The sequence below is a fragment of the Mammaliicoccus sp. Dog046 genome (assembly GCF_034039665.1).
In the GTDB taxonomy this organism is placed as follows: domain Bacteria; phylum Bacillota; class Bacilli; order Staphylococcales; family Staphylococcaceae; genus Mammaliicoccus.
In genome coordinates this window covers 2,422,202-2,479,872 of the sequence record NZ_CP120131.1, presented here as the reverse complement: position 1 = coordinate 2,479,872, position 57,671 = coordinate 2,422,202, and the positions used below count along the sequence as shown (strand labels likewise).

General features: G+C 36.0%; 52 protein-coding genes, 1 tRNA gene, 3 rRNA genes and 1 other RNA gene (2 of these 57 running past the window's edge). 53 read left to right on the top strand and 4 right to left on the bottom strand.

Going from position 1 to position 57,671, the window contains the following annotated elements:
• On the bottom strand, positions 1–384 hold the start of the coding sequence (gene gltC / locus P3U32_RS12320; protein WP_323703452.1) for a glutamate biosynthesis transcriptional regulator GltC. It extends 504 nt beyond the left edge of the window; 384 of the gene's 888 nt are visible here — the first part of the coding sequence; its start codon is at positions 382–384; the stop codon falls past the left edge of the window.
• A 141-nt stretch (positions 385–525) separates the two neighbouring features.
• Between gltC and gltB the strand changes: the two genes are divergently transcribed.
• The 6 genes from gltB (at position 526) to P3U32_RS12290 (ending at position 9,765) form a co-directional block, all read left to right on the top strand.
• On the top strand, positions 526–5,019 hold the full coding sequence (gene gltB / locus P3U32_RS12315) for a glutamate synthase large subunit (protein ID WP_323703451.1): 4,494 nt from the start codon (positions 526–528) through the stop codon (positions 5,017–5,019).
• Between the two features lie 15 nt (positions 5,020–5,034).
• Positions 5,035–6,492: a glutamate synthase subunit beta gene (locus P3U32_RS12310; RefSeq protein WP_323703450.1), complete on the top strand. Its 1,458-nt coding sequence runs from the start codon at positions 5,035–5,037 to the stop codon at positions 6,490–6,492.
• 60 nt (positions 6,493–6,552) lie between these two features.
• Positions 6,553–6,645: transfer RNA gene (locus tag P3U32_RS12305), tRNA-Ser, on the top strand.
• 178 nt (positions 6,646–6,823) lie between these two features.
• Complete coding sequence (locus P3U32_RS12300; protein WP_323703449.1) at positions 6,824–7,747, top strand: S66 peptidase family protein; 924 nt, start codon at positions 6,824–6,826, stop codon at positions 7,745–7,747.
• Positions 7,748–7,759: 12 nt separating this feature from the next.
• Positions 7,760–8,860 (top strand): dipeptide epimerase, encoded by a 1,101-nt coding sequence (locus P3U32_RS12295; RefSeq protein ID WP_323703448.1) that lies wholly within the window; start codon positions 7,760–7,762, stop codon positions 8,858–8,860.
• Positions 8,857–9,765 (top strand): C40 family peptidase, encoded by a 909-nt coding sequence (locus tag P3U32_RS12290; protein WP_323703447.1) that lies wholly within the window; start codon positions 8,857–8,859, stop codon positions 9,763–9,765. Before P3U32_RS12295 ends, P3U32_RS12290 begins: the two co-directional genes overlap by 4 nt.
• On the opposite strand, the gene P3U32_RS12285 is transcribed toward P3U32_RS12290, so the two are convergent.
• A complete protein-coding gene (locus tag P3U32_RS12285; protein WP_323703446.1) occupies positions 9,754–10,500 on the bottom strand; it encodes a serine hydrolase in 747 nt (248 codons plus the stop codon). The genes P3U32_RS12290 and P3U32_RS12285 overlap by 12 nt on opposite strands.
• Before the next feature lie 119 nt (positions 10,501–10,619).
• Between P3U32_RS12285 and treP the strand changes: the two genes are divergently transcribed.
• The 12 genes from treP to rrf all read left to right on the top strand — a co-directional run bounded on the left by treP (position 10,620) and on the right by rrf (position 24,269).
• Positions 10,620–12,056: a PTS system trehalose-specific EIIBC component gene (gene treP / locus P3U32_RS12280; RefSeq protein ID WP_323703445.1), complete on the top strand. Its 1,437-nt coding sequence runs from the start codon at positions 10,620–10,622 to the stop codon at positions 12,054–12,056.
• A 25-nt stretch (positions 12,057–12,081) separates the two neighbouring features.
• Entirely contained in the window at positions 12,082–13,725 is a 1,644-nt protein-coding gene (gene treC / locus P3U32_RS12275; protein ID WP_323703444.1) for an alpha,alpha-phosphotrehalase, read from the top strand.
• Between the two features lie 29 nt (positions 13,726–13,754).
• Positions 13,755–14,486: a trehalose operon repressor gene (gene treR / locus P3U32_RS12270; protein ID WP_323703443.1), complete on the top strand. Its 732-nt coding sequence runs from the start codon at positions 13,755–13,757 to the stop codon at positions 14,484–14,486.
• Positions 14,487–14,538: 52 nt separating this feature from the next.
• Positions 14,539–14,807: signal recognition particle sRNA large type (gene ffs / locus P3U32_RS12265), an RNA gene on the top strand.
• A gap of 92 nt (positions 14,808–14,899) precedes the next feature.
• Positions 14,900–15,433 carry a GNAT family N-acetyltransferase gene (locus P3U32_RS12260; protein ID WP_323703442.1) on the top strand — a complete coding sequence of 178 codons (534 nt, stop codon included), beginning with the start codon at positions 14,900–14,902 and terminating at the stop codon, positions 15,431–15,433.
• A gap of 72 nt (positions 15,434–15,505) precedes the next feature.
• On the top strand, positions 15,506–17,194 hold the full coding sequence (dnaX, locus tag P3U32_RS12255) for a DNA polymerase III subunit gamma/tau (protein WP_323703441.1): 1,689 nt from the start codon (positions 15,506–15,508) through the stop codon (positions 17,192–17,194).
• A 91-nt stretch (positions 17,195–17,285) separates the two neighbouring features.
• On the top strand, positions 17,286–17,606 hold the full coding sequence (locus tag P3U32_RS12250; protein ID WP_078357097.1) for a YbaB/EbfC family nucleoid-associated protein: 321 nt from the start codon (positions 17,286–17,288) through the stop codon (positions 17,604–17,606).
• Positions 17,607–17,608: 2 nt separating this feature from the next.
• Positions 17,609–18,205 carry a recombination mediator RecR gene (gene recR / locus P3U32_RS12245; protein ID WP_323704894.1) on the top strand — a complete coding sequence of 199 codons (597 nt, stop codon included), beginning with the start codon at positions 17,609–17,611 and terminating at the stop codon, positions 18,203–18,205.
• 74 nt (positions 18,206–18,279) lie between these two features.
• Complete coding sequence (locus P3U32_RS12240) at positions 18,280–19,128, top strand: patatin-like phospholipase family protein (protein WP_323703439.1); 849 nt, start codon at positions 18,280–18,282, stop codon at positions 19,126–19,128.
• A gap of 206 nt (positions 19,129–19,334) precedes the next feature.
• Positions 19,335–20,890 (top strand): 16S ribosomal RNA (locus P3U32_RS12235).
• Between the two features lie 251 nt (positions 20,891–21,141).
• Positions 21,142–24,068, top strand: a 23S ribosomal RNA gene (locus P3U32_RS12230).
• 86 nt (positions 24,069–24,154) lie between these two features.
• Positions 24,155–24,269 (top strand): 5S ribosomal RNA (gene rrf, locus P3U32_RS12225).
• The 16S, 23S and 5S rRNA genes sit together here, the layout of an rRNA operon.
• A gap of 68 nt (positions 24,270–24,337) precedes the next feature.
• Here rrf and P3U32_RS12220 read toward each other — a convergent pair.
• Complete coding sequence (locus P3U32_RS12220) at positions 24,338–24,703, bottom strand: GNAT family N-acetyltransferase (protein WP_323703438.1); 366 nt, start codon at positions 24,701–24,703, stop codon at positions 24,338–24,340.
• Positions 24,704–24,804: 101 nt separating this feature from the next.
• Between P3U32_RS12220 and P3U32_RS12215 the strand changes: the two genes are divergently transcribed.
• Genes P3U32_RS12215 through rsmI form a run of 9 tightly spaced genes read left to right on the top strand, consistent with a single transcriptional unit; the run spans position 24,805 to position 31,137 of the window.
• Positions 24,805–26,148 carry an aminotransferase class I/II-fold pyridoxal phosphate-dependent enzyme gene (locus tag P3U32_RS12215; protein WP_323703437.1) on the top strand — a complete coding sequence of 448 codons (1,344 nt, stop codon included), beginning with the start codon at positions 24,805–24,807 and terminating at the stop codon, positions 26,146–26,148.
• On the top strand, positions 26,149–26,769 hold the full coding sequence (gene tmk, locus P3U32_RS12210; RefSeq protein WP_323703436.1) for a dTMP kinase: 621 nt from the start codon (positions 26,149–26,151) through the stop codon (positions 26,767–26,769).
• Positions 26,770–26,801: 32 nt separating this feature from the next.
• Positions 26,802–27,131: a cyclic di-AMP receptor DarA gene (locus P3U32_RS12205; protein ID WP_323703435.1), complete on the top strand. Its 330-nt coding sequence runs from the start codon at positions 26,802–26,804 to the stop codon at positions 27,129–27,131.
• A gap of 51 nt (positions 27,132–27,182) precedes the next feature.
• Positions 27,183–28,109 (top strand): DNA polymerase III subunit delta', encoded by a 927-nt coding sequence (locus P3U32_RS12200; RefSeq protein ID WP_323703434.1) that lies wholly within the window; start codon positions 27,183–27,185, stop codon positions 28,107–28,109.
• Positions 28,110–28,113: 4 nt separating this feature from the next.
• Positions 28,114–28,920, top strand: a complete 807-nt coding sequence (locus tag P3U32_RS12195) for a PSP1 domain-containing protein (protein WP_323703433.1) — start codon at positions 28,114–28,116, stop codon at positions 28,918–28,920.
• 14 nt (positions 28,921–28,934) lie between these two features.
• Positions 28,935–29,270, top strand: coding sequence for a DNA replication initiation control protein YabA (yabA, locus tag P3U32_RS12190; RefSeq protein ID WP_323703432.1), 336 nt, complete (start codon positions 28,935–28,937; stop codon positions 29,268–29,270).
• A 53-nt stretch (positions 29,271–29,323) separates the two neighbouring features.
• Positions 29,324–30,052 (top strand): tRNA1(Val) (adenine(37)-N6)-methyltransferase, encoded by a 729-nt coding sequence (locus tag P3U32_RS12185; RefSeq protein WP_323703431.1) that lies wholly within the window; start codon positions 29,324–29,326, stop codon positions 30,050–30,052.
• Positions 30,045–30,293, top strand: a complete 249-nt coding sequence (locus tag P3U32_RS12180) for a GIY-YIG nuclease family protein (protein ID WP_323703430.1) — start codon at positions 30,045–30,047, stop codon at positions 30,291–30,293. The genes P3U32_RS12185 and P3U32_RS12180 overlap by 8 nt, the downstream gene beginning before the upstream one ends.
• Position 30,294: 1 nt before the next feature.
• Positions 30,295–31,137 (top strand): 16S rRNA (cytidine(1402)-2'-O)-methyltransferase, encoded by an 843-nt coding sequence (gene rsmI / locus P3U32_RS12175; protein WP_323703429.1) that lies wholly within the window; start codon positions 30,295–30,297, stop codon positions 31,135–31,137.
• A gap of 55 nt (positions 31,138–31,192) precedes the next feature.
• Here rsmI and P3U32_RS12170 read toward each other — a convergent pair whose 3' ends face one another.
• Positions 31,193–31,468, bottom strand: coding sequence for a transition state genes transcriptional regulator AbrB (locus tag P3U32_RS12170; RefSeq protein WP_323703428.1), 276 nt, complete (start codon positions 31,466–31,468; stop codon positions 31,193–31,195).
• A gap of 233 nt (positions 31,469–31,701) precedes the next feature.
• Between P3U32_RS12170 and metG the strand changes: the two genes are divergently transcribed.
• From metG to folB, 26 genes are all read left to right on the top strand, one after another.
• Positions 31,702–33,696, top strand: coding sequence for a methionine--tRNA ligase (gene metG / locus P3U32_RS12165; RefSeq protein ID WP_323703427.1), 1,995 nt, complete (start codon positions 31,702–31,704; stop codon positions 33,694–33,696).
• A 21-nt stretch (positions 33,697–33,717) separates the two neighbouring features.
• Positions 33,718–34,482 (top strand): TatD family hydrolase, encoded by a 765-nt coding sequence (locus P3U32_RS12160; protein WP_323703426.1) that lies wholly within the window; start codon positions 33,718–33,720, stop codon positions 34,480–34,482.
• A gap of 54 nt (positions 34,483–34,536) precedes the next feature.
• The gene (gene rnmV, locus P3U32_RS12155) at positions 34,537–35,079 is read left to right on the top strand and encodes a ribonuclease M5 (RefSeq protein ID WP_323703425.1); all 543 of its coding nucleotides are present in this window, start codon (positions 34,537–34,539) and stop codon (positions 35,077–35,079) included.
• 1 nt (position 35,080) lies between these two features.
• The gene (gene rsmA / locus P3U32_RS12150; RefSeq protein ID WP_323704893.1) at positions 35,081–35,974 is read left to right on the top strand and encodes a 16S rRNA (adenine(1518)-N(6)/adenine(1519)-N(6))-dimethyltransferase RsmA; all 894 of its coding nucleotides are present in this window, start codon (positions 35,081–35,083) and stop codon (positions 35,972–35,974) included.
• Between the two features lie 98 nt (positions 35,975–36,072).
• Positions 36,073–36,336: a biofilm formation stimulator Veg gene (gene veg, locus P3U32_RS12145; protein WP_323703424.1), complete on the top strand. Its 264-nt coding sequence runs from the start codon at positions 36,073–36,075 to the stop codon at positions 36,334–36,336.
• A gap of 147 nt (positions 36,337–36,483) precedes the next feature.
• Positions 36,484–37,332, top strand: a complete 849-nt coding sequence (ispE, locus tag P3U32_RS12140; RefSeq protein ID WP_323703423.1) for a 4-(cytidine 5'-diphospho)-2-C-methyl-D-erythritol kinase — start codon at positions 36,484–36,486, stop codon at positions 37,330–37,332.
• 69 nt (positions 37,333–37,401) lie between these two features.
• Positions 37,402–38,226 (top strand): pur operon repressor, encoded by an 825-nt coding sequence (purR, locus tag P3U32_RS12135; protein ID WP_323703422.1) that lies wholly within the window; start codon positions 37,402–37,404, stop codon positions 38,224–38,226.
• A 16-nt stretch (positions 38,227–38,242) separates the two neighbouring features.
• Entirely contained in the window at positions 38,243–38,620 is a 378-nt protein-coding gene (locus P3U32_RS12130; protein ID WP_323703421.1) for a RidA family protein, read from the top strand.
• 61 nt (positions 38,621–38,681) lie between these two features.
• Positions 38,682–39,002, top strand: a complete 321-nt coding sequence (gene spoVG, locus P3U32_RS12125) for a septation regulator SpoVG (RefSeq protein WP_323703420.1) — start codon at positions 38,682–38,684, stop codon at positions 39,000–39,002.
• 176 nt (positions 39,003–39,178) lie between these two features.
• Positions 39,179–40,537: a bifunctional UDP-N-acetylglucosamine diphosphorylase/glucosamine-1-phosphate N-acetyltransferase GlmU gene (gene glmU, locus P3U32_RS12120; protein ID WP_323703419.1), complete on the top strand. Its 1,359-nt coding sequence runs from the start codon at positions 39,179–39,181 to the stop codon at positions 40,535–40,537.
• A gap of 46 nt (positions 40,538–40,583) precedes the next feature.
• A complete protein-coding gene (locus P3U32_RS12115; protein ID WP_323704892.1) occupies positions 40,584–41,546 on the top strand; it encodes a ribose-phosphate diphosphokinase in 963 nt (320 codons plus the stop codon).
• 130 nt (positions 41,547–41,676) lie between these two features.
• Positions 41,677–42,321, top strand: coding sequence for a 50S ribosomal protein L25/general stress protein Ctc (locus P3U32_RS12110; RefSeq protein WP_323703418.1), 645 nt, complete (start codon positions 41,677–41,679; stop codon positions 42,319–42,321).
• Between the two features lie 131 nt (positions 42,322–42,452).
• Positions 42,453–43,025 (top strand): aminoacyl-tRNA hydrolase, encoded by a 573-nt coding sequence (gene pth, locus P3U32_RS12105; protein ID WP_323703416.1) that lies wholly within the window; start codon positions 42,453–42,455, stop codon positions 43,023–43,025.
• Positions 43,022–46,531 (top strand): transcription-repair coupling factor, encoded by a 3,510-nt coding sequence (gene mfd, locus P3U32_RS12100; protein WP_323703415.1) that lies wholly within the window; start codon positions 43,022–43,024, stop codon positions 46,529–46,531. The genes pth and mfd overlap by 4 nt, the downstream gene beginning before the upstream one ends.
• Positions 46,515–48,026, top strand: a complete 1,512-nt coding sequence (locus P3U32_RS12095) for a polysaccharide biosynthesis protein (protein ID WP_323703414.1) — start codon at positions 46,515–46,517, stop codon at positions 48,024–48,026. Before mfd ends, P3U32_RS12095 begins: the two co-directional genes overlap by 17 nt.
• Positions 48,027–48,033: 7 nt before the next feature.
• The gene (locus tag P3U32_RS12090) at positions 48,034–49,200 is read left to right on the top strand and encodes a MazG nucleotide pyrophosphohydrolase domain-containing protein (protein ID WP_323703413.1); all 1,167 of its coding nucleotides are present in this window, start codon (positions 48,034–48,036) and stop codon (positions 49,198–49,200) included.
• Positions 49,197–49,463, top strand: coding sequence for an RNA-binding S4 domain-containing protein (locus P3U32_RS12085; RefSeq protein ID WP_323703412.1), 267 nt, complete (start codon positions 49,197–49,199; stop codon positions 49,461–49,463). Before P3U32_RS12090 ends, P3U32_RS12085 begins: the two co-directional genes overlap by 4 nt.
• 16 nt (positions 49,464–49,479) lie before the next feature.
• Positions 49,480–49,863, top strand: coding sequence for an FtsB family cell division protein (locus P3U32_RS12080; RefSeq protein WP_323703411.1), 384 nt, complete (start codon positions 49,480–49,482; stop codon positions 49,861–49,863).
• An 83-nt stretch (positions 49,864–49,946) separates the two neighbouring features.
• Positions 49,947–50,330, top strand: coding sequence for a S1 domain-containing RNA-binding protein (locus P3U32_RS12075; protein ID WP_323703410.1), 384 nt, complete (start codon positions 49,947–49,949; stop codon positions 50,328–50,330).
• Positions 50,331–50,419: 89 nt separating this feature from the next.
• Positions 50,420–51,685: a tRNA lysidine(34) synthetase TilS gene (tilS, locus tag P3U32_RS12070; RefSeq protein ID WP_323703409.1), complete on the top strand. Its 1,266-nt coding sequence runs from the start codon at positions 50,420–50,422 to the stop codon at positions 51,683–51,685.
• The gene (hpt, locus tag P3U32_RS12065) at positions 51,685–52,221 is read left to right on the top strand and encodes a hypoxanthine phosphoribosyltransferase (protein ID WP_323703408.1); all 537 of its coding nucleotides are present in this window, start codon (positions 51,685–51,687) and stop codon (positions 52,219–52,221) included. The genes tilS and hpt overlap by 1 nt, the downstream gene beginning before the upstream one ends.
• Before the next feature lie 92 nt (positions 52,222–52,313).
• Complete coding sequence (gene ftsH, locus P3U32_RS12060) at positions 52,314–54,407, top strand: ATP-dependent zinc metalloprotease FtsH (protein WP_323703407.1); 2,094 nt, start codon at positions 52,314–52,316, stop codon at positions 54,405–54,407.
• 65 nt (positions 54,408–54,472) lie between these two features.
• Complete coding sequence (gene hslO / locus P3U32_RS12055; RefSeq protein ID WP_323703406.1) at positions 54,473–55,351, top strand: Hsp33 family molecular chaperone HslO; 879 nt, start codon at positions 54,473–54,475, stop codon at positions 55,349–55,351.
• Positions 55,352–55,455: 104 nt separating this feature from the next.
• Positions 55,456–56,385 carry a cysteine synthase A gene (gene cysK, locus P3U32_RS12050; RefSeq protein ID WP_323703405.1) on the top strand — a complete coding sequence of 310 codons (930 nt, stop codon included), beginning with the start codon at positions 55,456–55,458 and terminating at the stop codon, positions 56,383–56,385.
• Between the two features lie 193 nt (positions 56,386–56,578).
• Positions 56,579–57,370, top strand: coding sequence for a dihydropteroate synthase (gene folP / locus P3U32_RS12045; protein WP_323703404.1), 792 nt, complete (start codon positions 56,579–56,581; stop codon positions 57,368–57,370).
• A protein-coding gene (folB, locus tag P3U32_RS12040) for a dihydroneopterin aldolase (protein ID WP_323704891.1) crosses the window boundary here: on the top strand, positions 57,360–57,671 show its 5' portion. It continues 51 nt past the right edge of the window; 312 of the gene's 363 nt are visible here — the first part of the coding sequence; its start codon is at positions 57,360–57,362; its stop codon lies off the right edge, out of view. Before folP ends, folB begins: the two co-directional genes overlap by 11 nt.

Here is a 57,671-nt window from a genome sequence, read left to right as displayed (position 1 = left end):
AGGTGTCATCATGATCGGACGAATGTCTATGTTAAAGTCTCTCTCATAAGATTTAATAATTGCTGGGAGTGCCTGCGAAACATAACTTTCGGTATAAGCTAACTTTATAGTAGGTGAACCACTTTGTTCATTATGAATAAACAGTTCTTTCGTTTCGTCGATTAAATTTAATATTTGATTCGTTTGTGAGAGGAGCTTTTCTCCACTATCTGTCAATTTAACGTTTCGACCTTCTCTTAAAAATAAAGTCGTATTCAATTCTTTTTCTAAATTAGCGATTTGTCTGCTGACTGCAGATTGTGCAATTTCTAATTCTAAAGCTGCCTCTGAAATGTGCTCTCTTAAAGCAACTTCTCTAAAATAAATTAATTGTTTAATCTCCATATCATCACCTCACTTTTTATCTTATCTAATTTTTAGATATATTTCATCTATTTTATATATTGTTAAGATAAGTTGTTTTAAAGTATGATGAAGACTATCAATTATTGAAGATTCTGAAATTTATTGTTGAGGTGATGTCGTATGTCATTTAAGAAAGATAGAAGACAACTTGGCCTGTATGATTCTATAGACGAACATGATGCTTGTGGAATTGGTTTTTATGCCAATATGGACAACAAAAGGTCACATGATATTGTATTAAAATCAATTGAAATGCTGTGTAGGCTAGATCATAGAGGTGGCGTTGGTGCTGACGGTATTACTGGTGATGGTGCTGGTATTATGACAGAAGTACCTCACCTCTATTTTAAAGAAAAATTAAAACTCGATTTACCTGAAGAAGAACATTATGCTGTAGGTATGTTTTTTACTGATGAAAAAATAGCTGGCAGTAAACATGAAGCGCAGTTTAATGCATTCTTTGAAGAAGAGGGATTACGTGTTATTTCATATAGAGAAGTTCCAGTGGATACTTCCGTATTAGCGACACACGTGGCAGAAACGATGCCACACATACAACAGGTATTTGTAGAAAGTACATCAAGTGAACACTTTGATCGTTCATTGTTTATAGCACGTAAACAAATTGAAAGATACGGAGATGAACAAAATTTAGATTTGTATTTCGCAAGTCTATCTCGAAGAACAATCGTGTACAAAGGTTGGTTACGTTCAGACCAAATTAAAGGGCTGTATATAGATTTATTAGATGAAGATTACGTTTCAAAATTTGGTTCAGTCCATTCTAGATTTAGTACGAATACCTTCCCAAGTTGGAAGAGAGCCCATCCAAACAGATTGTTAATGCATAACGGTGAAATCAATACGATTAAAGGTAATGTGAACTGGATGCGTGCACGTCAAGACAGACTCATAGAGACGATTTTTGGCGATGTTAAAGACAAAATTGGGACAGTATTAGATGAATCAGGTAGTGACTCTGCGATTGTAGATAATGCGTTAGAGTTCTTAAGTTTAAGCATTCCACCTGAACAAGCTGCAATGTTATTAATTCCAGAACCTTGGTTATATAACGATACTCAAGATCCTAAGATTAGAGCTTTTTATGAATATTATAGTTATTTAATGGAACCATGGGATGGTCCCACGATGATCAGTTTCTGTGATGGTGATAAATTAGGTGCTTTAACAGACCGTAATGGTTTAAGACCTGGACGTTATACAATTACAGATACGAATGAAATTATCTTTTCTTCAGAAGTCGGTGTCATCGATGTTGAAGAAGAGCATGTCGTATATAAAGGGCAACTAAACCCAGGTAAATTATTATTAGTAGATTTTAAAGAGAATAAAGTCATTGAGAACGATGAGTTGAAACACCGCATTGCGAGTGAACATCCTTACGATGAGTGGATTAGTGACAAAGTATTAAATGTAAACGAAGTTGTTGCTACAGCATCAAAAGTTGAAAGCGAAAAAGTCTTCCAACTACAACGTCGTTTTGGTTATACAAAAGAAGAAATTAACAAATACATGTCAGAAATCGTAACAGAGAAAAAAGATCCGATTGGCGCTATGGGTGTTGATACACCAGTAGCAGTATTGAGTACTCGACCTGAATCATTGTTTAATTACTTTAAACAACATTTCGCACAAGTAACGAATCCACCAATCGATTCTTATAGAGAGAAAATTGTAACAAGTGAAATGGTGTATTTAGGTAAAGAAGGTAACGTATTAGAACCAAGTAAAGAGAATACAAATAGAATCCAATTAAACCACCCAGTATTATCTAAAGCTCAACTTGAACATATTCAAGCAAGTCATTTTAAAGTTGCTACAGTTGCAACGACGTATTCAGAATCACTTGAAGATGCACTTGATACATTAGGTCAAACGGTATCTAAAGCAGTTAAAGATGGTGCTGAAATTATTGTGTTAGAAGATGAATCTGTTGATGATGAACAAGGCTTATTTGCGATACCAATGTTATTAGCAGTCAGCCATATCCATCAATATTTAATTAGAACTGGTCAAAGATTAGATACAAGTATTGTTGCGTATTCTGGAGAATGTCGAGAAGTTCATCATTTAGCGACTTTAATCGGTTACGGAGCGAATACTGTTGTTCCTTATTTGGCGCACTATACAATCGAATCATTAACGGTCGAAGGTCGTCTTGAAGGCACTGTTGAAGAAAATGTTGATACGTACAGTCAAACATTATCAGCAGGTGTAATCAAAGTTATGGCTAAGATGGGTATTTCAACAGTACAAAGTTATCAAGGTGCACAAATATTTGAAGCGGTGGGTCTAGGTAAAGATGTCATCGAGAAATACTTTACAGGTACACCTTCAAAACTTTCTGGTATTTCTATTGCTACAATCGACAGAGAGAATAAAGCAAGACAATCAGAGCGTATTGAATATCTGAATTCTGGTAGTACATTCCAATGGAGACAACAAGGTGAACATCACGCTTTTAATCCGAAAACGATTCATCTATTGCAACATGCTTGTAGAGATAACAACTTTGATATGTTCAAAGAATATTCGGAATCAGCGGATAATGAGCGTATGAGCCATTTGAGAAACTTATTAGATTTTAAAAAGGCACGCGCCGTCGATTTGGATAAAGTTGAATCAGCAGACAACATTGTAACGAGATTTAAGACAGGTGCAATGAGTTTTGGTTCAATTTCTCAAGAAGCACACCAAACTTTAGCAGAAGCGATGAACCGTATAGGTGGTCGTAGTAACAGTGGTGAAGGTGGAGAGAATCCAGAACGATTTATTGTGAAACCAGATGGAACAAATTATATGAGTGCGATTAAGCAAGTTGCATCAGGACGATTTGGTGTAACGAGTGATTATCTACAACATGCTAAAGAGTTGCAAATTAAAGTTGCACAAGGTGCTAAACCTGGAGAAGGTGGACAATTACCAGGTACGAAAGTATATCCGTGGGTAGCTGAAGTGCGTGGTTCAACACCAGGTGTTGGTCTGATTTCACCACCGCCACATCATGATATTTATTCAATTGAAGATTTAGCACAACTGATTCATGATTTGAAAAATGCTAATAGAAAAACAGATATCAGTGTTAAATTAGTATCTAAATCTGGCGTTGGTACAATTGCTGCTGGTGTAGCAAAGGCTTATGCCGATAAAATTGTTATCAGTGGTTATGATGGTGGTACAGGTGCATCTCCTAAGACGAGTATTCAACATGCTGGTTTACCATGGGAAATTGGTTTATCAGAAACACATCAAACACTTATGTTAAACGGATTACGATCAAGAGTGACATTAGAAACAGATGGTAAATTGATGACTGGTCGAGATGTTGCATTAGCATGTATGTTAGGTGCAGAAGAATTTGCGTTTGCTACAGCGCCATTAGTTGTTCTTGGTTGTATTATGATGAGAGTTTGTCATAAAGATACATGTCCAGTAGGTATAGCAACACAAAATGGTGACTTGCGTAAATTATTTACAGGTAAAGCAGATCATATCGTTAACTTTATGTACTTTATTGCCGAGGAAATAAGAGAAATCTTAGCTTCATTAGGATTGACGAAGATGGACGATTTAGTAGGTAGAACAGATTTATTAGAAGTGTCTGAACGCTATTATTCTCATCCGAAAGCAAGAGAATTAGACTTGGCTGCATTGTTATTTGCGAATGACGGTGAAAGACATCGTTCAACAAATCAAAATCATCACCTTGATGAAGGTTTTGATTTAACAAAGCTGTATGAAGATGCAAAAGCTTCTATCGATCACGGCGAGAAATTTGTTGGTAGTTATAATATTCGTAACACAGAGCGAGATGTTGGTGTTATTACAGGAAGTTATATCACAGAAGTACATGGTGAACCAGGCTTACCTGAAGATACAATACATGTGAAGACGTTCAAACATGCTGGTCAAAGTTATGGTGCATTTACGCCTAAAGGTATGACGTTACATCATACAGGTGATGCTAACGATTACTTCGGTAAGGGCTTATCTGGTGGTAAATTAATTTTAAACGCGCCAAACGAAGATCGTGAAGAAGACATTATCGTTGGTAACGTTTGTTTCTATGGTGCGACAAGTGGTACCTCTTATATCAATGGACGTGCCGGTGAACGTTTCTGTGTAAGAAACAGTGGTGTGAATGTTGTTGTTGAAGGTGTCGGCGATCACGGTTTAGAGTACATGACAGGTGGACGTGTTGTCATCTTAGGTGATGTTGGGCGTAACTTTGGTCAAGGTATGAGTGGTGGTGTCTGTTATGCAATGCCAACAGATGTTGAAGCATTTAAGAAAGAACACGCTTTAGATACACTTGAATTCGAAGTGTTAAAAGATAAAGACGAAATCTCAAATTTAAAACATATGTTAGAAGAACATGTTAAATATACAAATAGTAGTAAAGCACGCGAGGTATTAGCATCATTTGATACGATTATCGAAAGTGTCGTTAAAGTTATTCCTAAAGATTATAAATTAATGATGCAGAAGATATCTATACACAAGTTAGAAAGTGAAGAAGATGCACTACTAAATGCATTCTTTGATGATCGAAAATCTATTGATGATGAAGAAGAACTGGCTTCTGTATATTAAGAAGGAGGGCATATTATGGGTGAATTTAAAGGTTTTATGAAATATCCTAAGCAACAACTTGATGAGTTACCATTAAAAGATAGAATCAAAGGATATGAACCATTCCAACAACGTTTTACAACTGAAGATGCTTCAACGCAAGGTGCGCGTTGTATGGATTGTGGGACGCCATTTTGTCAGACAGGCTCTTCATTCGGTAGAGATACGATAGGCTGTCCGATAGGTAACTATATTCCTGAATGGAATGATTTAGTATATCGAAAAGACTACAAAGAAGCATATGCAAGATTATCTGAAACAAATAACTTTCCGGAATTTACGGGTCGTGTGTGTCCTGCGCCATGTGAATCATCATGTGTGTTAGCGATTAATAATGATTCCGTAGCAATTAAAGGAATAGAACGTACGATTATAGATGAAGCTTATGATATGGGGCTAGTGAAACCTAAATTACCTCAACAAAGACGCGACGAAAAGGTAGCAATTATAGGTAGTGGTCCAGCGGGACTTACTGCAGCGGAAGAGTTGAACTTATTAGGATATAATGTAACGGTATATGAGCGTAACCATCGTCCAGGTGGCTTGCTCATGTACGGTATACCAAGTATGAAACTAGATAAAGCAGTCATTGAACGACGTATAAAAATCATGGAAGAAGCAGGTATTGTCTTCAAGACAGATGTAAATGTGGGGAAAGACATCACGAAAGAAGAATTAAACGATCAATACGATGCGATTATCGTTTGTACCGGTTCACAAAAAGGTAGAGACTTACCTTTAGAAGGACGTATGAGCTTCGGTATACATTATGCAATGGAATACTTAACAGAACAAACACAGTTACAAATGGGAGAAATTGATACACCAACAATATCAGCAAAAGGCAAGAATGTGATTGTAATCGGTGCGGGTGACACAGGTGCTGACTGTGTTGCGACAGCTTTAAGAGATGACTGTAAATCAGTTGTTCAATTTAATAAATATGTAAGATTAACAGATAAGATGGAACAAAATACATCTTGGCCATTACCAATGCCTATTTTCAAATTAGATTATGCGCATAAAGAATATAGAGAGCAATTTGGATTTGAACCAAGAGCTTATGGTATTCAAACGATGCGTTATGATGTAGATTCAAGTGGTCAAATTCGTGGACTTTATACACAAGTATTAGAAGAAACGGAAGATGGCATGGTTATTGTTGAAGGCACAGAACGTCATTGGCCAGCTGATTTAGTGTTATTATCAATTGGATTTGAAGGTACAGAACATTTAGTACCACATACCTTTAATTTAAATACAGAACGCAATAAAATTGTAGCGAACGATAAAGATTTTAGAACAAATCAAGACAAAATTTTTGTTGCTGGTGATGCAAGAAAAGGACAAAGTTTAGTCGTTTGGGCAATAAAAGAAGGGCGTTCAGTTGCAAAAGCTGTAGATAAATCATTGAAGGAAAAAATTACAATTTAAATTTTAGACTTTTTATTGACATGAGTGATGGCATGGTATAAGATAAGTATTGTCTTATTTGGAGGAATACCCAAGTCCGGCTGAAGGGATCGGTCTTGAAAACCGACAGGGGCTTAACGGCTCGCGGGGGTTCGAATCCCTCTTCCTCCGCCATTATTTTTAAAATACCAAGACTAATATATATAGCAAGAGGTTGAGACTTTTATGTCTCAACCTCTTGTTTTTTTGTTGTGTAAAAAAATAGAGAATTCATTCACTTGTTCTGTATGGTCCCTTTTGAGATATATCTTTGCTATAATATAAGAATATTCTGAAAAAAGGTCGTGAATAAATGAAAGCAAAGGGGCTAAATAGGGGAGATGTTGTTGGCGTGGTTGCATTGGCCAGTCCACCTCATCAAGAGAAATTGAAACAAGGTCTTGAACGTTTAGAGGAACGTTATGATTTACGATTTAAATTAGCTGATAATATCACAGATCGATATGGTCATTTAGCTGGTGAAGATGAAGCGCGTTTGCAAGGATTTCATGAAATGTTGCTAGATGATGAAGTGAAAGCAATTATCTGTTCGAATGGTGGCTACGGTACGCCAAGAATTGTAGAGCAAATTGATTATGACTTGATTAAACAACACCCGAAAATTATTTGGGGCTATAGCGATATTACATGTTTACATAATGCGGTAAGACAACAAACGGGTTTAGTTACATTTCAAGGTCCTATGATTGCATCGGATATTGGTGCTCGATTTAATGAAATAAGTTTAAATAGTTTCGAACAATTATTTGACGGTAAAGACGTGATATATCCTTCAAATGAATTAATGTTCAAACCACTCGTTGATGGTGTTGTAGAAGGTGGAATCGTAGGCGGTTGTTTGTCATTGTTAGTTTCGAGTTTAGGGACTTCGTATGAGATAGATACGAAAGGGAAAATACTATTTTTTGAAGATATTGGTGAAGAACCATACAAGATAGATGGATTTCTACAACAAATGAAATCAGCAGGAAAACTCGATGATGCGATAGGATTTATGATTGGTCCATTTACTGATAGTGAACCATCAAAGCCAGAAAAGTCATTGGAAATGAAAGAAGTCATCGATTTCTTTATTACAAGTTTGGATAAACCAGCTGTTTACGATTTGAATATCGGACATTGCACACCGCACTTTGGTATACCATTTGGGACGAATGCCATTTTAAATGTTCAAGAAGGATTACTGAAAATAGAATCTGGTGTAGATAAAGGATAAGGGGGCGATGTGATGTTTATTACAGATATTAAATATTATAGATATGGAACACCTTTAAAGAAACCGTTTAAGACAGCTTTGAGAACTGTAGAAGTAATAGAAAGTATATATGTATTTGTTGAAACAAATGTAGAAGATATGATTGGTGTTGGAGAGGCGGTACCGACATATGTGATTACTGGTGATACGAAGGGTGGCATAGAGGCTGCAATTGACGAAGTATTTAAGCCGCTACTAATCAATAGACAGGTGCATGAGTCATTATTAGATGATGTACAAAGTGCAATGGTTGGCAATACGAGCGCTAAAGCAGCATTAGATATTGCTCTGCATGATTTGTTAGCGCAAGAAGCGACCCTACCACTATATCAATATTTAAATTATAACCCAGGAAATAAACAGTTGGAGACATGTTATACAGTGAGTTTAAATGATGCCGAAGAAATGGTTGAAGATGGTTTGAGATATGTAGACGAAGGATTTAAGCATTTGAAAATAAAAGTCGGCAAAGACAACGTAGAAACTGATTTAAATCGATTAAAAGCGTTAAGAATTTCATTACCTCAAGATGTCATTCTTAGTGTCGATGCAAATCAAGCTTGGGATGTGGATAGTGCACGGTATGCCTTGAAACAATTCGACGAAGCAGATTTAAATATTGAAAGTATTGAACAGCCTGTTGATCGACATGCTTATGAAGCATTGGGTGAATTAACACAAAACTTTGAAATTCCGGTCATGGTAGATGAAAGTCTGTTTAGCTTAAATGATGCGCGGCGTTTACTAGATGTTGGTGCTAAAGAACTATGGAACATTAAATTGATGAAGACAGGTGGTATTCATCAGGCTATGCAAATCCATAGAATGGCAAGTGAAGCGAGTATTCCTTGCATGGTTGGATGCATGATGGAAACACATGTGTCTGTGACTGCTGCTTTACACTTTAGTTTAGCTGCGGAACAAGTGAAAAGAGTGGATTTTGATGCGCCATTAATGGTTGTAGAACGACAAATTGAAGGTGGTATTCAATATAGTAGCGCGAAAGTAACGCCTTCAGAAGGATATGGTTTGGGTATAGATCGACAATCTTTATTAAAGAAGGTGAGTCAATGATTAAATATTGTAGGGTAAATGTTGGGACGATTTGGAGAGACATTGATAAAGCGAGAGATATTGATAGAGATGGTATCAAATATCCTGCTGATATCCAAAGATGGTTGTTAACACTAAATTTGGAACAAAAACTGTCATTCACTGAAGATAGCCGTATAGATACGCAAATATTATATGGTGAAATGGTAGAAGTTCTTGATGAACAGGAAGGATGGAGTCATGTCGTTTGTTTAGAACAGCCATCTAAACAACACCCGAAAGGTTATCCTGGATTTATTCCAAGTAGTCAATTAGGTGTTATGGATGTACAGGACATGACTGAGAAGGTTCGTGTTAAAGCGCCGAAGACGACGTTATTTGATTTAGAATTTAAAACGAAACAAGTGCTTTCGTTTAATACAACTTTACCAGTGACAAAGCGTGGTGAATCATTTGTGGAAGTGAATACACCTGAAGGACCGGGAATGATCGATATTCGAGACGTGAAATTTAGTGATGAATATGGAACTTTTAAAAAGGGATCAATGCAAGGTGTGATTGAACAAGCAAGGCAGTTTATTGATCTTCCGTATTTATGGGGTGGCGTTTCAAGTTATGGATACGATTGTTCAGGTTTTTGTTTTCAAATGTATAAAAGCCAAAACTTCCAAATTCCCAGAGATGCAGATGAACAATATGACGCGATGGTTGATATCCCGATTGAAGCGGCTGAATTCGAACCAGGTGACTTACTCTTCTTTAGCAAGCCAGAAGAGAATGGTTTCCTCTCTCATGTTGGAATATACATGGGCGATGGAATGATGATTCATGCACCGCATACACCTAAAAGCATAGAAATTGTGAAGTTAACGGATAGTTATTATCACAAGATATTAGCAAAAGCAGCAAGACTGCTACTCATTTAGAATAGAGTGAATCATATATGACCCGAAATCGTGAGAGAATTGAATCGCTTTTTCGGGTGTTTTTGTGTTTGATAAGAAGCAATAATAATAAAATGTGTCATGGTGCTGAATAATTCCGACATCATTAATGACGTTATCGTATTCTCCTGTTTTAGAATGAAATTTAAGTTTAGAATCGTAGAACGATTGATAAATAGATACTTTGTCATTTAAATGTTGTTCGTGTAAGATGTCCATCATTTCTTTATGATGTGCATGGTTTGTGATGTATCTGAGGATGCGTATGATATCTTGAGCAGAAGTAACATTCTGCTTGCCTTCAGAGATGGCTTGCTCATCCATCATGCGTCTACTTAATTTTGTTTCTGTACATTCTAAATCGGTTTCTATGAACTGATTGATATGATGCAATCCGAAATGGTCAATTAAAATATTCGTTGCTGTATTATCAGAAACAACAATCATGAGATACACCAAATCTTGGATGCTTAATTGACGTATATGCAAACTTTGTAATACACCACTACCTCCAACAGATTGATCGATTGTGAGCGATTCTTGCATTTCATCATCGTTTAACTGATTAAAAATATAAATCATAATGGGTAATTTGATTAAACTCGCTGATTCAAAAGTTTTTTCGTAATGATGATTTGTGAATATTGTTGAATGTTCATTAGCAAATTCTAGTGACACATCGTTATGATCCATTAATTCATGCGTTAAAAAAGTCATATTTATCAGCTCCTTTACTTAATCATACTACAGAAAAAGTATATTGATAAATGTAAGCCTTTACATACTTGTATATACAAGTTATAATTCAGTTAAATAAATAAAGGGGAGTGAGTGCAATGGCTGTGAAGAGAGAAGATATAAGGTTAATTATCGACGCAATCGGGGGTAAAGATAATGTGAGTGCGGCGACGCATTGCGTTACACGTTTACGTTTAGTATTAAACGATGAAAGCAAAGTTGATAAGGAAGCTTTAGATGAAATTGATTTAGTTAAAGGATCTTTTTCGGCGAATAATCAATTCCAAATTGTTATTGGTCCGGGAACTGTAGATGAAGCATATAAAGTTTTTCAAGAAGAAACGGGTGTAGAAGAAAGTTCGAAAGACGATGTCAAGAAAGCGTCTGAGCAGAAGATGAATCCATTTCAACGTTTAATCAAATTACTAGGAGATGTGTTTATTCCGATTTTGCCAGCCATTGTTACTGCTGGTTTGCTATTAGGTTTAAATAATGTGCTTACGGCTAAAGATTTGTTTGGTGCTAAACCACTTGTAGAACAATTTGTTTGGTTGGCGGATTTTGCGAATATTATTAATGTCATCGCTAGTACGGCATTTATCTTCTTGCCAGCTTTAATAGGTTGGTCGGCGATGCGTGTCTTTGGTGGTAGTCCGATACTTGGTTTAGTATTAGGGTTAATTTTATTACATCCGCAACTTGCTTCTCAATATGACTTAGGTGGCGGTAAATCAAGTGAAATACCAGTTTGGCATATCTTTGGTTTAGAAATTAAACAATTGAACTATCAAGGACAAGTCTTACCAATCTTATTAGCAACTTGGGTTTTATCAATCATAGAGAAATTCTTGAATAAACGTGTACATGATTCGATTAAAATGTTGGTCGTTGGTCCGGTCGCATTATTAATTACAGGGTTTTTAGCTTTTATTGTAATTGGACCACTTGCTTTAGAATTAGGTACGTTAATTACTGAAGGTATTAAAGGTATCTTTGAAAGCGCAGGTTGGTTAGGTGGCGCTGTTTACGGTTTGTTCTATGCACCACTAGTTATTACAGGTCTACATCATATGTTCTTAGCAGTTGATTTCCAACTGATGGGAAGTCCGTTGGGTCACACTTATTTATGGCCAATCGTTGCCATCTCAAATATATGCCAAGGTTCAGCGGCATTTGGTGCTTGGTTGATTTATAGAAAACGTAAAATGGCAAAAGAACAAGGTTTAGCATTTACTTCTGGTATATCAGCATTCCTAGGTGTAACAGAACCAGCGATGTTTGGTGTGAACTTACCATTGAAATATCCATTCTTCGCATCAATTATTACATCGTGCTTATTAGGTGCGTTTGTTGGAGCGAATACAGTATTAGGTAAAGTTGGTGTTGGTGGAATACCTGCAATTATTTCGATTAAACGTGAATTTTGGGGCGTATTCGGTGTTGCAACCTTGATAGCAATGATTTTACCCGCTATACTTACGATTGTATTTTCAAGATTCGCTAAAGAAAAAGCAAAAGAAATGGTGAAAGAATAAATATAAATTAAAGGAGTTTATTCATATGGCAGTAACGGATTGGAAAAAATCAGTCGTCTATCAAATATATCCAAAATCATTTAACGATACGACAGGAAATGGCCAAGGAGATATTAACGGCATTATTGAAAAGTTACCGTACTTGCAAACTTTAGGTGTTGATTACATTTGGTTAACACCGATTTATGAATCGCCGATGAACGATAATGGTTATGATATTAGTGATTATTATCAAATCAATCCGGATTTTGGTACAAAAGAAGATGTTGAACGATTATTGGAAGCAGCGCACGAACGAGGTATTAAAATTATGCTTGATATCGTTATTAATCATACATCTACTGCTCACCATTGGTTTGTAGAGTCTCGTAAATCCAAAGATAATCCTTATCGCGATTATTATATTTGGAAAGAAGGAACGAAAGACGCACCACCAACAAATTGGGAATCGAAATTTGGTGGGAATTCATGGACGTATGATGAACAAACGGAAAGTTATTATTTACGATTATTCGATGTATCACAGGCTGATTTAAATTGGGAGAATGATCAACTTAAATCTGAAATTTATGAAATGATCAATTATTGGATTGATTTTGGTATCGATGGATTCCGTTTTGATGTAATTAATTTAATTTCAAAAGGTGCATTTGAAGACTCAGAAGCAATTGGTAAAGAATTTTATACAGACGGACCAAAAGTACATGATTATTTACGTGAACTCAATCAAAATACATTCGGTCAGAAAGATATTATGACTGTTGGTGAAATGTCATCAACGACAATTGACCATTGTATAAAATATACACAACCTGAACGTCATGAGCTGAGTAGTGTATTTAATTTTCATCATTTAAAAGTAGATTATAAAAATGGTGAAAAATGGTCGGATATGAAATTTGATTTTCTAGAGCTCAAACGTATATTAATGGATTGGCAAGTGAATATCGCAAAAGGAAATGGATGGAATGCAATCTTCTGGTGTAATCACGATCAACCGAGAGTAGTGACGCGTTTCGGAAATGATTCAACTGAAGCGGATAGAGTGAAATCAGCGAAGATGTTGGCGATATCTCTGCATATGTTGCAAGGTACACCTTATATTTATCAAGGGGAAGAAATTGGGATGACGGATCCTCAGTTTACAAATATTGATGAATATAGAGATGTGGAATCATTGAATGCTTACCGTTTGTTACGAGAACAAGGCATGGATGAAGCAATGATTATGAAAGTGATTGGTCAAAAATCTAGAGACAATTCTAGAACGCCAGTTCAGTGGAACCAAGAAACGCATGCTGGTTTTACAACTGGAACACCTTGGATAGGCATCCCGGATAATTATCAACATATTAATGTAGAAGCGGCACTAGAAGAAAAAGATTCTATCTTCTATACGTACCAAAAATTAATCCAAATACGTCATCAACATGACATTGTGACGTATGGCGCGATAGAACCAATGTATATGGACCATCCAGAGCTATTTATATATAAACGACATTTCAATGGAGAAACGTGGTTGATTGTCGCTAATTATTCAGATAGTGTCGTTGCACTTCCAAGTGAAGTGAATACGGATGGCGAGTTGATTATTTCTAATAATGATAAAATAGGTCGAAACTTACAACCTTATGATGCATTTGTTGTGAAGTTGAATGAAGAATAAGTAAGTATAGAAGGTATAGAGGTGAACACATGAACAAGTATATGAAAATTTATCAATCTATTTGTAAAAAAATTATAAATGGAGAGTATGCTCATTTACAGCAGTTACCTTCTGAGAATGAATTGACAAAGATATACGAAACTTCAAGAGAAACAGTAAGGAAAGCATTAAATTTATTACAAGAAAAAGGGTATATTCAGAAGTTGCGTGGCAAAGGATCAGTAGTTATTTATGAAGACATTATTCAATTTCCTATTTCTGAAATGATTAGCTTCCAAGAAATTAACCAACGTCTTGGTCTTGAATATGAGACGGCGGTAGAACTATTGGAAACGATAAACGCTGAAGAAGTGCCTGTCGTGAAACATGCGTTAGGGTTAGAAGATAGTGATAAGTTATGGCATGTGATTCGAACAAGAAATAAATTAGGTAAAGTGCATATTATGGACGAAGATTACTTTGTTTGTTCGATTATCCCTCAGTTATCAAAGGATATTGCCGGGCAGTCGATATACCGATATATCGAACAAGAAATGAATGTCGAAATTAGTTATTCTAATAAGTCTATTACGTTTGAAGAAATGACGGAGAAAGAATTGAAATACTTTGGCCCTTTGAATCCGCCTTTCACTGCGACTGTTAGAGGGATCGTTCACCTTGATAACGCAGAACGATTCCAATATAATATTTCTCGACATATTGCGACAGAATTTAAGTTTGTCGACTTTTCAAGACGTGTAATTCATCAATCACACAATTAAACGATAGTTTTTTCTTGCCAAATGTTAAGGTTATATTGTACTATATAAAGTGCCGTGCTAAGTGGGGAGGTAGCGGTTCCCTGTACTTGAAATCCGCTTATGCAAGACTGAATTCCTTTGCTGCGGACTTATTATTGTGAGGTCTGCCCTCAGCACGTGGTGTCTGAAGACATCGGTCCTATGCAATACAAACCCATGAATCATGTCAGGTCCGGAAGGAAGCAGCATTAAGTGGATCATTGTATGTGCCGTAGGGTAGCCGAAGTTTAGCTAACGACTGTGGTTACGCTTGTGATATTTGTTCAAAGCAAAGGTGCACGGTATTTAAATTTTAATACTAATCAAATTTTATATAAATTCAAAAAGGGTGACCGCGGTCGCCCTTTTTATTATATCAGGAGGATATAACACACATGACTCAATTACTAATTGGAACGATTGTGGAATCAGAATATGATTTAGCTAAAGAGGTTGTTAAGGAAGCTTTTTTAAACGAGGAACATACTGATGGTCGAGAGCATGAATTAATTGGCAAAATTAGAAAGTCACTTGAGTATAATGCTGAATTAGAAGTTGTAGCTAAAACAGAACGAGGAAAAATATTAGGCCATGCTATGATGTCGGAAGTCATGGTTAATTCTGAAGAGCAAAGTAATGTGGTGCTAGCTTTAGCACCAGTGTCTGTGTTACCTGAATATCAGAAAAAAGGAATAGGTAAAGCATTGATTGAAGCTTTAGAATATAGAGCTTATGAAAATGGATATATTGGTGTTGTTGTACTTGGACATGCAGAGTATTATCAGAAGTTGGGTTATCATAAAGCTTCGGAATTCGGCATTGAGCCACCATTTGACGTTCCAGATGAAAATTTCATGTTCAAATATTTGTGGGATCATCCAACAAAAGAGATCAGAGGAATTGTTCATTATCCTGAAGCATTCCTATAATTAATCATAAGAAGTCACTTCAATTCGTGATATAATGATAGGTATGTAGAATTAAACTTTGGAGGTGCCATTTTGAATTATCAGGCTTTATATAGAATGTATAGACCGCAATCATTTTCTGATGTAGTCGGTCAAAAACATGTCACCAAAACATTAAAAAATGCAATCCAAAAAGAAAAGCAATCACATGCTTACTTATTTAATGGTCCACGTGGAACAGGTAAGACGAGTATTGCTAAAATTTTTGCTAAAGCAATAAATTGTACTGTAAATACAGATGGAGAACCTTGTAATGAATGCGCAATTTGTAAAGGTATCACACAAGGGACGAACTCAGATGTTATTGAAATAGATGCTGCGAGTAATAACGGCGTAGATGAAATTAGAAATATTAGAGATAAAGTCAAATATGCACCAAGTGAATCTGAATTCAAAGTATATATTATTGATGAAGTGCACATGTTAACAACTGGCGCATTTAACGCACTATTAAAGACACTTGAAGAACCGCCTAGTCATGCTATTTTTATACTTGCTACTACTGAACCTCATAAAATACCGCCAACGATTATTTCTAGGTGTCAAAGGTTTGATTTTAAGGCTATACACTCAGGAGATATTGAAAGTAGATTGGCATATGTCGCTGAAGAACAAAATATTTCCTTTGAGCAAGAAGCATTATCGTTTGTGGCACAAGTTTCTGAAGGTGGAATGCGTGACGCACTGAGCATTATGGACCAAGCAATTGCCTTTGGTGATGGTCATTTATCACTTGAACATGCTTTAAATGTCACAGGTAGCGTAGATAAAGCTGCTTTGAACGAACTCTTTCGTGACATCGTCACTAAAGATATTAAACAAGCGTTTACGCGATATCATACCTTTATTGCCGAGGGTAAAGAGGTTAATAGACTTGTAAATGATATGATTTATTTCATTAGAGACGCAATCGTAGCTAAAACAACTGAACAAGAAGATGCTGAGCATGCTTTGCATGACGTGAATTTAAATGCGATGTATAAGATGATAGATTGTATCAATGATACATTGGTGTCTATGCGTTTTGCGATTAATCAAAACGTTCATATAGAAATATTGATAGTGAAGCTTACGGAATTAATAGCGAATAATAACGAACAACCTGCTACCAATCAAAATAATACAACCGAAGCGTCATCTGAAGTACTCAGTAAGATTAAGCAACTTGAAGCACACGTACAACAACTGTCACAAAATGGTGTGTCAGCACCGGCGAAACCAGTTGAGAACAAACAAGGTGTTTCAAGAAGACAATCTAAGCATGTCTTTTCAATTAGACAAATAGAACGTGTGCTGGACCATGCCAATAGAGAAGATTTAACTTTATTAAAAGAAAAATGGCAAGCGGTCATTGAATCTGTGAAGGAAAAAGAGCAACGTGCATTAGTGAGTTTGTTATTAAATTCAGAACCAGTAGCAGCGAGTGAAGATCATGTTTTGGTGAAATTTGACGAGGATATTCATTGTGAAATTGTAAATAAAGATGATGAAAAGAGAAATCATATAGAATCCATTGTTTGTGAAATCGTCGACAAGACTGTAAAAGTTGTAGGGGTACCAAACTCACAATGGTTACAAGTAAGGCAACAATACATCCAATCTAAAAAAACAAACCCTGCTCAAGGCGAAGCGGAGACAGAAGAAAAACCTGCTGAGACGGATATTGTTAAAAAGGCACAAGAATTATTTGGAGAAGATACAGTAAATGTTACTGATGAGTAATACATGACATCATCTCTAAAGGTATGTATAATAAATATGACAAAAATTAAATACAAATATTAAACAAATGAGATACTAGGAGGACGAAAATATGCGCGGTGGCGGAAATATGCAACAAATGATGAAACAAATGCAAAAAATGCAAAAGAAAATGGCAGAAGAACAAGAAAAGTTAAAAGAAGAAAAAATTGAAGGTACAGCAGGTGGCGGTATGGTAACTGTTGTTGTTTCAGGACATAAAGAAATATTAGACGTAATTATTAAAGAAGATGTCGTAGACCCTGAAGATATTGAAATGCTTCAAGACTTAGTATTAGCTGCTACAAATGATGCTTTAAGCAAAGCTGATGACGTAACAGCAGATCGTTTAGGTAAACATACAAAAGGTCTTAACATTCCTGGAATGATGTAATGATGTTCTATCCAGAACCAATATCTAAACTGATAGATAGTTTTATGAAATTACCAGGGATTGGGCCGAAGACTGCACAACGCTTAGCTTTCCATGTGTTAGATATGAAGGAAGACGATGTTGTACTATTCGCGAAATCACTTGTAGATGTAAAGCGTGAATTAACATATTGTGAAACGTGTGGACATATTACAGACGTGTCTCCTTGTCATATTTGTCAGGATAAACAAAGAGATCGTTCAGTTGTTTGTGTCGTACAAGACTCTAAAGATGTTATTGCTATGGAAAAGATGCGTGAATACAAAGGTCTTTACCATGTGTTGCATGGTGCGATATCTCCTATGGAAGGTATTGGTCCAGAAGATATAAACATACCAACACTTTTAGAAAGACTTAAGAGTGATGAGATTAACGAAATCATATTAGCGACGAACCCTAATATTGAAGGCGAATCTACAGCAATGTATATCTCGAGATTGGTTAAACCAATTGGTATAAAAACGACAAGACTTGCACATGGTTTACCTGTAGGCGGAGATTTAGAATATGCTGATGAAGTAACACTTTCTAAAGCAATCACTGGTAGAACTGAAATTTAGCTAAATGAATTAAGAGGCTGAGGCATTTTATGCCACAGCCTCTTTCCACTAATAGTATAGAGAAGAGTGTAAGAATGATAAAAAATACAGCATTAATACTTGAAGGCGGCGGTATGAGAAGTATGTACACTGCCGGAGTATTAGATTACTTTGTGAAAAAAGACATGTTTTTTGAATATAATATCGGTGTCTCAGCAGGCGCTTCTATGGCGGCGAGTTACCTTTCTAGACAATTCAGAAGGAATCATAGAGTTACAACGAAATATATTAAAGACAAAAGATATCTTTCTCTTTCTAATTATATAAGAAGAAAAGAGGTATTCGGGATGGATTTTGTTTATCATTATATTCCAACTTATTTAGAACCTTTTGATTTTGAAGCTTTTGACAAAGCTGAAGAAAACTTTGTAGTTGTAACTACAGATTGTGAAACAGGCGAAGCGGTATATTTTGATAAGAATGAAATGAAAGGTTCATTATTAACAGCTTTAGAAGCAACGAGTTCTTTACCTTTGATGGCGAATCCTGTGAATTATAAAGGTCACACGCTATTAGATGGTGGCATTGTTGATCCGATACCTGTTAATAAAGCAATGGATGATGGATATAAAAAACAAGTGCTCATTTTAACGAGACCGCAAAGTTATAGAAAAAAACAAAGTAGATTTTCAAAGGTCTTTAAATTGAAAGCATATCCTAAAGTAAATCATTTAATGGAAATTAGATATAAACATTACAATAAGACATTAGAATGGATTGAAACAGAGGAAGAAAAGGGAAATATCTTTGTTATTAGACCAGAAGATACATTATCTGTTGATAGAATTGAGAAAGATCCTAAGAAATTAGATGCTTTATATAAACAAGGCTATGAAGATGCGAAAAAAACTTACAAAAAACTTAAAGAATATGTAGAGAATTAATCATATATGAGAACAAAGGGTGTTTTGGTGTAATTTTGATGCTTGAGACATATGCTTTTTACCTGTATAGTTATTTCTTGTGAGGCAAACGAACATTGAAAACTGAATGACAATATGTCAACGTTAATTCCAATAATTTGAGTACTATTAGTACTTCAAGAGTGATTGGCTTAACCAATCAAAAAGAGCTAATCAAGCTTACTTCTTTTATGGAGAGTTTGATCCTGGCTCAGGATGAACGCTGGCGGCGTGCCTAATACATGCAAGTCGAGCGAACAGATGAGAAGCTTGCTTCTCTGATGTTAGCGGCGGACGGGTGAGTAACACGTGGGTAACCTACCTATAAGACTGGGATAACTCCGGGAAACCGGGGCTAATACCTGATAATATTTTGAACCGCATGGTTCAATAGTGAAAGGCGGCTTCGGCTGTCACTTATAGATGGACCCGCGCCGTATTAGCTAGTTGGTAAGGTAACGGCTTACCAAGGCGACGATACGTAGCCGACCTGAGAGGGTGATCGGCCACACTGGAACTGAGACACGGTCCAGACTCCTACGGGAGGCAGCAGTAGGGAATCTTCCGCAATGGGCGAAAGCCTGACGGAGCAACGCCGCGTGAGTGATGAAGGTTTTCGGATCGTAAAACTCTGTTGTTAGGGAAGAACAAATTTGTTAGTAACTGAACAAGTCTTGACGGTACCTAACCAGAAAGCCACGGCTAACTACGTGCCAGCAGCCGCGGTAATACGTAGGTGGCAAGCGTTATCCGGAATTATTGGGCGTAAAGCGCGCGTAGGCGGTTTCTTAAGTCTGATGTGAAAGCCCACGGCTCAACCGTGGAGGGTCATTGGAAACTGGGGAACTTGAGTGCAGAAGAGGAGAGTGGAATTCCATGTGTAGCGGTGAAATGCGCAGAGATATGGAGGAACACCAGTGGCGAAGGCGGCTCTCTGGTCTGTAACTGACGCTGAGGTGCGAAAGCGTGGGGATCAAACAGGATTAGATACCCTGGTAGTCCACGCCGTAAACGATGAGTGCTAAGTGTTAGGGGGTTTCCGCCCCTTAGTGCTGCAGCTAACGCATTAAGCACTCCGCCTGGGGAGTACGACCGCAAGGTTGAAACTCAAAGGAATTGACGGGGACCCGCACAAGCGGTGGAGCATGTGGTTTAATTCGAAGCAACGCGAAGAACCTTACCAAATCTTGACATCCTTTGATCGCTCTAGAGATAGAGTTTTCCCCTTCGGGGGACAAAGTGACAGGTGGTGCATGGTTGTCGTCAGCTCGTGTCGTGAGATGTTGGGTTAAGTCCCGCAACGAGCGCAACCCTTAAGCTTAGTTGCCATCATTAAGTTGGGCACTCTAGGTTGACTGCCGGTGACAAACCGGAGGAAGGTGGGGATGACGTCAAATCATCATGCCCCTTATGATTTGGGCTACACACGTGCTACAATGGATAATACAAAGGGCAGCGAATCCGCGAGGCCAAGCAAATCCCATAAAATTATTCTCAGTTCGGATTGTAGTCTGCAACTCGACTACATGAAGCTGGAATCGCTAGTAATCGTAGATCAGCATGCTACGGTGAATACGTTCCCGGGTCTTGTACACACCGCCCGTCACACCACGAGAGTTTGTAACACCCGAAGCCGGTGGAGTAACCTTTTATTAGGAGCTAGCCGTCGAAGGTGGGACAAATGATTGGGGTGAAGTCGTAACAAGGTAGCCGTATCGGAAGGTGCGGCTGGATCACCTCCTTTCTAAGGATATTACGGAATGACCATTAGGTCATGGAATAGCGTAGACATATTGTATTCAGTTTTGAATGTTTATTTAACATTCACATTGCACATTGAAAACTAGATAAGTAAGCAAATAGATTTTACCAAGCAAAAAAACCGAGTGAATTTCTAACGAAATTCAAGCTTAATAATCGCGCGTCGTCTTTTTAGACGACATCACAGATTAATAACATTTATTTTCTTAAACAGTGATGTATAAGGAAATATTAGATTAAGTTATTAAGGGCGCACGGTGGATGCCTTGGCACTAGAAGCCGACGAAGGACGTTACTAACGACGATATGCTTTGGGGAGCTGTAAGTACGCTTTGATCCAGAGATTTCCGAATGGGGAAACCCAGCATGAGTTATGTCATGTTATCCGCATATGAATACATAGTATGTGAGAAGGCACACCCGGAGAACTGAAACATCTTAGTACCCGGAGGAAGAGAAAGAAAACTCGATTCCCTGAGTAGCGGCGAGCGAAACGGGAAGAGCCCAAACCAACAAGCTTGCTTGTTGGGGTTGTAGGACACTCAATACGGAGTTACAAAGGAAATAATTAGACGAATGGCTTTGGAAAAGCCAACCATAGAAGGTAAAAGTCCTGTAGTCGAAAGTTATTTCTCTCCTGAGTGGATCCTGAGTACGGCGGAACACGTGAAATTCCGTCGGAATCCGGGAGGACCATCTCCCAAGGCTAAATACTCTCTAGTGACCGATAGTGAACCAGTACCGTGAGGGAAAGGTGAAAAGCACCCCGGAAGGGGAGTGAAATAGAACCTGAAACCGTGTGCTTACAAATAGTCAGAGCCCGTTAATGGGTGATGGCGTGCCTTTTGTAGAATGAACCGGCGAGTTACGATTTGATGCAAGGTTAAGCAGTAAATGTGGAGCCGTAGCGAAAGCGAGTCTGAATAGGGCGAATGAGTATCTGGTCGTAGACCCGAAACCAAGTGATCTACCCATGTCCAGGTTGAAGTTCAGGTAACACTGAATGGAGGACCGAACCGACTTACGTTGAAAAGTGAGCGGATGAGGTGTGGGTAGCGGAGAAATTCCAATCGAACTTGGAGATAGCTGGTTCTCTCCGAAATAGCTTTAGGGCTAGCCTCAAGTGATGATTATTGGAGGTAGAGCACTGTTTGGACGAGGGGCCCCTCTAGGGTTACCGAATTCAGACAAACTCCGAATGCCAAATAATTTAACTTGGGAGTCAGACTATGGGTGATAAGGTCCGTAGTCGAAAGGGAAACAGCCCAGACCACCAGCTAAGGTCCCAAAATATATGTTAAGTGGAAAAGGATGTGGCGTTGCCCAGACAACTAGGATGTTGGCTTAGAAGCAGCCATCATTTAAAGAGTGCGTAATAGCTCACTAGTCGAGTGACACTGCGCCGAAAATGTACCGGGGCTAAACATATTACCGAAGCTGTGGATTATCCGTAAGGATAATGGTAGGAGAGCGTTCTAAACGTGTCGAAGCATGATCGTAAGGACATGTGGAATGTTTAGAAGTGAGAATGCCGGTGTGAGTAGCGAAAGATGGGTGAGAATCCCATCCACCGATTGACTAAGGTTTCCAGAGGAAGGCTCGTCCGCTCTGGGTTAGTCGGGACCTAAGCCGAGGCCGATAGGCGTAGGCGATGGATAACAGGTAGATATTCCTGTACCACCTATGATTGTTTGAACGATGGGGGGACGCAGTAGGATAGGCGAAGCGTGCTGTTGGAGTGCACGTCCAAGCAATAAGACTGAGTGTTAGGCAAATCCGGCACTCGTAAGGTTGAGTTGTGATGGGGAGTTGGATCATGTATCCGGCGAGTCGTTGATTTCACACTGCCAAGAAAAGCCTCTAGTTAGAAAATAGGTGCCCGTACCGCAAACCGACACAGGTAGTCAAGATGAGAATTCTAAGGTGAGCGAGCGAACTCTCGTTAAGGAACTCGGCAAAATGACCCCGTAACTTCGGGAGAAGGGGTGCTTTTTAGGGTGAAAGCCTTGAAGAGCCGCAGTGAATAGGCCCAAGCGACTGTTTATCAAAAACACAGGTCTCTGCTAAACCGTAAGGTGATGTATAGGGGCTGACGCCTGCCCGGTGCTGGAAGGTTAAGAGGAGTGGTTAGCTTCTGCGAAGCTACGAATCGAAGCCCCAGTAAACGGCGGCCGTAACTATAACGGTCCTAAGGTAGCGAAATTCCTTGTCGGGTAAGTTCCGACCCGCACGAAAGGCGTAACGATTTGGGCACTGTCTCAACGAGAGACTCGGTGAAATCATAGTACCTGTGAAGATGCAGGTTACCCGCGACAGGACGGAAAGACCCCGTGGAGCTTTACTGCAGCCTGATATTGAAATTTGGCACAGCTTGTACAGGATAGGTAGGAGCCTTTGAAGCGTGAGCGCTAGCTTACGTGGAGGCGCTGGTGGGATACTACCCTGGCTGTGTTGACTTTCTAACCCGCACCATTTGATCATGGTGGGAGACAGTGTCAGGCGGGCAGTTTGACTGGGGCGGTCGCCTCCTAAAGAGTAACGGAGGCGCTCAAAGGTTCCCTCAGAATGGTTGGAAATCATTCGCAGAGTGTAAAGGCACAAGGGAGCTTGACTGCGAGACCTACAAGTCGAGCAGGGTCGAAAGACGGACTTAGTGATCCGGTGGTTCCGCATGGAAGGGCCATCGCTCAACGGATAAAAGCTACCCCGGGGATAACAGGCTTATCTCCCCCAAGAGTTCACATCGACGGGGAGGTTTGGCACCTCGATGTCGGCTCATCGCATCCTGGGGCTGTAGTCGGTCCCAAGGGTTGGGCTGTTCGCCCATTAAAGCGGTACGCGAGCTGGGTTCAGAACGTCGTGAGACAGTTCGGTCCCTATCCGTCGTGGGCGTAGGAAATTTGAGAGGAGCTGTCCTTAGTACGAGAGGACCGGGATGGACATACCTCTGGTGTACCAGTTGTCGCGCCAGCGGCATAGCTGGGTAGCTATGTATGGACGGGATAAGTGCTGAAAGCATCTAAGCATGAAGCCCCCCTCAAGATGAGATTTCCCAACTTCGGTTATAAGATCCCTCAAAGATGATGAGGTTAATAGGTTCGGGGTGTAAGCGCAGTAATGTGTGTAGCTGACGAATACTAATCGATCGAAGACTTAATCAAAATTTTTAACTCGGTTTACGCCGTAAAATCTGCTTACTATCTAGTTTTGAATGTGTAATATCATTCTTAATATTTTTTACTATTTGTCTGGTGATGATGGCAAAGAGGTCACACCTGTTCCCATGCCGAACACAGAAGTTAAGCTCTTTAGCGCCGATGGTAGTTGGACTTACGTTCCGCGAGAGTAGGACGTTGCCGGGCAAATATTTTTAAAATGGATGCGATGAGCCGCACTCGAGACCTGTTAGGTCTCTTTTTTTTATTCTTTTTTAAGGTAATCTATAACCTGTACCAATATTACGGAATTTCATCTTTTCATAAAAAGCATTGTTTTCTGAAAGTAACTCTATTCGTGTTGAGGGATATAAATCTTGTAAGTACTGAATCAGTTCTTTTGCGTAGCCGTTATTCCTGTGGTTATTTAATATAACAATTTCGGCAATATATAAAGTTACAATTTCATCGGTTAAATATCTTGTATAACCTATAATTTCATCATCGATTTCTATAACTATCATATGAGATTTAGAAAGTAGTTGAGTTATTTTTGCGATTGAAAATGTCTTCCATCCTTCTTGAGTTGCTATATTATAAATAGACTGTATATCAGATTCTGTAGCTTTTCTAATGATCATTGTAATCACTCCTTCTACATTAAAGTATAACTTATAAAGGAAAATATAAAAATCCCACTCATGATATAATGGTAGAGATTATAAAATAAGAGGTAAATGTAATGACTTTAAATAAAAAATTGATTGAATTAGAAGATGAAAAAGCAATATCACTTCATGTTCCAGGGCATCACAATAATACAATTGGATCTTTAAATCAACTGAATTTAGCAATGGATAAGACTGAAATAACCGGATTAGATGATTTACATCAACCAGAGGGATGTATAAAAGAGAGTATGGATTTACTGAATAGATTCCCGCAGTATACAGGTCAGTATTTAGTTAATGGCACAACGGTTGGTATACTGTCTGCAATATATGCAGTACAACATTTAAAAGGCGAAATTCTAATTCCGAGAAATGCACATAAATCTATTTATAATGCATTAAATTTAACGAGGCAAGATGCAAGATGGATGCCGATGACAGTGTCTGAGATTACAGGTCAGTATAATGGTGTTGGAAATCTTTCAGGAATAGATTTATCTAATGTGAAATTAGCTATATTTACGTACCCTAATTATTATGGAGAAACGTTTAATATTGATGAGAGTATTAAATTATTACAAAAACATCATATCCCTGTGTTAGTAGATGAAGCACATGGCGCGCATTTTGGCATTAGTTCATACTTCCCTGAATCAACATTAACTCATGATGCAGATATAGTTGTGCAATCTTATCATAAAACGTTGCCTGCTTTAACAATGGGGTCAGTGATGTATATTAATGATAATTTAAATTTAAAATCTAAAATTCAAGATTATTTAACAATGCTTCAATCTTCAAGTCCTTCTTATTTAATTATGTCGAGTCTTGAGCATGCAGAAGATTTTTATAAGCGTTTTGATGATGAAGTGTTTAAAAATAAGAGAACGCAGTTGATCGCGTCCATAAAACGGACTGGATTTTATGTAGGTTGTCTAGAGGATCCACTTAAATTAATTGTATCCCATGATCATCTAACTGGATTTGAAGTTCAACGTGTATTTGAGGATTCGCATATATATGTAGAATTGTGTAATGAGAATTATGTTTTAATTGTGTTACCGTTATGGCATGACAACGATAGATTTCCTTTTGAAATATTATTAGAACGTATCTCACACATTAATATAGAAGGAAATAATCAAAAGATAGAAAAAACACAGATGAAATTACCTGTTCATTCAGCTAACAAAAAATATAATGATATAGAAAAAATTCATGAGATAGAATTGAATAAATCGGTAAATCGCATATCTGCTGTAGATGTTATCCCTTATCCACCAGGTATACCCGTTATATTAAAAGGTGAACAGATTACGAAAGAAGTAGTAGATTCTCTTTTACAATGGATTGATAATGGTGGTAGAGTGGAAGGCATAATAAATAAGTATATTAAGGTAAAGGATGAACAATAAATGAGTCAGTTTATAACATTTGAAGGGCCAGAAGGTTCTGGAAAGACAACAGTTATTCAAAAAGTTTATGAGAAGTTAGAAAAAGAATTTGATGTAATACTTACTAGAGAACCAGGTGGTATAAAAATAAGTGAAGCAATTCGAGAATTGTTGCTCAATAGTGATGATGATATGGATGAAAGAACTGAAGCATTATTATTTGCTGCTGCTAGAAGACAACATCTTGTTGAAAAAATATTACCTCAGTTAAACAAGGGCGGAATCGTACTTTGTGACCGATTTGTTGATAGCTCACTTAGTTATCAAGGTTATGCACGTGAAATAGGGGTAGAAGAAGTTAAGGCAATTAATGAATTTGCCATTGAAAATAAATATCCTGATTTGACTTTGTATTTTGATGTACCTGCTGAGGTTGGATTGAATAGGATCAAAGATAATCAACGTGATGTTAATCGATTGGATAAAGAAGAAATAGAATTTCATCACAAAGTGACGGATGGATATAAAGCTTTAATTGCAGAGTATCCTGATAGAATTAAAGTGATAGATGCAACTCAGTCATTAGAAAAGGTTATAGAAGAAGCTTATTCAACGGTTATAAACTCTCTGAAACAAGAATAAAATATGATATAATGTTAAAAGAGGTGTTAGTTATGAAAATGATAATAGCGATTGTCCAAGATCAAGATAGTCAAAACTTGTCAGAAGCGCTTATAGAAAAAGATTTTAGAGCCACTAAACTAGCAACAACTGGTGGATTTTTAAGAGCAGGGAACACTACGTTCTTATGTGGTGTTAAAGATGAACGTGTAGAAGAATTATTACGAGTTATTGATGGAACGTGTGGTAATAGAGAACAACTCGTTTCACCTATTACGCCTATGGGTGGTAGTGCGGATTCTTACATCCCTTACCCAGTAGAAGTAGAAGTGGGTGGCGCAACAGTGTTTGTTATGCCAATTGAACAATTCCATCAATTTTAAGAACTGATTAGCTGCCGTTTGAGCAGCTTTTTTATTGCAAGGAGCGTAAATATGCAATTAACAAAAGAAATTGATCATTTATTAAGTGCTCAACAATTATCTCATGCTTATTTGTTTGAAGGAGATAATATGTTTGAAATGAAATCTACAGCAATGTATTTTGCTGAACAAATATTATGTGAAAATGAAACGTCATGCACAACGAAAGTACGAAATTTTAACCATCCTGATTTCGTATATATTCAATCAGATGAAACGACAATAAAGAAACATCAAATAGAAGAACTGTTAAGAAAGATGAATCAAAAACCAATCGAAAGCCAATATAAAGTTTACATTATTGAGGCATTTGATAAACTAACAGTACAAGGTGAGAATAGTATACTTAAATTTTTGGAAGAACCACCTCCAAATACAATTGCGCTATTACTTACAACGAAGAAAGATTCAATATTACCAACAATACATTCAAGGTGTCAGCTTGTACATTTTAAACCGGCATCAAAAGAAGACTATATAGAAGAATTGAAGCAATCTGACATTTCATCACCGATTGCACATACATTGAGTTTTATCACGTCAGATAAAGAAGAAGCGTTACTGTTAACTGAGGAACAAGTTTTTACGCAAATTAGAAAATCAGTGACTAAGTTAGCTGAGCTTATGGTGAAAGATACACAAATGGCGATGATCTATTTGATTGATTGTACAAAAATGATACAATCGCGTCCTTTACAACAATTGTTTTTAAATTGTTTAAATGCATATTTTCAAGATGTATTACATGCTAAAATAGAATTAGACGTAATCAAAGCCTATCCAGATATGGAATCGGAAATTATAGAAATAAGCAAACATTTATCATTAAATGATATTTCAAATTATATACAGGTTATAACAGAAGCCAACCGTAAATTAGCACAAAATGTAGGTATCATGCTTGTGTTAGAACAAATGGTTGTTAACGGGAAGAGGTGATTAGATGTATGAAATTATAGGTGTTCAATTTCAAGAAGCCGGTAAGAAAGAATATTTTTCACCGAATGGAGAAAGATTTAAAGAAAATGATTTAGTTGTAGTAGAATCTAAACGTGGCATGGAATTGGGCAGAGTCAAATTAACTAACCGTCATGTCGGACAAGACGATGTTGTATTACCTCTAAAGGAAGTCATGCGTCTTGCAACTGAAGAAGATATACAAAAGTATCAAAATAATTTATCAGATGCTGACTATGCATTGAAACTGTGTAAAGAACTTGTTGTTACTCATGAATTGAATATGAGATTAGTTAACTGCGAATACACATTAGATAAGAGTAAAGTAATATTTAATTTTACAGCTGATGATCGTATAGATTTTAGAAATTTAGTTAAATCATTAGCCTATGAATTGAAGACACGTATAGAACTAAGACAAATCGGTGTTAGAGATGAAGCGAAGTTATTAGGTGGAATTGGGCCTTGTGGACGGTCACTTTGTTGTTCTACATTTTTAGGAGATTTTGAGCCAGTGTCTATTAAAATGGCAAAAGACCAAAACCTCTCATTAAATCCGACGAAAATATCTGGCGCATGTGGGCGATTGATGTGTTGTTTAAAATATGAAAATGACTATTACGAAGAAGTTAGAAATGAATTACCTGATGTGGGCACGACAGTAGTTACCCCTGAAGGTGATGGTAAAGTTGTTGGATTAAATATATTAGATGTTACTATGCAAGTTAAAGTAAAAGGTTTCGAACAACTTTTTGATTATAAACTTGAAGAATTACTTGAAGTCCATTCATAAGGGAGGTTTATACTGTGAATAGGGACGAGTTGTTTGAAACGATTATGACATTAGAAAGCGAAATTAAACAAATTAATACGCACTTGGAGAAACTTAAGAACCAAGCAGTAGAATTAGTTGAAGACAATGTTGCACTTCAAATGGAAAATGAGAGCTTGAAACGTGTTGTGGAGTCTAATGACAGTACTCAAGAGAAGAAGCCAAATAAGAAGGTAAGACCACTACAAAGCAGAGATAACTTTGCGATGTTATATCATGAAGGTTTTCATATTTGTAGAGGAGAACTATTTGGTAAACATAGACAAGGTCAAGATTGTTTATTCTGTTTAGAGGTGCTTAATAGAGAATAAATAAAGAGGCAGAGACATTTATGTCTGAGCCTCTTTTTAAATGAGGTGTAAGTATGTTAGTAGATGGTGAAAGACTAGATCAATTGTTAAGAGAAAACTTCGAAATTATCCAAAATGATGATGTGTTTTCATTCTCAACAGATGCATTGCTATTAGGAGAATTTACAAAAGTTCGTCATAAAGATCAAGTAATGGATTTATGTACAGGTAATGGCATTATACCCGTACTGTTAGCACATAAGACTCGTGCAAAGATACAGGGCGTTGAGATTCAACCAGCACTTGTGGATATGGCTAATAGAACGATTCAACATAATCATCTTGAAAATCAAATTGAAATTCAGCAAATGGATTTAAAGGATGTCGCGAAAAAATATAAACCATCTACTTTTGACTTAGTAACAGTAAACCCGCCTTACTTTAAAGAAAACCAAAAAATACAACATCAAAAAGAAGCGCATAAAATTGCTAGACACGAAATATATTGTACGTTAGATGATGTCGTTAAAGCGAGTAAGCATTTGTTGAAGCAAGGTGGTAAACTTGTGATGGTTCACAGAGCGGATAGACTGATGGATGTCTTAAGTTCCTTCAGAGAACATCGTATTGAACCAAAAAGGTTGAAAATGGTATATAGCACGCCTAATAAACCAGAAGCAATCACAATTTTGGTTGAAGGTAGAAATGCTGGGCAAGCTGGCTTGAAGATAGAACAACCATTTTATATTTATGACACGGATGGAGAGTATTCTAAAGAAATGAAGGCAGTCTATTATGGATAAATTTTATACATATATATTAGAATGTAAGGATAGTACATTATATACTGGTTACACTACGAATTTGGAACGAAGAATTAAAGTTCATAATGACGGTAAAGGTGCAAAATATACAAAAATAAGACGTCCAGTAAAATTGGTATATCATGAGATATTTGATAATAAATCAGATGCACTGAAAAGAGAGTATGCACTGAAACAATTGAGTAGAAAACAAAAACTTGCACTCATCAAGGAGGGATAGGATGCCTATCTTATATTTAGTAGGAACACCAATAGGTAATTTAGAAGATATTACGTATCGTGCGGTAAGAACGTTAACAGAAGTTGATTTTATATTTTGCGAAGATACACGTGTAACTGCTAAGTTGTGTCAGCATTATCAAATTGAAACACCTTTAAAATCTTATCATGAGCATAATAAGGATAAATCGGCAGAACATATTTTAGCGTTATTAGAAGAGGGTAAAGACATCGCATTAGTTTCGGATGCAGGATGTCCATGTATTAGCGATCCGGGATATGAACTTGTTAATCAAGCAAGAGAACAAGACTATCGCGTTGAAACTATTCCTGGACCGAATGCTGCAATTACAGCATTGATGACGAGTGGCTTACCATCGTATAAATTTGTATTTTTAGGATTTTTACCGAGACACGCTAAAGAAAAACATGCTGTTCTTGAAAAATGGATGTCTAGAGAATCGACATCAATGATTTATGAGTCACCATATCGCATTAAACAGACTGTACAGGCAATTGCTGAAATTGATCCTGAGCGACGAGTAGCTATTGGTAGAGAACTCACTAAAAAGTTCGAACAAGTAGAAACTGAAAGCATACAGACAATTGCACAAATGTTAGAAGAAGCACTGATACCTCAAAAAGGTGAATTTGTAGTGCTTATCGAAGGTGTTAACGAAGAAGCGACAGCAACTCATTGGTGGGAAGGTATGTCGTTGGTTAATCATGTCGATTCTTATATGCAGAAAGAAGATATGACTTCTAAAGATGCAATTAAACAAGTATCAGTTGATCGAAAGATGAAAAAAAGAGAAGTATACGAAGCGTATCATATACAAGAATAAAAAAAGGAAAGTTAAGCGCGCAGTGTCGCTTAACTTTCCTTTTATGCATTATTTATTAGTTTGATTTGTTTTGTATTTCGTTAATTAATTGTTGAGCGCCATCTTTGCTCAATACAATTTTACCACCGGCAAGTACAAAGTTATCTTCCGAAACATCGCCAGTAACTTGACAAGTCATGTTAGGTGAATATTTCTTTAAAATAATTTTATCGTCATCAGTGTAAATTTCTAATGCATCTTTCTCAGCGATATCTAATATGCGTCGTAATTCGATAGGAATTACTACACGGCCTAGTTCATCTACTTTACGTACGATTCCAGTTGATTTCATCTCTTTACCTCCGTTTAATAAAACCATAATTATCTAATTCGACATCCATTCGACAATTATATAAATAGTATACTAATATGAATGCAAGAAAATGTCAATATAACAATATATTGTAGACACTTAATTTTAGAAATAAAAAACAAAATAAATACGACTTGGCATAATAAGGTAATATTGAAAAAATCCTTTATTTTCGGTATATTAGTAAGATAAGAAATTAGGAGGAAACGCCGATGACGAAAGAGACTTTTTACATTACGACACCGATCTATTATCCGAGCGGGAATTTACACATAGGTCATGCGTATACAACGGTTGCTGGTGATGTAATTGCAAGATATAAACGATTACAAGGCTACGATGTTCATTATTTAACTGGTACTGATGAACACGGACAAAAGATACAAGAGAAAGCTAAAGAAGCAGGTTTATCTGAAATTGAATATTTAAATGGCATTATTGAAAATATACAGTCTCTATGGAAGAAGTTAGACATCTCTAATGATGACTTCATTCGTACAACTGAAGACAGACATAAATTGGTTGTCGAAAAAGTATTCGAAAGATTATTGTCACAAGGTGATATTTATTTAGGTGAGTACGAAGGATGGTATTCTATACCGGATGAAACGTATTATACTGAAACACAACTTGTTGATCCAATTTATGAAGATGGAAAAATTGTCGGAGGTAAGAGTCCGGATTCTGGTCATGATGTCGAATTGGTTAAAGAAGAAAGTTATTTCTTTAAATTAGATAAGTATTCAGATAGATTATTAGCATTCTTTGATGAAAATCCAGATTTCATTCTACCAATTTCACGTAAAAATGAAATGATTAATAACTTTATTAAACCTGGTTTAGAAGATTTAGCAATCTCTAGAACGACATTTGATTGGGGAATTAAAGTGCCTTCTAATCCTAAGCATGTTGTATATGTATGGATAGATGCATTAGTAAACTATATTTCTGCACTTGGTTACTTATCAGATGACGACGAATTATTTAAAAAATATTGGCCAGCGGATGTACATTTAATGGCTAAAGAAATTGTTCGTTTCCATTCAATTATATGGCCAATTTTATTAATGGCATTGGATTTACCATTACCAAAACGTGAATTTGCACATGGTTGGATATTGATGAAAGACGGCAAAATGAGTAAGTCTAAAGGTAATGTTGTTGATCCGAATGTATTGATTGATAAATATGGTTTAGATGCAACGAGATATTACCTAATGAGAGAGTTACCTTTTGGTGCAGATGGCGTGTTTACTCCTGAAGCTTTCGTTGAGAGAACGAACTATGATTTAGCAAATGACCTAGGTAATTTAGTGAATCGTACAATTGCGATGGTTAATAAATATTTCAATGGCGTTCTTCCTAAATATAAAGGTAAATTACATTCTGTTGATGAAGAAATAGAACAAATGGCGTTAGATACAAAAGATAAATTCTATTCATCAATGGAAAACATGCAATTTTCAGTGGCACTTGCTGAAATTTGGAAGTTAATCAGTAGAACAAATAAATATATTGATGAAACGACACCTTGGGTATTAGCAAAAGATGAAAACGAAAGAGAAATGCTAGAGAATGTAATGATTCACTTAGTTGAAAACATTAGATTTGCAGCAGTATTATTACGTCCATTCTTAACGCATGCACCGTATGAAATTTTCAGACAACTTAATTTAGAAAAAGGTCTTCTCGATACATTTGAAAGTATAGAAACGTATGGCGCGATTGATCATGAAATTAAAGTGATTGAAAAGCCAGAACCTATTTTCCCAAGGTTAGATGTTGAACAGGAAGTAGCATTCATTAAAGATTCTATGCAAGGTGGAACTGAACCAGAAGCAGAAGAAGAAGTTTCTGAAGAAAAAGAACAAGTCGTTTCTAAACCGGAAATTACGATTGATTTATTTGATAAAGTAGAAATTAAAGCAGCAACGATTACATCTGCAGATCATGTCAAAAAATCAGACAAACTACTGAAAATCAAAGTGGATTTAGGCTTTGAACAAAGACAAATTGTTTCTGGTATTGCAGAATTTTATAAACCAGAGGATATAATTGGTAAAAAAGTAGCGGTTGTAACGAATTTGAAACCGGTAAAACTACGTGGTGAATTATCAGAAGGTATGATTTTGTCAGCTGAGAAGGATGGCACACTTACTTTAGTAAGTTTACCTAATGCGATTCAAAATGGTTCTACAATTAAGTAACAGTATGGAAGGAAGATTCGTATGCTCATAGATACACATGTCCATTTAAATGCAGACCAATATGACGAAGATTTAGAAGAAGTTATAAACAGAGCGTTAGAAGAAGGTATAGATCGAATGTTTGTTGTTGGCTTTGATACTAAAACGGTTGAAAGAACAATGACATTAATAGATCAATATGACTTTATTTATGGCATTATTGGTTGGCATCCCGTTGACGCGATAGATTGTACGGAGGAACGTTTAGAATGGATTGAATCACTTTCTAAGCATCCTAAAATCATCGGTATAGGTGAAACTGGATTAGATTATCATTGGGATAAATCTCCAAAAGAAATTCAAAAAGAAGTATTCAGAAAGCAAATTGCACTAGCTAAACGTGTTCAATTGCCTATTATTATTCATAATCGTGAAGCAACACAAGATTGTGTAGATATTTTGAGGGAAGAAAATGCGAGTGAAGTTGGTGGCATTATGCATAGTTTTAGTGGTTCTAATGAAATTGCAGATGAAATACTGAAGATGAATTTTTATGTGTCTTTAGGTGGGCCTGTGACGTTTAAGAATGCTAAGCAGCCGAAAGAGGTAGCAAAACATGTACCACTAGATAGATTGCTTGTAGAAACAGATGCACCTTTCTTATCTCCTCATCCATATAGAGGAAAAAGAAATGAACCTGCACGTGTGAAATTAGTAGCTGAACAAATTGCCGAGCTTAGAGGCTTAACTTATGAAGAAATCTGTGAAGCAACTACTAAAAATGCTGAACGCTTATTTAAAATATAAAATTAGATGCCCCAAAACGACTGTTTTGGGGCATCTTTAAAGAAGGAAGATATCATGAAAATTAACGAATTTGTAGTGGTAGAGGGTCGTGATGACACAGTTAAAGTAAAAAGAGCTGTAGACTGTGATACTATTGAAACAAATGGCTCAGCAATTTCTAAAGAAATGCTCGAAGTGATTAAGCAGGCACACGAAAAACGTGGTGTCATTGTATTAACCGACCCTGATTTCCCAGGTGATAAAATTAGAAATACTATAAAACAATATGTTCCAAGCGTGAAACATGCATTTGTCCCTAGAGAAAAAGCTAAAAATAAACGAGGGAAAATTGGTGTAGAGCATGCGGCAATTGAAACAATACAAGAAGCTTTAATGAATGTAAGTTCCCCATTAGAAGCGGATATTGAAACGATCGATAAAGCTGTATTAATTGATTTAGGTTTAATCATTGGTCCTGATTCAAGGAGAAAACGAGAAAAACTATGTAGTAAATTAAATATTGGTCATTCGAACGGAAAACAATTGCTAAACAAATTAAATGCCTTCGGTTATACTGAAAAAGATGTAAAAGAAGCACTTGGATATGAAGAGGAGTGACATAATGAACGATAAAGATATTGCAACACCAATTAGGACAAGAGCATTACTAGATCAATATGGATTTAAGTTTAAGAAAAGCTTAGGTCAAAACTTTTTAATTGATACGAACATTATTCAAAAAATTATTTCAGCAAGTGATATTGATGAGCGAACGGGTGTCATTGAAGTTGGACCAGGTATGGGATCACTTACGGAACAATTAGCGCGTACAGCTAAAAAAGTATTAGCATTTGAAATAGATCAAAGATTAATACCTGTATTGGAAGACACACTTAGTCCATATGACAATGTAACGGTTGTGAACGAAGATATACTTAAAGCTAATGTACAAGAAGAAATTAATAATCATCTTCAAGACTGTGACAAAATTATGCTTGTAGCTAATTTACCTTATTATATTACAACGCCAATATTGATGAATTTACTAGAAAACCATTTACCAATAGATGGTTATGTTGTCATGATGCAAAAAGAAGTTGGAGAGCGATTAAATGCCGAAGTAGGTAGTAAAAGTTATGGCTCTTTATCAATCGCATGTCAGTATTATACTGAGACGGAAAGGGTATTAGTGGTCCCTAAGACGGTCTTCATGCCACCACCGAACGTGGATTCTATTGTTATCAAGTTAACAAAACGAACAGAACCAATTGTGGAAGTTGAAGATGAACAACTATTATTTAAACTTTCAAAGAGTGCATTTGCACAACGTAGAAAAACAATCTTAAATAATTATATCAATATATTCAAAGAAGGTAAGTTGCATAAGGAAACAATTGTCGAATGGTTAAACGAAGCAAACATTGATCCGAAGCGCCGTGGAGAGACACTAACAATACAAGAATATGCACATCTTTGTAACAATTTGAAAAAATACCCGAATTTATCTGTGTAAATATATTGACAATACATTCTCTAATTGATAAAATTTAAATTTTATTTGACAAAATCGCGGTTTCATAGTACAATTTATGTATAGCGAGGTGGGTCAATATGTCGAAAACTTTAGTGGACATCAAAAAAATATTGGATTGTCAATTAGGAAATCGTATTGTACTTAAAGCTAATGGAGGACGTAAGAAGTTAATTGAGCGCAGTGGTGTGCTTAAAGAAACGTATCCATCAGTTTTCGTGGTTGAATTAGACCAAGAGAAACATAATTTTGAGCGTGTGTCTTATACATACACTGATGTATTAACTGAGAATGTCCAAGTAACTTTTATGAACGAACTTAAAGAAGAATTTGTCGTTCAGTAATTTGAAAGATATAATAAAAAACTCTACGCGATATGACTGTGATATGGCGTAGAGTTTTTTATTGTGAAAAAAATAGACTAAAGCGCATACTTTCTAACTTTTATTTATGGTAAAATCATAATAATAAGTTTTAGAGAGGGCAAGTATATGATTTATGAAACGGCACCAGCAAAAATTAATTTAACACTGGATACATTATACAAACGTGATGATGGTTATCATGAAGTAGAAATGATTATGACTACAATAGACATAAATGATCGTTTAACATTCGAAACTCGCGAAGATGGAGAAATTGTTATTGATGTAGAGCATAACTTTGTTCCTAGTGATCACAGAAATTTAGCTTATAAAGCTGCGAAATTAATGCAAGATAAATACAATATTAAACAAGGTGTCACGATATCATTAGAAAAAAGTATTCCGATTTCTGCTGGTTTAGCAGGTGGATCAAGTGATGCGGCTGCTACATTTAGAGGATTAAACGAATTGTGGGGTATTAATGACTCACTTGAAGCTTTAAGTGAACTTGCATCAGAAATAGGATCAGATATTTCTTTCTGTATTTATGGTAAGACGGCGCTCTGCCGAGGAAGAGGCGAGCAACTTACACATCTTCCGAAGCCACCATCAGCATGGGTTGTAGTTGCTAAGCCAGATATTGGCGTATCTACACCAGAGATATATGGTGCATTAGATTTGAATGAAACAATTGAAGTACCTACGAAAGCGTGTCTGGAGGCGCTTGAAACAGGTGATTATGAAATGTTATGTCAATCGCTTGGTAATAGCTTAGAAAGCGTGACGATGCATTTATATCCAGAGGTCGAAAAATTGAAAAATACGATGCAAAATAGCGGCGTTGATGCAGCGCTTATGAGTGGCAGTGGACCGACTGTTTATGGCTTCGTACAGAAAGAAAGACAAGCAAAGCAAGTCTACAATGCTTTAATGGGTTGTTGTAATGATGTGTTCATTGCAAGACTACTGGGGTGACTTTGTAGGATGCGAATTATTATAGTATAATTGTGCTTAAAATACGTAATTGAGATTGGAGTTTTATAAATGAGATTTAAACGAAGTGAAAGAATCGTTTATATGACACAATATTTATTGAAACATCCGAACGAATTGGTGCCATTGACTTATTTTGTGAATCATTTTGGTCAAGCAAAGTCATCTATTAGTGAAGATATACAAATTATTAAAGAGACGTTCAATGGAGAAAGATTGGGCATCATCGAAACGACAGCAGGTGCTAGTGGTGGTGTCACATACCGCCCTAAAATGTACATCGAAGAAGCGAAAACACTTATTGAACAGTTGTGTGAATTGCTAAAAGAGAAAGAAAGACTTCTGCCAGGTGGCTATTTATTTATGTCGGATTTAGTTGGAAATCCTAAATTACTTAATCAAGTTGGTGAATTAATTGCCACAATGTATATGGACGAAGAACTTGATGCGGTCGTTACAATCGCAACGAAAGGGATATCATTAGCCAATGCAGTAGCAAAAGTGCTTAATTTACCAGTTGTTGTTATTAGAAAAGATAACAAAGTAACTGAAGGATCGACAGTTTCAATTAACTACGTTTCTGGATCTTCAAGAAAGATTGAAACAATGGTATTGTCGAAAAGAACATTAGCTGAATATTCGAATGTATTGATAGTGGATGATTTTATGAGAGCAGGCGGATCAATCAACGGTGTAATCAATTTGATGAATGAGTTTAAGGCTACAGTAAAAGGGGTATCAGTACTTGTAGAATCAAAAGAAGTTGAACATCGATTGATTGAAGATTATACATCTTTAGTTAGACTATCTGACGTAGACGAATACAATCAACAATTTTCAGTAGAAGAAGGCAACTGTTTAAAAAGATTTAATTAAAGGAGAGGTATTCAACATGAAAAGTATTAACTCAGCAAACGCTCCAGAAGCATTAGGACCATATTGCCATGCAGTAGTAGTAGATAATTTAGTATTTACTTCTGGTCAAATTCCATTAAATCAACAAGGTGAAATCGTATCAGAAGATGTTAAGGCACAAACGAAACAAGTTCTTGAGAACTTAAAAGTTGTGCTAGAAGATAGCGGTGCAACGTTAGATAGCGTTGTAAAATCTCTGATATTTATTAAAGATATGAATGATTTCCAAGATATCAATTCAGTTTATGGAGAATATTTTAACGAACATTTGCCTGCAAGAAGTTGTGTGGAAGTAGCACGTTTACCCAAAGATGTAAAAGTTGAGATCGAAATGATCGCAAAGATAAATAAATAAACTTACTTCAATTAATATGATGATGCTACTTTAAATAGACAAAACAGGGGGCACACAAATCATGAAGGTAACAGATGTGAGATTAAGAAAAATTCAAACAGATGGAAGAATGAAAGCATTAGTATCAATTACATTAGACGATGCTTTTGTTATTCACGATTTACGCGTGATTGAGGGCAATTCGGGGCTGTTTGTGGCTATGCCTAGCAAACGAACGCCTGATGGGGAGTTTAGAGATATTGCACATCCTATTAACTCTGAAATGAGACAAGAGATACAAGAAGCTGTAATGAAAGCATATGAAGAAACAGATGAGGTCATTATTCCAAAAGCTTCTAAAGATGAAACTCAAACAGAAGATGAAGAGACAGAGAGTGAATAAAAAACACCGAGAACGAGCTGTTCTCGGTGTTTTTTTGTAGTGATTTAATGGTTTATTGCCAAAATAGCGCTTACTTTTACATAATATTTAAATAATTTAAAATAACTCTTTCTTGATAGTTATAAATGAATTAAAATATAATAAGATTATACTGTGTATAAATGGAGGTATTTGCAATGCAAAAATTTGCAGTCATATTAGCTGCGGGTAAAGGTACAAGAATGAAATCTAAACTTTACAAAGTGTTACATCCAGTTGCTGGACAAGCAATGGTTCAACACGTCATTGACAGTGTGAAACGCGCAGGCGTTGAAACAGTAGTGACAGTTGTTGGTCACGGAGCAGAGAAAGTTCAAGAAACAATTGGTCATGCATCTCAGTTTGTACATCAAGAAGAACAATTAGGTACGGCACATGCGGTTAAAACCGCTAAAGATATATTAGAAGCGAAAAAAGGAACAACAATTGTTGTATGTGGCGATACTCCACTTATTAGTCATGAAACGATCGAATCTTTATTGGCATTTCATGAATCTGAACAATCTGTTGCTACAGTATTATCAGCACAAGTAGATAATCCTTTTGGTTACGGCAGAATTATGAGAGATGCGTCTGGGCTTGTTTCAGGAATTGTTGAACAAAAAGACGCTTCAGAAGAACAAGCGAAGATCAATGAAATTAGTTCAGGTATATTTGCATTTGATAACGAGAAGTTATTCGAAACTTTAGAAAAAGTTAAAAATGACAATGTTCAAGGTGAATATTATTTACCTGACGTGATTCGTATCTTAAATGAAGAAAATGAAAAAGTATCTGCATTCATTACAGAAGATGTTGATGGCATCATGGGTGTGAATGATAGAGTTCAATTAGCGCAAGCTGAGCAGAAGATGAAAGAACGCATTAATTTACAACATATGATTAATGGTGTAACGATTATCGATCCGGCGACTACATATATTGGTAAGGACGTTGTCATCGGTGAAGATACAGTTGTTGAGCCAGGTACAAGACTTTCAGGCAAAACAATTATTGGTAAAAATGTTATTATAGGAATGAATTCTGATATCAAAAATAGTACAATTGAAGATGATGCTACAATTAAACAATCTGTGATAACAGATTCAATTGTAGGGCAATCCTCAACAGTTGGACCTTTTGCACAATTAAGACCAGGAACAGAACTGGGTAGCGAAACTAAGATTGGAAACTTTGTAGAAGTTAAAAAGTCTGTCTTAAAAGATGGTGCTAAAGTATCTCATTTAAGCTACATTGGAGATGCGGAAGTAGGCGCTAGAACGAATATTGGGTGTGGTTCAATAACTGTGAACTATGATGGAATCAATAAATTCCGTACAATAATAGGAGATGATGCATTTATTGGCTGTAATTCAAATTTAGTTGCACCAGTAGAAGTTGGTAATGGCGCATTTATAGCTGCAGGTTCAACAATTACAGATAATGTACCTGACGAAAGCTTAGCACTTGGACGTGCAAGACAAACAACGAAACAAGGATACTACAAAACGAAATAAAAGGAGCCGTCAAATAATGAGTCAAAATGATATCGGAGGAATAGAAATGTTGAATACTGAATATAAGAATTCTTCATTGAAAATATTTTCGCTAGAAGGAAATCAACCTTTAGCACAAGAAGTTGCCAATTTAGTGGGTATTCCATTAGGAAAGTCTACTGTAAAGCGATTTGCAGATGGTGAAGTTCAAATCAATATTGAAGAAAGTATCCGTGGTTGTGACGTATTTATTATTCAACCAACATCAAACCCAGTGAATGAACACTTGATGGAATTATTAATTATGATTGATGCTTGTAAACGTGCATCAGCAGCAAATATTAATATTGTTATGCCTTACTACGGTTATGCACGTCAAGATCGTAAAGCGAGAAGCCGTGAACCTATCACAGCTAAATTAGTAGCAAATATTATTGAAAAAGCTGGCGCAAGTAGAATGATTGCTTTAGACTTACATGCTCCTCAAATCCAAGGTTTCTTTGATATACCAATTGATCATTTAATGGGTGTTCCGATTCTATCTAATTATTTCTTGGAAAAAGGATTAGACCCTGAATCTACTGTAGTTGTATCACCTGACCACGGTGGTGTAACAAGAGCACGTAAAATGGCAGACCGTTTAAAAACACCAATAGCAATTATTGATAAACGACGTCCGAAACCAAATGTTGCAGAAGTAATGAACATTGTTGGTGATATTGATGGTAAGACGGCTATCATTATTGATGATATTATCGATACAGCTGGTACGATTACATTAGCAGCAGACGCACTTGTTAAAAAAGGTGCTAAAGAAGTTTATGCTTGTTGTACACACCCAGTATTGTCAGGACCTGCTAAAGAAAGAATTGAAAATTCACAAATTAAAGAATTAGTAGTAACGAATTCTATTCAATTACCAGAAGATAGAAAACCAACTAATGTGAAAGAATTATCAGTTGCTGGATTATTAGCTCAATCTATTGTTCGTGTATATGAACAAGAATCAGTTAGTGTGCTATTTGATTAATTTGGAATATTCGTGTATAATAACAAACGGTTCATTTTTGTGAACTAAATAACCACTTACAAGCAGCAACTATTGTTGATGGGTAAGTGTAGGAGCGCATAAAGCGCAAGTATGAAAGGTGGAAAAGATAATGACTTCATTAAAGTCAGTTATCCGTCAAGGTAAACAAACACGTTCTAGTTTACGTAAATTAAGAGCAACAGGTATGATTCCAGCAGTCGTATATGGTTACGGTGCTAAAAACACATCAGTTAAAGTAGATGAAGTTGAATTCATCAAAACAATTCGTGAAGTTGGACGTAACGGCGTTATCGATTTAGGCGTAGGTTCTAAATCAATCAAAGTTATGGTTTCAGATTATCAATATGATTCTCTTAAAAACCAAATCACTCACGTTGACTTCTTAGCAATCAACATGAAAGAAGAATTAACTGTTGATGTACCTGTAGTATTAGTAGGTGAAGCAGTTGGTGCTTCAGAAGGTGGCGTTGTTCAACAACCACTATTCGACTTACAAGTAACAACTACTCCAGATGCAATTCCTGAAAATATCGAAGTTGATATTACAGAATTAGCTATTGGTGATAGCTACTTAGTAGGCGACTTAGATGCAACTGATAAATACTCTATCGAAAATGATAAAGAAGAAGCAGTTGTAACAGTTGTTCCTCCAACAGAAGAACCTGCTGAAGACGCTGAAGAAACTGCTGCTGAAGAAGCTGATGCAGTATCAGCTGAAGAAGCAGAAAAAGAAGCGGACAAAGAAGAAGAATAATCTTTTAAAGTTTCCAAAGGTCAGGACATTTTGTCCTGACCTTTTATTTTTTTAGGTTTTGAATGCTGATAGATGAAATAAAATGGGAAAATGCTATAATATATATTTAGTATTAATATGGAGGTTACAACATGAAATGTATTGTTGGACTTGGAAATATAGGAAAGAAATATGAACTTACGCGCCATAATATTGGTTTTGAAGTTGTTGATGAACTATTAGAAAGACATCAACTAGACTTGGATAAGCAAAAATTTAAAGGCGCATATACAATTGGATTAATAAATGGTGAGAAAGTATTATTAATTGAACCAATGACATTTATGAATTTATCTGGGGAAGCTGTTCGTCCTTTGATGGATTACTATAATGTGGATATAGAAGATTTGATTGTACTTTATGATGATATGGATCAACCTCAAGGTAATTTGAGATTACGTCAGAAAGGAAGCGCTGGTGGACACAACGGCATGAAATCATTAATTCAACACTTAGGAACAGATCGATTTAATAGAATTCGAATCGGAATAGACCGACCAACAAATGGTATGAGTGTACCGAGTTATGTGTTACAGAAATTCTCAAGTGATGAAATGATAACGATGAAAAGTGTAATTGAACATGCTGCAGACGCTTGTGAAGCACTTATTAAAGGTGAAACTTTTCAAAACGTCATGAACCAGTATAACGGTGAAGTGAAATGAAACATGTCATTCATGAAATGATTCAGAACGATGAGCGTTTTCAAGATTTAGAACGTATTTTTGGTAAAAAAAACATTCTAATCACTGGCTTAAATCAGTCGAGTAAAGCGTTAATGATATTAGAACAATATCTTAAGCATGATAAACAGTTAGTCATTATAACAAATAATTTATATCAAGCAGATAAATTAGAAACAGATATACTTCAGTTATTGCCTTCAGAGGAAGTATTTAAGTTTCCTGTACAAGATATTATGATCGAGGCGTTTTCTACACAAAGTCCTGATTTAATGAGTGAAAGAATTAGAACATTAACCCACCTTGCACAAGGCAAGAAGGGCTTATTTATCGTGCCTATAAACGGGCTGAAAAAGCAACTGACACCTGTATCAATTTGGAAAGATCATTTTAAATCTATTCAAATCGGTGATGACATCGATTTAGATGAGTGGTCTAAAGAATTGATAGATATGGGGTATAAGAGGCAATCCCTTGTATCGGCTATTGGTGAATTTTCAATTCGTGGTGGATTAATTGATATTTATCCTGTGACTGGAGATCCTGTACGTATTGAATTGTTTGATACGGAAGTAGATGGTATGCGACTGTTTGATGTTGAATCTCAGCGTTCTCTAGAAAATGTTAAAAAAATCGAAATCACAACAGCAAGTGATTATATCTTTACAAGTGAACAAATTAATCAGTTATCTGAACGAATAGAAGATGTACATGAACAAACAAGAGTGAAATTGCCAACCGAAATTCGTCCAGATTTAAAAGAAACATATCAAAATATATTAATGCAAAGTGATGAATTGAAAGATCATCAAATTTTGAGACGTGTTATTGCATTTATGTATGATGAAGAGACTACATTTACAGACTACTTAGCAGATGATGCACTTGTTGTTGTCGATGAATATAATCGTATTAAAGAAACTGAGAGTGCATTAGATGTTGAAATCGAAGAATTTACACAATCATTGATTGAATCTGGACAAGGGTTTATAGGGCAACGATTTATATCAGAAAATGCATTTACTGAGTTGCTGAATCAACATAAAGTATCTTATTTCACCCTATTTACAGCGAATATGCCAGTTGAAATCGAAGAAATGATTAAATTCTCGTGTAAACCTGTTCAACGTTTCTATGGTCAATATGATATTATGAAATCTGAATTTGATCGTTTTATGAAGCAAGGTTTTACGGTTGTTCTATTAGCTGAATCCGAAACGAGAAAAAGTAGAATCCAAAGTATGTTATCGGACATGAACATCCCAACTGTAATCGATAGAGTTAAAACAGTAGGACAAAGCGGTCTAGCTGTTGTGACAGATGGTGCTTTATCTGAAGGTTTTGAACTTCCATATATGAAATTAGTAATCGTTACTGAAAGAGAATTATTTAAAGCGAGAGAGCGTAAACAGTCTAAGCGAAGACAAAAGTTATCCAATGCTGAAAAAATAAAATCTTATCAGGAACTGAATGTCGGAGATTATGTTGTTCATGTACATCATGGTGTTGGTAAATATCTTGGTGTCGAAACATTAGAAGTTTCTGGTATTCATAATGACTATATTAAAATCCATTACAAAGGGACAGATCAATTATTTGTTCCTGTTGATCAGATGAATGATGTACAGAAATTTGTTGGATCTGATGATAAAGAGCCTAAGCTTAATAAATTAGGTGGAACTGAATGGAAAAAAACTAAAGCCAAAGTTCAAAAAAATGTTGAAGATATTGCTGATGAATTATTGAAACTATATCAAGAACGTGAGCAAGTTGAAGGTTATCAATACGGTCCAGATAGTGAAGAACAAATGACATTTGAAATGGACTTTCCATATGAACCTACGCCAGACCAAGTAACATCTTTAGAAGAAATTAAAGTAGATATGGAAAAAAGAAGACCTATGGATAGATTGTTATGTGGTGATGTAGGTTATGGTAAGACGGAAGTCGCAATTAGAGCTGCATTTAAGGCTGTCTTAGAAGGAAAGCAGGTTGCTGTGTTAGTACCAACGACTATTTTAGCGCAACAACATTTTGAAACGTTTAGAGAACGTATGCAAGAATATCCAGTCGAAATACAAATGATGAGCCGATTTAGAACACCTAAACAAGTGAAAGAAGCTAAAGAGGGTATTAAATCAGGATCTGTAGATATCGTTGTAGGTACACATAAATTATTAAGTAAAGATGTACATTATAAAGATTTAGGTTTGTTAATCGTGGATGAAGAACAACGATTTGGTGTGAAACATAAAGAACGTATTAAAGCGTTAAAAACGAACGTAGACGTACTGACCTTAACAGCTACACCTATACCAAGAACATTGCATATGAGTTTATTAGGTGTGCGTGACTTATCAGTGATAGAAACGCCACCAGAAAATCGTTTTCCAGTACAAACATATGTGTTAGAACAAAACATGAGCTTCGTTAAAGAAGCGCTTGAAAGAGAACTGTCTCGTGGAGGACAAGCTTTTTATTTATACAATAGAGTACAGTCGATTTATCAGAAGAGTGAGCAACTTTCAATGTTAATGCCAAATGCAAGAATAGGTGTTGCACATGGACAAATGTCTGAAAGAGAATTAGAAGAAACGATGCTTAACTTTGTCGATGGTGTATATGACATATTAGTTACGACAACGATTATTGAAACAGGTGTTGATGTTCCTAATGCGAATACATTGATTATTGAAGATGCAAATCGATTTGGACTCAGTCAATTGTATCAATTGCGAGGTAGAGTCGGACGTTCAAGTAGAATTGGTTATGCATATTTCTTACATGAACAAAACAAAGTGTTAACTGAAGTGGCAGAGCAAAGGCTACAAGCGATTAAAGAATTTACAGAGTTGGGTTCTGGATTTAAAATTGCCATGCGTGATTTAAATATTCGTGGAGCAGGTAATCTATTAGGAAGCCAACAACATGGATTTATTGATTCAGTGGGATATGATTTATATTCTCAAATGTTAGAAGAAGCGGTTAATGTTAAGCGTGGTATTGAGGTTGAAACGGAAGTGCCTCAATTAGAAGTAGACATTAAACTTGATGCATATATTCCAGCTGAATATATAAAAAATGAACAAGCTAAGATTGAAATGTATAAAAAGTTAAGATCTATTTCAACACATGCCCAATTAGAAGACATAAGAGATGAATTGTTAGATCGATTCGGAGAGTATCCAGTTGAAGTGGAACGTTTATTAGATGTGGTAGAAATTAGACTGAATGGTATTCAGTTTGGAATCACAGAAATTAAAGAAGTGGCCAAAGTTATTCAATTAACAACATCTGAATATACAACAAATCATTTGAAAGGCGATGTGCTATTTAAAGTGACTGAACCATTAGGGAGAAAACTTAAAATAGCCGTTGCAAACAATCAAATGGTCTTTAAATTGCAGAAAACGAAGCAATGGTTGGATGATTTGAAGTTCTTGACTAAAGTTATTAATGAAAGTTTGGTAGATGATGACACAATCTAAACCGATATTTAACAGTGTATTATTGTTAACGGGAACAATGGTATTAGTGAAAGTGCTTAGCGCGATATATAGAGTGCCATATCAAAATATACTAGGTGATGAGGGGTTGTATGCTTTTCAACAAGTGTACCCGCTCGTTGCGATTGTAAGTGTTGTCAGCTTAAATGCGATGCCTAGTGTGATGAGTAGTTGGATGAATAACAGAAGACAATCAGAAATTAATGCTATGTTCTGGTTCTTACAAGTGAGTTGCCTTATTCTAAGTGCGGTCATATTTATATGTTCTGAATGGTTAAGTAGAATGATGGGAGATACGCATTTAACACCAATGATAAGGATGGCGAGTTTGACATTAATTCCACTCGTCTTTATCGCTATGGTCCGTGGTTATTATCAAATGCAACATCAAATGAATACCATTGCGATTTCTCAAGTAATAGATCAAATACTAAGAGTAAGTGTCATACTGTTTGCAATTGTCATCTATGTGTTAATGGATGTTTCGGTTTATAAAGCAGGAACGATTGCAATAAGTGGATCGGTCATCGGGTTAAGCAGTGTAGCAGTATATTTTTATTTCAAAAGAAGGCCAAAACTGCAATTTTCCCGGGAAATATATATGAAAGATACGAAAAGTATCATCATGATGACCGTACTATATGCCATTTCGTATTTAATCTTGATTTTATGGCAAGTGGTCGATTCATTTACGCTCATTCATTTGCTTCAGGAAACAGGCTATAGTTTCCATGAAAGTATTCGCATTAAAGGTGTATACGATAGAGGAGCATCATTGATACAAATGGGCTTAATTGTGACAACGACATTTAGTTTTGTACTTATACCGTTATTGACGGAACAACTACAAAAGAAAAATGATAAACTTGTGAATGAATATGCCAATACGTCATTAAAGATTACGGTATTATTTAGCATGGCGGCAGCAGTTGGTTTAATGAATTTATTACCGTTGCTAAATACAGTATTTTTCAAAACGAATGAACTCATTGCTACGTTAAGTATATTTATGCTTGCAGTTGTATTCGTCACATTTATTATTATGTATACGGCATTACTGCAGGTGAAATCAAGACGTGCTGTACTCGTTATGGCATTAACAATTGGTCTTATAATAAAAATTGTGGCAAACGAAGTCTTAGTTGCTCAGTTTGGCATTGTTGGTGCAAGTATATCGACCATTCTTTCACTTGCTGTATATACGTTCGTGTTGCACTATTATGTGATGAAACTATATAAGATTCAAAGTATGGGCTTATTTATTATGAAAGTGATCACTTTGCTAATAGTGATGTCTGTGTTTGTACAAGGTGTATTGTTCATACCGACACATTCAAGAATGACAAGCCTAATGTTACTTGTCTTGGCAGGTATAATTGGCGTAAGTGTAGTGTTAATAGGTATAATAAAAATGAAAATACTTATAAAAGATGAATGGCAACATTTGCCTTTAATGGATAAGATAATAAAGGAGTAATTTAATCATGGCACAACAAATATTCGTTGTGGGTTTAGGGAATTATAGTGTTGAAGAATTACCAATGGGTATATATCGTAAGCTACAGTCAACGAAGAAGATATATGCACGAACATTAGACCATCCTGTTGTAAGAGAACTTGATGCTCTTAACTGGCAAGGATTCGATAGCATATATGAAAAACATGATGATTTCATAGCAGTGTATAATGAAATTGTAGATGTGCTAATAGAAACGGCGAAACAGGAAGATGTCGTTTACGCAGTGCCTGGAGATCCAATGGTAGCTGAGACAACGACGCAGCTACTGTTGAAAGAGTATCCAAATGTGAAAATACTAGGTGGGAAAAGCTTCCTAGATGATATGTTCCGCGCCGTAAACATTGATCCGAATGACGGTATCACGATGTTAGATGGTACAAGTTTAAATGAAGACACATTAAATGTACGAACAAATACAATCATTACGCAAGTTTATGACCAAATGGTTGCATCTGATATTAAAGTGACATTAATGGAAAGATACCCTGATGAGCATGAAGTTACATTGGTTTCTAACGCGAGGTTAGGTGAAGCGGATATCATAACTTGCCCATTATATGAAATGGATCATCATGCGGTACTGTCTAATTTAACAAGTTTATTTGTTCCTCGAATTGTTGAAGAAGAACAGATGTATAATGACTTTCAATATTTAGAAAAAACAATGGACGTTCTTGTATCTGATGAAGGTTGTCCTTGGGATAAAGTGCAAACACATGCAACGTTGAAACGATTCATCATTGAAGAAGCTTTTGAATTAATCGAAGCAATTGACGAAGAAGATATCGATCATATGATTGAAGAACTTGGTGATATATTATTACAAGTTATGTTGCATGCTGCGATTGGTAAGAAAGACGGCTACTTTGATGTGAGAGAAGTCATTCAAGGATTAACGGATAAAATGATTCGCAGACATCCGCATGTATTTGGAAATCAAGAAGCAGCTAATATGGAAGACTTGAATCAAATTTGGCAAAACGAAAAGTTAAAAGAAGGAAAAGTAAATCGAGAAAAACTGGAAAAAATATTTGCCGATTACTTTTTGAAGTTGTATGATAAAACCAAATTGCAGGGATTTAACGAAGGTGAATTAAAAGAATTTATCAATAAAGGAGATTTAAAACTTTGAGACTAGATAAGTATTTAAAAGTATCTCGATTAATAAAACGTCGTACGCTCGCTAAAGAAGTGAGTGACCAAGGAAGAGTTAAAGTGAATGGTCTAGTAGCTAAAGCAGGAACGACGATTAGTGTCGAAGATGAATTGGAAATCAAATTGGGCAACCGAATTATTGTTGTTAAAGTAACAGGGTTGTCAGAACACGCGAATAAAGAAAATGCTAGAACCATGTTTGAAGTTATAAAAGAAGAAAAAATACAGGATACTTTATAAATAAGGAGGGTCGTATATGGCGCAAAAAATTAAAAACTTAGATAATGAATTTACACAGTCTCAAAACAAGAAAAAGAAGACTGTCAGTAAGACGCGCCAAGTGGTACGGAAGCGCCTGACCTTATTTGGTGGAGTGTTAATATTAATTATTTTGATTATGGTTACGATGCTTATTCTACAGAAGAATAGAAACGATGAATTAGCGCAAGAAAGAAAAGAAAAAGCAGCAGAATATGAAAAAATGCAGGATAAAGAAATAGAGCTGAAAGAACAAATCAAACGATTGAATGATAAAGATTATATAGAGAAGCTAGCAAGAAGTGAATATTTCTTGAGTAATGATGGCGAAATTATATTCAAATTACCAGAAAATCAAAAAGAAACGAAAAAAAATAAATAATCTATTTATGACGTTGTATAATTTAGTATAGAAGCATATAATAAGATTAAAGTGAATTTATATCAGGAGGATACAGTAATAATATGTCAATTGAAGTAGGCAGTAAAGTCAAAGGGAAAGTTACAGGTATTAAGAATTTTGGTGCGTTTGTAGAATTACCTGAAGGTAAAAGTGGCCTTGTGCATATCAGTGAAGTGGCTGATAACTACGTCGAGAACGTGAATGACCATTTAACTGTAGGCGATGAAGTAGAAGTTAAAGTATTAACAGTAGCAGATGACGGTAAAATTAGTTTATCTATTAAAAAAGCTAAAGAGAGACCTAAACGTCAAGCACCTAAGAAAGAACCAAAGCCGGAAGACTTTGAGAAAAAATTATCAAACTTTTTAAAAGATAGTGAGGATAAGTTGACGTCTATTAAGAGACAAACTGAATCACGTCGTGGTGGTAAAGGTGCAAAACGATAATTTATAATAATTAAAAGAGGCTAATTTGTAGAGCCTCTTTTTATTTTGAATAGAACGAGTGAACTTTTTTGAAATAGAGGTGTGTAGCAATGCTTGAAGTAACTTGGAATAAAGATGATTGTCTAGCATTGGCCGTTTCAACAGGGATAGATAGCATGACACTCTTACACATGTTAAATACGACATACAAACATACGTATAAGCAATTGATTTGTTTACATGTGAATCATGGTTTAAGAGACGAATCAAAAGATGAAGCGGCATTTATTCAGTCGTATTGTGATGAACAAGGTATACCGTTGTATGTTAAAGCGTTAGACTTATCGGCATTTGTTGATCAGAATAAGAGTATTCAAGATGCTTCGAGGCATTTGCGTTATGCATGGTTTGATGAAATGATGCATGCAACGCATAGTAATGTATTGCTTACTGCGCATCATCTAGATGATTTGAAAGAAACAATCACTTACAGGTTATACACTGGAAGAATTGGACGTGCATCAATGGGTATTGAAGCGGTGCAAGATCGACCTGGATATAAGCTTGTTAGACCATTGTTGGATATGTCTAAATCTGCAATCAAACAATATCAACGTGAAAACGATGTTCCATATTTTGAAGATGAATCTAATCAATCGTCTAAATATGCACGTAACTATGTGCGAAACCAACTATTACCATCTATTGAACAACGACAAGAATTCTCAACGCAACATTTGATTGAATTAAATCAATGGATGAATGATGCAAGAGATTTGGTAAAAGAACAAGCAGTGTTGTTTATGGAAAGTGTTATTCAATCAGATAATCACGTCATTATTGATAGGCACGCTTTTAATAAATTGAATCGTTTAGTAAAGGTTGAGATTTTGGATCAATTAACTGAACAGCACGTCAAACGGCAGTTTAGTGTGAAGGCATATCACGAATGGGTCAATGTATTTGAGAATTTTGATAAACAATCTGTGTTTTCAATATCTGATGATTGGCAGTTTATAGTGGCATATGATAAATTATTACTATGTGAAGATATTGAGTTCAATGTAAATTCAACATTTATTAATCGTGATGAACAATATATTTTTGGGAATTGGTTAATTGAAACGAAAGACATAGCATCACCTTTATTTGTAAGAAAGAGATTGTCAGGAGATCGTATTCAGTTTTATAACCGGGGAAATAAACATCACAAAAAAGTAAACAGAATCATGATCGATAATAAAATGGATATACACGAGAGAGATCGTTGTCCGATTCTATTGTCCGAAAATGAAATTGTTGCTGTTGGTGACATTTGGAAAGACTTTTATTTTAAAAACACATTAACTATTACTTATATTGGAGATGACATTTAATGAAAGATTCGATTAAATCTGTTGTACTTTCGGAGGAGCAGATTCAAGAAAGATGTAAAGCATTAGGGAAACAGATTACTGAAGATTACAAAGGTAAAACGCCAATCTGTGTGGGTATCCTTAAAGGTTCGATTATGTTTATGGCTGATTTAATTAAATGTATAGATACACATATTGAAATCGATTTTATGGATGTATCTAGTTATCATGGTGGAACTGAATCGACAGGTGAAGTGAAAATATTAAAAGATTTAGGCACATCAGTTGATAATAGAGATGTAATTATCATTGAAGATATCTTAGAAACGGGTACAACTTTAAATTCTATTGTAGATTTATTGAAATACAGAAATGTAAAATCAATTGAAATTGTTACATTGTTAGATAAACCAATGAAACGTAAAGTAGATATTGAAGCAAAATATGTAGGAGAAAAAATTCCTGATGAGTTTGTAGTTGGTTACGGACTTGATTTTGCTGAAAAATATCGTAACTTACCATACATTGGTACACTTAAACCAGAAATATATCAATGATAGTTGTGATTGAGGTTAATTACTAGCATAAGAATTTATAAATATGGTAAAATTTTTCTTAGTTTTATTAATTGAGTAGGAGGACAAAGTGAATGCAAAAAGCTTTTCGTAATATATTAATGATTGCGCTTTTAGCTATCGTCCTATTTGGTGTATTTCAGTTCATTAATGGTAATGGACAATCACCAAAACAGCTTACATATAATGAGTTTATGACGAAGCTTGAAAAAGGCGATTTAAAAACGCTAACGATTCAACCTGAACAAAATGTATATATGGTTAGCGGAGAATTGAAAAAAGGTAAAGACAAAACTTATACATCTTCTATCTTATTTAACAATCAGGATGATTTGAAAAAAATCACATCAACTGCTGAAAAGCAAAATGATTTGAAGTTTAATGTTAAAGAAGAAGAAAAACAAAGTGTGTTCGTAAGTGTATTAACAACGCTTATCCCTGTTTTAATTATTGCATTTTTATTTATATTCTTCTTGAGTCAAATGCAAGGCGGCGGCGGTGGCGGCGGCCGTGTAATGAACTTTGGTAAATCAAAAGCAAAACTTTATGATAACCAGAAAAAACGTGTGCGCTTCTCAGATGTAGCCGGTGCAGACGAAGAGAAACAAGAGTTAGTGGAAATTGTTGATTTCCTTAAAGATAATCGTAAATTCAAGAAAATGGGCGCACGTATACCTAAAGGTGTCTTACTCGTTGGTCCTCCTGGTACAGGTAAGACATTACTAGCTAGAGCAGTTGCGGGTGAAGCAGGAACACCATTCTTCTCAATCAGTGGTTCTGATTTCGTTGAGATGTTTGTTGGTGTTGGTGCAAGCCGTGTACGTGACTTGTTTGAAAATGCTAAGAAAAATGCACCTTGTATCATCTTTATTGATGAGATTGATGCAGTTGGACGTCAGCGTGGTGCTGGTGTTGGTGGTGGTCACGATGAGCGTGAACAAACATTGAACCAATTACTTGTAGAAATGGACGGATTCGGTGAGAACGAAGGCATCATAATGATTGCTGCAACAAACCGCCCTGACATTCTAGATCCAGCATTATTACGTCCAGGTCGTTTTGACAGACAAATTCAAGTTGGTCGTCCAGATGTAAGAGGACGTGAAGCAGTACTTAAAGTACATGCACGTAATAAACCTTTAGATGAAACTGTTGATTTAAAAGCTATTTCTCAAAGAACACCAGGTTTCTCTGGCGCAGATTTAGAAAACTTATTGAACGAAGCATCATTAGTAGCTGCACGTTCAAATAAAACGAAAATCGACATGAGAGATATAGAAGAAGCGACAGATAGAGTTATAGCAGGTCCTGCTAAGAAAACAAGAATGATTTCTGAAAAAGAAAAAAATATTGTTGCTTATCATGAAGCAGGTCATACAATTATTGGTTGTGTATTAGATGAAGCTGAGATGGTTCACAAAGTTACAATCGTACCACGTGGTCAAGCTGGTGGTTACGCAATGATGCTTCCAAAAGAAGATCGTTACTTTATGACTGAACCTGAATTGTTAGATAAAATTGTTGGATTACTTGGTGGACGTGTATCTGAGGAAATCATATTCGGAGAAGCATCAACTGGTGCGCATAATGACTTCCAACGTGCAACAAATATTGCACGTAAGATGGTTACTGAATATGGTATGAGTAAGAAATTAGGTCCACTGCAATTTGGTAGCACAGATAGCGGCCAAGTATTCTTAGGTAAAGATATGCAATCTGAACCTAACTATTCAGATCAAATTGCTTATGAAATTGATTCAGAAGTTCAACGTATTATCAAAGAACAATATGATCGTTGTAAGCAAATTCTTACAGAGCATCAATCTCAATTAGAATTAATTGCGAAGACTTTATTAGTCGAAGAAACGTTAGTTGCTGAACAAATTCAATCGTTATTTAATGAAGGTAAGTTACCAGAAGTTAAATATGATGATTCTCATGTTAACCAAACAGAAGAATCAGATGAAGATAAATATAAAGGTGACTTAACTGAACAAGAAGGTACATTAGATATTGAAGATAAAGAAGTAGGTAAATCTTATGATGAGGTTAAAGAAGAAACTTCTCACGATACAACGCGTGAAGATAAATCTGATGAACCAGCACATAAAGAAGAACCAAATATCGATGACCTAGGCGACAATAAACCGACAGATCGTAAAGAATAATATTACAAAGTCCCTTTCAATATGTTGATTGAGAGGGGCTTTTTTTAAAAAGAAGGAGTATAAAAATGACACAAGATTATTTAGTAAGAGGATTAGCTTTTAATGATGAAGTTAGAGCATTCGCTGTAAAAACAACAAAAACAGTACAAGAAGCACAGACGCGTCATTATACATGGCCAACAGCATCAGCAGCACTTGGTAGATCAATGACTGCTGGTGTAATTATGGGTTCAATGTTAAAAAATGAAGAAAAATTAACAGTTACAATAGATGGAGGCGGACCAATTGGTAAGATGATGGTCGACGCTAACGCAAAGGGAGAAGTTAGGGGATATGTTGAAAACCCACAAACACACTTCCCGTTAAATGATCAAGGTAAATTAGATGTAAGACGTGCGGTTGGTACAGACGGAATGTTGAGTGTTGTAAAAGATATTGGTTTGAAGGATTACTTTACAGGATCAACGCCGATTGTTTCAGGTGAACTAGGAGAAGATTTTACTTATTACTTCGTTACAAGTGAACAAGTTCCGTCAGCTGTTGGTTTAGGCGTACTTGTTAATCCAGATAATACAATTAAAGCTGCTGGTGGATTTGTTATTCAATTAATGCCGGGTGCGTCAGAAGAAACAATTTCTGCAATAGAGAAAAAAATTAATGAAATGGAGCCTGTTTCTAAATTAATAGATAGAGGTTTATCTCCTGAAGAAATCATTGAAACTGTATTAGGAAAAGAAAATACACGTATGATTGATAAGATGGATGTTGAATTTAAATGTAATTGTTCAAGAGAGAAATTCTTAAATGCCATTAAAGGGCTTGGAGAAGCTGAAATTGATGCAATGATTGAAGAAGATCACGGCGCTGAAGCGGAATGCCATTTCTGTCGTTCAAAATATCAGTTTTCTGAACAAGACTTAATTGATCTTAAACGAGCTAAATAAAAAGTTGTTTAGTAAATACTTTCACTTTAATGGAACTTTTGATATAATCAATATATCCGATAAATGAACTAAGGTATAAAATACTGTTTAGGAGTGAAAGATATATGGCTAAGAGAGTAAATAATATCGTTGAACTTATAGGTGATACACCTGTAGTTAAATTAAATAATGTGGTAGAAGAGGGTTCTGCTGACGTTTATGTTAAATTAGAATATCAAAACCCAGGTAGTTCTGTGAAAGATAGAATTGGTTTAGCAATGATTGAAGCTGCTGAAAAAGATGGCAAAATCAAACCAGGCGACACAATTATTGAACCTACATCTGGTAATACAGGTATTGGTCTTGCGATGGTTGCTGCTGCAAAAGGCTATAAAGCAGTATTTGTAATGCCTGATACAATGAGTAGCGAACGTCGCTCACTATTAAAAGCATACGGTGCTGAACTTGTTTTAACACCTGGTGCTGAAGGTATGAAAGGCGCAATCAAAAAAGCTAAAGAATTAAGTGAAGAAAAAGGATACTTTGAACCACAACAATTTGAAAATCCTGCAAACCCTAAAGTGCATGAATTAACAACTGGACCTGAATTATTAGAACAATTTGAAGGCACAGAAATTGATGCTTTCTTAGCTGGTGTAGGTACAGGTGGTACTTTATCAGGAGCTGGTAAAGTGTTAAAAGGCAAATATCCTAATGTACAAATTGTTGCTATTGAACCAGAAGCTTCACCTATTTTAAGTGGTGGAAATCCTGGACCTCATAAATTACAAGGTTTAGGTGCTGGATTTGTTCCGGATACATTAAATACTAATATTTATGATGACGTTATTAAAGTTGGTAACGAAGAAGCAATGGAAATGTCTCGTAAAGTTGCTAAAGAAGAAGGTATTCTTGGCGGAATTTCATCAGGAGCTGCTATTGTAGCTGCATTGAAAAAAGCAAAAGAATTAGGCGAAGGAAAAACAGTTGTAACAGTATTACCAAGTAATGGTGAACGTTACCTATCTACTCCTTTATATGCTTTCGAAGACTAAGTTATATAAATAGAATAAATGATGCGAAGGAAGGCTGGGACATAATGCAATGTCTCAGTCTTTTTTTAGTATCTCGTCATCCTTGCCGGGGCGGGACTACGAAATCTTTTTTATAAATAAGATTTCTATCCCACGCCCTCTTTTTAAATTTGTTATAATTAATTTATCTATGAATAAAGGAAGGAAGACGACTTTGGCTACTACAAAAATGATGGGTATATTGAATGTAACACCCGATTCCTTTTCAGATGGAGGCGCATATAACAGTGTTGAGCAAGCACGTGCACACGCCGAGAAATTAATTTCTGAAGGTGCCGATATTATTGATATTGGAGGTGTGTCAACAAGACCAGGATATACGGAAGTGAGTTTAAAGGAAGAATTGGAAAGAGTGATTCCAGTTGTAGAAGCTTTGAATGATCTAGATGTACAACTTTCTGTCGACACATTTCGAAGCGAAGTTGCAGAAGAAGTGTTAAAACGTGGTGCAACGATGATTAATGATCAATGGGCTGGATTGTACGATCCTGAGATATTTAATGTTGTCGCAAAATATAATGCAGAAATTGTATTGATGCATAATGGAGATGGACACAGAGATATCCCTGTAATGGAGGAATTACTTCTAAGATTGTTGAAGCAAGCGAACCAAGCCGAAATTGCCGGTATACCTGAAAAAAACATTTGGTTAGATCCAGGTATAGGATTTGCCAAGTCTAGAGAAGAAGAGCGCATAGTGATGTCGCGATTAGATGAATTAGTTGCTACAGGATATCGCGTATTACTTGCTACTAGCCGAAAGAGATTGGTTAATGATTTGTTAGGTGGCGAAATGAGTGTAGATGAACGTGATGAAGGAACGGCTGCAACAACTGCTTTTGGCATTGAAAAAGGTGTGCATGCGGTAAGGGTACATAATGTATTGATGAACAAAAGAGTTGCTAAAACAATAGACGCATTAAAGGAGATTGATAATCATGGATAAAATTATTCTGGAAGGTATGTCTTTTTACGGTTATCATGGTGCGTTTAAAGCTGAAAATGAATTAGGACAAATATTTTTAGTGGATTTAGAACTGTTTTTAGATTTACAAGAAGCTGGGGAATCCGATGATCTTGAAAAGACAGTTCATTATGGTGAAGTCTTTGAATTGGTAAAGGGAATTCTGGAAGGTGAACCCGTACAATTAATCGAACATCTTGCTGAACGTATTGCAAAACAAATCTTTTCGCACTATAATCGAGTATTGGAAACCAAAGTTAAAATTACTAAGAATAATCCCCCA

Excerpts from the sequence above, each read along its gene's own strand:
- gltB (WP_323703451.1), top strand. The coding sequence starts at position 526 with ATGTCATTTAAGAAAGATAGAAGACAACTTGGCCTGTATGATTCTATA.
- P3U32_RS12310 (WP_323703450.1), top strand. The coding sequence starts at position 5,035 with ATGGGTGAATTTAAAGGTTTTATGAAATATCCTAAGCAACAACTTGAT.
- P3U32_RS12300 (WP_323703449.1), top strand. The coding sequence starts at position 6,824 with ATGAAAGCAAAGGGGCTAAATAGGGGAGATGTTGTTGGCGTGGTTGCA.
- P3U32_RS12295 (WP_323703448.1), top strand. The coding sequence starts at position 7,760 with ATGTTTATTACAGATATTAAATATTATAGATATGGAACACCTTTAAAG.
- P3U32_RS12290 (WP_323703447.1), top strand. The coding sequence starts at position 8,857 with ATGATTAAATATTGTAGGGTAAATGTTGGGACGATTTGGAGAGACATT.
- P3U32_RS12285 (WP_323703446.1), bottom strand. The coding sequence starts at position 10,500 with ATGACTTTTTTAACGCATGAATTAATGGATCATAACGATGTGTCACTA.
- treP (WP_323703445.1), top strand. The coding sequence starts at position 10,620 with ATGGCTGTGAAGAGAGAAGATATAAGGTTAATTATCGACGCAATCGGG.
- treC (WP_323703444.1), top strand. The coding sequence starts at position 12,082 with ATGGCAGTAACGGATTGGAAAAAATCAGTCGTCTATCAAATATATCCA.
- treR (WP_323703443.1), top strand. The coding sequence starts at position 13,755 with ATGAACAAGTATATGAAAATTTATCAATCTATTTGTAAAAAAATTATA.
- P3U32_RS12260 (WP_323703442.1), top strand. The coding sequence starts at position 14,900 with ATGACTCAATTACTAATTGGAACGATTGTGGAATCAGAATATGATTTA.
- P3U32_RS12250 (WP_078357097.1), top strand. The coding sequence starts at position 17,286 with ATGCGCGGTGGCGGAAATATGCAACAAATGATGAAACAAATGCAAAAA.
- recR (WP_323704894.1), top strand. The coding sequence starts at position 17,609 with ATGTTCTATCCAGAACCAATATCTAAACTGATAGATAGTTTTATGAAA.
- P3U32_RS12240 (WP_323703439.1), top strand. The coding sequence starts at position 18,280 with ATGATAAAAAATACAGCATTAATACTTGAAGGCGGCGGTATGAGAAGT.
- P3U32_RS12220 (WP_323703438.1), bottom strand. The coding sequence starts at position 24,703 with ATGATCATTAGAAAAGCTACAGAATCTGATATACAGTCTATTTATAAT.
- P3U32_RS12215 (WP_323703437.1), top strand. The coding sequence starts at position 24,805 with ATGACTTTAAATAAAAAATTGATTGAATTAGAAGATGAAAAAGCAATA.
- tmk (WP_323703436.1), top strand. The coding sequence starts at position 26,149 with ATGAGTCAGTTTATAACATTTGAAGGGCCAGAAGGTTCTGGAAAGACA.
- P3U32_RS12205 (WP_323703435.1), top strand. The coding sequence starts at position 26,802 with ATGAAAATGATAATAGCGATTGTCCAAGATCAAGATAGTCAAAACTTG.
- P3U32_RS12200 (WP_323703434.1), top strand. The coding sequence starts at position 27,183 with ATGCAATTAACAAAAGAAATTGATCATTTATTAAGTGCTCAACAATTA.
- P3U32_RS12195 (WP_323703433.1), top strand. The coding sequence starts at position 28,114 with ATGTATGAAATTATAGGTGTTCAATTTCAAGAAGCCGGTAAGAAAGAA.
- P3U32_RS12185 (WP_323703431.1), top strand. The coding sequence starts at position 29,324 with ATGTTAGTAGATGGTGAAAGACTAGATCAATTGTTAAGAGAAAACTTC.
- P3U32_RS12180 (WP_323703430.1), top strand. The coding sequence starts at position 30,045 with ATGGATAAATTTTATACATATATATTAGAATGTAAGGATAGTACATTA.
- rsmI (WP_323703429.1), top strand. The coding sequence starts at position 30,295 with ATGCCTATCTTATATTTAGTAGGAACACCAATAGGTAATTTAGAAGAT.
- P3U32_RS12170 (WP_323703428.1), bottom strand. The coding sequence starts at position 31,468 with ATGAAATCAACTGGAATCGTACGTAAAGTAGATGAACTAGGCCGTGTA.
- metG (WP_323703427.1), top strand. The coding sequence starts at position 31,702 with ATGACGAAAGAGACTTTTTACATTACGACACCGATCTATTATCCGAGC.
- P3U32_RS12160 (WP_323703426.1), top strand. The coding sequence starts at position 33,718 with ATGCTCATAGATACACATGTCCATTTAAATGCAGACCAATATGACGAA.
- rnmV (WP_323703425.1), top strand. The coding sequence starts at position 34,537 with ATGAAAATTAACGAATTTGTAGTGGTAGAGGGTCGTGATGACACAGTT.
- veg (WP_323703424.1), top strand. The coding sequence starts at position 36,073 with ATGTCGAAAACTTTAGTGGACATCAAAAAAATATTGGATTGTCAATTA.
- ispE (WP_323703423.1), top strand. The coding sequence starts at position 36,484 with ATGATTTATGAAACGGCACCAGCAAAAATTAATTTAACACTGGATACA.
- purR (WP_323703422.1), top strand. The coding sequence starts at position 37,402 with ATGAGATTTAAACGAAGTGAAAGAATCGTTTATATGACACAATATTTA.
- P3U32_RS12130 (WP_323703421.1), top strand. The coding sequence starts at position 38,243 with ATGAAAAGTATTAACTCAGCAAACGCTCCAGAAGCATTAGGACCATAT.
- spoVG (WP_323703420.1), top strand. The coding sequence starts at position 38,682 with ATGAAGGTAACAGATGTGAGATTAAGAAAAATTCAAACAGATGGAAGA.
- glmU (WP_323703419.1), top strand. The coding sequence starts at position 39,179 with ATGCAAAAATTTGCAGTCATATTAGCTGCGGGTAAAGGTACAAGAATG.
- P3U32_RS12115 (WP_323704892.1), top strand. The coding sequence starts at position 40,584 with ATGTTGAATACTGAATATAAGAATTCTTCATTGAAAATATTTTCGCTA.
- P3U32_RS12110 (WP_323703418.1), top strand. The coding sequence starts at position 41,677 with ATGACTTCATTAAAGTCAGTTATCCGTCAAGGTAAACAAACACGTTCT.
- pth (WP_323703416.1), top strand. The coding sequence starts at position 42,453 with ATGAAATGTATTGTTGGACTTGGAAATATAGGAAAGAAATATGAACTT.
- mfd (WP_323703415.1), top strand. The coding sequence starts at position 43,022 with ATGAAACATGTCATTCATGAAATGATTCAGAACGATGAGCGTTTTCAA.
- P3U32_RS12095 (WP_323703414.1), top strand. The coding sequence starts at position 46,515 with ATGATGACACAATCTAAACCGATATTTAACAGTGTATTATTGTTAACG.
- P3U32_RS12090 (WP_323703413.1), top strand. The coding sequence starts at position 48,034 with ATGGCACAACAAATATTCGTTGTGGGTTTAGGGAATTATAGTGTTGAA.
- P3U32_RS12080 (WP_323703411.1), top strand. The coding sequence starts at position 49,480 with ATGGCGCAAAAAATTAAAAACTTAGATAATGAATTTACACAGTCTCAA.
- P3U32_RS12075 (WP_323703410.1), top strand. The coding sequence starts at position 49,947 with ATGTCAATTGAAGTAGGCAGTAAAGTCAAAGGGAAAGTTACAGGTATT.
- tilS (WP_323703409.1), top strand. The coding sequence starts at position 50,420 with ATGCTTGAAGTAACTTGGAATAAAGATGATTGTCTAGCATTGGCCGTT.
- hpt (WP_323703408.1), top strand. The coding sequence starts at position 51,685 with ATGAAAGATTCGATTAAATCTGTTGTACTTTCGGAGGAGCAGATTCAA.
- ftsH (WP_323703407.1), top strand. The coding sequence starts at position 52,314 with ATGCAAAAAGCTTTTCGTAATATATTAATGATTGCGCTTTTAGCTATC.
- hslO (WP_323703406.1), top strand. The coding sequence starts at position 54,473 with ATGACACAAGATTATTTAGTAAGAGGATTAGCTTTTAATGATGAAGTT.
- cysK (WP_323703405.1), top strand. The coding sequence starts at position 55,456 with ATGGCTAAGAGAGTAAATAATATCGTTGAACTTATAGGTGATACACCT.